The organism is Aquimarina sp. I32.4 (assembly GCF_002924285.1).
GTDB lineage: Bacteria > Bacteroidota > Bacteroidia > Flavobacteriales > Flavobacteriaceae > Aquimarina.
This window is the reverse complement of sequence record NZ_PGUB01000033.1, coordinates 1-47,176: the sequence shown is the minus strand read 5'-3', so window position 1 is coordinate 47,176 and position 47,176 is coordinate 1. Positions and strand designations below refer to the sequence as shown.

Below are 47,176 nucleotides of genomic sequence, written 5' to 3'. Positions count from 1 at the left end.
GTTTCAACTCCTGTGACCACTCCTTTGAATTCTAATTCTCTATAACTATCTACAGTAGAATTGGCACTTACTTGTATGGTGATAATACTACCTATATATTCTTTACTCTCGCCAATTAGCTCATCAGAGAGTTGTTCTATTGCATCAGTACGGCATACCAACTCTAATGAATGATGAGCATCAATTTCCTGATGTAACTGAAGGGTTTTATAGGAACTCAGTTGTTTGTTGGCGATATAGATGGTAGTGGTAGTTTGTATGGCCATAATTCATTTTTTACTGTTAACTGATTTGATTGTATTTTGTTTGTGTGTTATTTTGATAGTCAATTATTTGATCTCTAAATATAAATGATGCAATTGATTCTACAAAACCCAAAAAGCAGGGGAAAAACCCCCTGTATGGTTGATTTCACGATTTTTAGAGTGTCTTTTTTGGTTTTTAAAATCATAGTTTGTTTTGTGTTTAAATTACTGTAAATCAATTAATTGTATTTTGTTTTTATTTTTTATCGTACTATTATTTCCTCTTTTTGGAATAGCCAAATTTTTTAACATTTGATTTTTCCTCGGCAGATTTGCAAAAAATGCTGTGATAAACTGTACCAGTTTCTTTGTCAAATTATACCCCAATACTACAACATAGTAGTCACGCTTTTTGAAACTGAGATATTTTTTTTCGTTTATGAGTTAGTATTGAATATTTTAGTAATGAATATTGAGAAAAAAACTTCTATGTTCAGTATTAGGTGTTCGGTATTCAATATTTTTTGTTTGATATTTTAGAATTCTTTATTACAAACACTAATGAGGTAAATATAACTCAAAAAATAGTTTTTTTTTAATATTTTCAAAAATAACTACTATCACTAGCTCTGTTCAACCCTAATTATAACACTAAAGAATAATGAAACAATTTTTATATAACTATAGTATTTCAAAGTTAAAAATAGTAGTATTGAAATTAACTTTCTAATGAGATATCAAAAACGAATTATTGACAAATTACAGCAATAAAAAATGCGTAGCTTTTGGCTACGCATTTTTTGTATTTATAAAAGTAATCTATACTTATTTTACTTCTTCAAAATCTACATCTTCTACATCACTTCCTTCAGAACCTCCTCCATCAGAAGATTGACCTCCTGTAGCTGCATCAGGGCCTGGTTGCCCACCTTGCTGTGCATTTTCTTGAGCTTTGTACATTTCTTCACTCGCTACTTTCCATGCTTCATTGATTTTATCTAGAGCAGGCTGTATTACTGTAGCATCCTGAGATGCATACGCTTTTTTCAATTCTTCTAAAGCTTCTTCGATAGGTTTTTTCTTATCATCTGATAATTTATCACCAAATTCTTTAAGTTGCTTTTCTGTCTGAAAAATCATTCCATCAGCTTCATTAAGCTTATCTGCAGTTTCTTTTGCTGCTTTATCAGCATCTGCATTTGCCTCAGCTTCTTTTTTCATTTTCTCGATCTCCTCGTCGGTCAAACCTGAAGAAGCTTCAATTCTGATATCTTGAGTTTTGTTGGTAGCCTTATCTGTAGCAGAAACTTTGATAATACCATTGGCATCGATATCAAAAGTAACTTCAATTTGAGGCACTCCTCTTTGTGCTGGTGGAATACCATCTAAATGGAAACGACCAATTGTCTTATTATGTGCTGCCATAGGACGATCCCCTTGCAATACATGAATCTCTACTGATGGCTGATTATCTGCCGCTGTAGAAAAGACTTGTGATTTTTTGGTAGGTATCGTTGTATTGGCTTCAATAAGCTTAGTCATTACATTGTTCATCGTCTCGATACCAAGAGAAAGCGGAGTTACGTCTAATAACAATACATCTTTTACATCTCCTGTCAATACTCCTCCTTGAATTGCCGCTCCAACTGCAACAACCTCATCAGGATTTACACCTTTACTTGGAGATTTTCCAAAAAAGCTTTCTACTGCTTCCTGTACTGCTGGAATACGAGTAGATCCACCTACTAAAATAATTTCGTCGATATCACTAGTTGAGATTCCTGCATTCTTTAATGCTGTACGACAAGGTTCTATAGTACGTTTTACCAAATCATCAATTAATTGATCAAATTTTGATTTGGTTAATGACCTTACTAAGTGTTTTGGCCCACTTGCTGTAGCCGTAACATATGGTAAGTTTATTTCTGTTTGCGCAGAAGATGACAATTCTATCTTTGCTTTTTCTGCTGCTTCTTTAAGACGTTGTAAAGCCATCGGATCTTGTCTTAGATCCATATTTTCTTCTGCCTTAAACTCTTCTGCTAACCAATCAATGATTTTTTGATCTACATCATCTCCTCCAAGGTGAGTATCACCATCTGTAGCTAATACCTCAAAAATCCCATCTCCTAATTCAAGGATAGATACATCATGGGTACCTCCTCCAAAGTCAAAAACAACAATTTTTTGATCTGTACCTTTTTTATCAAGTCCATATGCCAATGCTGCTGCTGTAGGCTCATTGATAATTCGCTCTACTGTAAGTCCTGCAATCTCTCCTGCTTCTTTGGTAGCTTGACGCTGTGAATCATTAAAATATGCAGGCACAGTAATTACTGCTCTTGTTACATCTTGACCAAGATAATCCTCTGCTGTCTTCTTCATTTTCTGAAGCGTCATTGCAGATAACTCTTGTGGTGTATATAAACGACCATCAATATCTACTCGTGGTGTATTATTGTCTCCTTTTACAACTTTATATGCTGCTCTTTCTGCTTCTTTTGAAGATTCAGAAAATTTATTGCCCATAAATCTCTTGATAGAAGAGATCGTCTTAGTTGGGTTGGTAACTGCCTGACGTTTTGCAGGGTCTCCTACTTTGATTTCTCCTCCTTCTACAAAAGCAATGACAGAAGGAGTAGTTCTTTTACCTTCGGCATTAGGGATTACTACAGGCTCATTACCTTCCATTACAGAAACACATGAGTTAGTTGTCCCTAAATCTATTCCTATTATTTTACTCATCTTTTATACTAATTGTTATACTTTATGTTCATGATAATTTATTCCTGTTAAGTCAATGATTATGCCATTAGCATCAATATGACAGGATGTCACTATAGTTATTTAACCCTTTTCTAGAAATAATTACAAGTAAAATAATAGAGAGTATTAACTATTCTTTAAAAAACAAGTTTCTTTGTTACCAAAAAACTATATTTACCCGCAAATTTTTATCAATAATTACATATTATGGAATGCATCAGTGTTTTTGATATGCTCAAAATAGGTGTAGGGCCTTCAAGCTCACACACATTAGGCCCTTGGCGTGCAGGAGGAAGATGGATAGAAGAACTAAAAGAAGCTACGATTTTTGAATCAGTAACTTCTATTACCGTTGATCTTTTTGGCTCTCTCTCTTTAACAGGAAAAGGACATGCTACAGATATCGCAGTAATACTAGGGTTATGTGGATATGACCCCACAACTATTGATGTATCGACTATCGATTCTATTATTGATACAATTACATCTTCTAAAACACTGCCATTTAATAATGAGTTACAGATAACTTTTGATCCTCAAATACACATTGTTTTTAATAGAGACTTCAAAGAATTTCACCCCAATGGTATGACTTTTCATGGTACCCTAAAAAATGGAGAAGTGATTTCTTCTTCTTTTTATTCTATTGGTGGAGGCTTTGTAGTAAAAGAGGAACGAAAAAGAAAAGAGAAAAAACTAGAAGAGTTTCATAAATTCCCTATGCCTATCCAAAAGGCTACTGATCTTTTGGCATATTGTAGCACTAAGAACAAAAAAATATCTAAAATTGTGTTAGAGAATGAATTCTCTCTAAAAAATGCTTCGCAAATAGATACAGGAATTGCACAAGTTTGGCAAGTAATGCTAGAATCTATGTATACTGGTTGTCACACAGAAGGCACACTACCTGGTGGATTAAATGTAAGACGTAGGGCATATGATACTCATAAAAAACTAATCGGTAATCAATCCTATACATCTCCTCAAGAATGGATTGAAGCGATCCGTAATACAGAAGTAAAGTTTCGTCAAATACTTAAATGGGTATCTTGTTTTGCTTTGGCTGTAAATGAGGTAAATGCTTCATTAGGGCGTGTGGTTACTGCTCCTACCAACGGAAGTGCAGGAGTTATTCCTGCTGTGATGATGTATTATATGGTTATAGAGAATCATGATGCAAATTTTGATGATATAAAACAATTTATGCTTGTTGCTGGAGAAATCGGAAGTCTTTTCAAAAAAGGAGCGACTATTTCGGCTGCAATGGGAGGTTGTCAAGCAGAAATTGGTGTTTCTTCTGCAATGGCCGCAGGTGCATTAACTGAACTTATGGGTGGAAGTCCAGAACAAGTACTAATAGCAAGTGAAATTGCTATGGAGCACCATCTAGGATTAACATGTGATCCTATTGGTGGACTCGTACAAATTCCTTGTATAGAAAGAAATGCAATGGGAGCTATAAAAGCTATTAATGCTTGCGAAATGGCACTGGATACTGATGCTGCAAATGCTAAGGTGCCTTTAGACAAAGTTATTGAAACAATGTGGGAAACGGCTCAGGATATGCATACAAAATATAAAGAGACCAGTGAGGGTGGTTTGGCTATAAAAGTGAGTTTAAGTGATTGTTAAGCTTTTATCACAGTAATTAATTAGGATTTCTATACTTTATTTACATGTGTCTTTATGTCTGGTATCTGTAATTGCTAGTATTCGCCAAGCAGTACCATCATTAAATAACTGAAACATATTAACTCCACAGTGACTAAATGTATCATTCACATAAAACTCATATGGAGTCCAAACATTTGCGATCGATGCATCTGCCTCTATTTTGAAACCTAATAATCGCTCATCCCACTTTTGTTCTTTGGGCCTGTTATGAATTGTGGTCAATACTTTTGCTATATCAACTTGAACTGCTTTTATCTTACCTTCTTTTGTTTTTACAATCGTTTGTAGAGCAATGTTTGCATCTATAGTCATTCTTATCTTGGCCGTATCCCCAGAATGAAAACCTTCAAAAAACTCTAAAATCGTATGCTTTACTTCTTTTTTATAACGACTGACATCTTCTCTAGCAACACTTTTTTGAGAAAAGACACTTCCCCAAAATAATAACATAACTATCAATGATACTTTATACATAATAATGATGGTTTTCTGAATTGAATATAAAAATAAGGTTTTAATTATTTTTAAAGTTTGTAATTTTTATACTATTCTTATAAAAGAGACATCAAAAAATCAAAACACTTATTACCATATTATAGGTAATTCATTACTTTTACAATCCAAAAAATAATTTAAAATGTCCACAGCAAAAAAAGATTATAAGCGCGTTACTGTAAAATCTCTGATAGAGATGAAAGCTAATAAAGAAAAAATATCTATGCTAACGGCTTATGATTATACAATGGCCAAAATTGTAGACGGTGCAGGTGTAGATGTAATTCTTGTAGGTGACTCTGCATCCAACGTGATGGCGGGTCATGAAACTACACTACCTATTACATTGGATCAAATGATCTATCATGCATCTTCTGTTATCAGAGCAATTCATCGCGCATTAATTGTTGTTGACCTACCTTTTGGGAGTTACCAAAGCGACCCAAAAGAGGCGTTGCGTTCTGCAATCCGCATCATGAAAGAATCAGGTGGACATGCTGTAAAATTAGAAGGAGGAAAAGAAGTAAAAGAATCGATACGTCGAATTCTTAATGCAGGTATACCTGTTATGGGACATCTTGGTCTTACCCCTCAATCTATATATAAATTTGGGACGTATACGGTACGTGCTAAAGAAGAAGAAGAGGCTAAGAAATTAAAGGAAGATGCACTCATGCTTCAAAAATCAGGATGTTTTGCTATTGTATTAGAGAAAGTCCCTGCCAAATTAGCCAAAGAGGTTGCAGAAAGCCTTACTATACCAATTATTGGTATAGGAGCAGGAAATGGAGTTGATGGCCAGGTATTGGTTACTCATGATATGTTAGGAATGACGCATGAATTTAATCCTCGTTTTTTAAGACGCTACCTCGATTTATATTCTGAAATGACAAATGCTTTTAAACAATATGTTACAGATGTTAAGGCGGTAGATTTTCCTAATGATACTGAGCAATATTAATTTATGAGAATTCTTAAAAAAATTTTCTTAATTATTCTTGGAGGAAGTTCTATTCTGGGAGGAGCACAAACAAAAGAAATAATTAAACTAAACCCTAAAACCAATTCACCTTACTACTACAACTGGGAATTTTTAATTACCAATAAGAATCATAGAAATTCTAGCTCAAAAGATTTTACAGCTAACTTTTTGGGAACAGAATCTCTTACTTTTGAAAAGAGCCCTAACAAAACATTTAAGGTTACTGAACAAATTCTAGATTTGAGTTTAAAGTTTAATGAAAAGATGCAATTTTCATTATCTCGAAATTATTCCAAAGATTACCCTGACATAGTAGATGGAATAACAAAAACTATAAAATCTTTTAAACATTCTTTTCATATAAATAAAAAGGGGAAAATCTATAATAACGCATTTGTTTTTCCAAATAATGATTTGAAAAAACCTATAAAAGAACTTCAAAAAATCAAAGAGCTTTTAAAAAGCACTAATGCCAATCTAGATCTTTCTTATGTAGATAAAAAATTAAAGCTAGGATCTTCTTGGATAGTAGATAAAAAATTAAAGTTACTTACCAATGATAGTATTGTTTTTAAAACCACATATTACGTTAAGAATATCACCAAAGAAGAGGCGCTACTTTATCATAAAGGGACGGGAATTGTTCCAACAACAAATGACACTATTAAAACTCAAGGAACCACTACAATTGACCTCACTACAGGATTACCACTACGTATAAGAACTCACACTACACTAAAAGACAATACAACTATTTCATCTAATGTAGAAAAGGTTGATACTAGTAACAGTAATAACACCAATTATGTCAAAAATGCTTATTCTAATGGGTTATTGAGCTACGGATCAGAAATACAAAAAAAATATCACAATAAAGAAGTTCCTTTTTCACAAGAATTTCTTACTTCTCCCTTTTCATGGTATAAGTATAAAACGCCTTTGTTTTTAAAAAAAGATAACCTTATCCAATTAAACAAAGGGCTAAAAAAAACATATATTCTAGATGATAACATTCTAGATGACCTTATAGGAGAAAAAGATTTAACATTAATATCATACAGTTGTTTACCTTTTAAAGAACATATAGTTATCCTATCGTCAGACAGCCTAATTAATCTTAGTACCCAACATAAAATCCATATACTAAACAAGGCTTACAAATCCAATTACCATGACGGGAATACATATTTCTCTAATGGTCGTTTTACTTATTTACGTGATGAAACATTAAGTTACAACGATAGTCTAAAACTTTTTTATAGCATACGCTTTCCTGTAAGCACAAATAAAACAACGATTACCAAAAAGAATTTTTTGAAAAAAAATCTTTCTAATACATTACCTTTTAAAATTCTAAAATTTGATGATACCATTATCTCCATTAGAGGAAAGCACCGTTCACTAAGCTTTTATAATAGCCAAGATATAGAAATTCGACCTTCAGTATTAGGGCGAAAAAGTAGTGCTTTTAATAATGTAGAATATTTATCTGGCAAATCAATTGACAGCATCTCCAATATTGATCTTTTTCTCTACCAACAAGCCGATGAAAATGAAGGAAGTTATATTTATCATTACTATTTTAAGGATAAAGTCAAAACATTAACCGTAGAATACATAGATCAATATCAAAAGATCTCTGATGAAAAAATTATATCTAGAAACCAAAAAGAAACTACCAAGTATTCTAGAAATAATAATTTAAAATTTAAAACTGATACCGAAGTATTTATCGACACTACTATTGATTTTCATAGGTTTAGAAATAAATTACCTCTTTTTAGAAATAGTCTATCTGCTAAATTAAGTATAAATAATAAAATCTATGATGATTCCAATTTTGACATCTATCCTGATTATATTACTATAAATCAACATACTGACTATGACAATAAATCAGAAAATGAGATAAAAATCATTTATCCAACAGAAGTAAATGAAATAGAAATACAAAACAATTTAGACTATTTACAGAAAGTTGATGCATCAACGTTTAAAATTCTATCATCATTATCTTCTAACAAGCATTTACAAAAAAAAGGTTTTTTTTGTGGTAAAGATGAATTTGATTTAGAGTTAGAATATGACATCAAAAAAGAGAATGAAGATTTTTTACTAAAATTTAAAGGTATTCCTTCTAAAATTTCAATTCCGATATTCAAAAAATGGAAAGAAGTAAAGGTTTCAACCAATGAGAAAGGTGATAACAAACGATAATAATCTTCAGGTTCTTTATGAAGATAATCATATTATCATAGTAAATAAACGTCCAGGAGATATTGTACAGGGTGATAAAACTGGGGATACTCCACTTAGCGAAATTGTGAAAGCTTATATTGCTAAAAAGTACAATAAACCAGGTGCAGTTTATCTTGGTGTAGTACACAGACTAGATCGTCCTACAAGTGGTATCGTAGTATTTGCCAGAACAAGTAAAGCACTACCCAGACTCAATGCATTATTTGCAAATAAAGAAGCACAAAAAACATATTGGGCGGTGGTAAAGGATTTTCCGCCTAAAGAAAATGATACACTTATACATTGGCTAAAACGTAATCCTAAACAAAATAAATCATACGCTAATAAAAATGAAGTGCCAGATAGCAAGAAAGCTATTTTAGATTATCAACTCATAAAAAAACTTACTAATTACAACTTACTTGAGGTTACTTTGCATACAGGTCGTCATCACCAGATACGTTCTCAGTTATCTGCTATAGGCTGTATTATCAAAGGGGATCTCAAATATGGAGCTGATAGAAGTAATAAAGATGGTAGCATACATTTACATGCCAGAAAACTCACTTTTATTCACCCTGTAAAAAAAGAGTCATTATCTATCATTGCCCCTCCTCCATCAGATAGCATCTGGGATATTTGCTAATAAAATAATAAATACAACAATGGAATCATCGTTAAACTTATTAGATCAAATCGATTGGAGATCTCTATGGGAAATCATTAGAGATATAGTACTACCCCATTCTGGGACTTTAATTTTAAATTGTATTCTTTTTTTATTTTTAGGCTTTATTATATCTATTATCTATTGTATTGTTTTATATCGAAAAGGTATTTTTAAAAGAACTCCCAGATATTATAACTGGGCTGTAAAACTATATATTCCACTATTAATGATTGGAATGTTGTATGTGTTTGGACAATGGGGTTTGATACGTGGTATATACAAAATAGTAGATACAGAACGTCCTGCTATAGTAACTAGCATTTACACTAAGTCATTAGGCTATATTTTTGAAAACGAACAAGAAAAGCAGAAGTTTTTAATTTCTCTTCAAGTCTTAGCTATGGAAACAGAGTCTAATTCAACCGATTTTATCACATTTCTTAAAGATCATTATAAAAAAAAAGAAATTAAAAACGAATCGTTCGTCGGTTCTGTAGAAAATAAATTGGCAACATTCCTGCTCAATCACTACGGAGAAGAGATCTACACCTTTGTATTATACAATATGATTACTACAGCTGCAGGAAAAGGTGCTCATATTGATGTCTCTGATTCCTTATCATATGATGAATTTAAAGTGGTTATTGATTTTTTATTAGAAGTAGGATATGAAGATTTAGAAAAAATAGTTTTAGAAAAATTAGATCTTTGGGTTCATGATATCCTTTCTTCACAATACTATAACATAGTAAAACCGCTATTACTTCTACTAATTCTAATGATGGCAACTCCACTAATAGAATTTTTTATCTACACAAAATGGATTGCCCCCAAATATAATAAGCAAATATCATAAACATACAGAGAGTTTCTAGCTTACATCATGTTTCTCTTAGAACACTTCGTTTCTATTTACCTTACATATATAATAAGACTGTCTAAAAAGACAGCCATATTTATATAATCCTATAGAATAAATACTATTTCATAACCTTAATATCAACTTTTAATCTTTCTGAGTTGATAGCCGTCATTTTGATTGCTCCTTTTTTACCTGTTGCATTTTCAAAAAGAATTATTTTTTCCTTATGAGAAGAAATAGCTACAGAATCATTATCATCAACTACAGTAAGTTTTTTGAGTACACTATCATCTTTTATCTCATCAAACTGAGCTACTGTCATAGAGACACCTGTATGTTGTATTTTTGTTTTTGTTCCATTAGGAATGGTAGCTCCTTCTGCCGATGGGCTTATAAAAGCAATAAAATCTGTACCACTATCCCCTGCTAAATCAATAATTTTTGCTGCATCTGCATCAATTTTAAACGCTCCATACATTGTACCTGTACTCGTTGCAAAAAAACGTGCAGAATCGTCAAACGTAAATTCAACATTAGCATACGAAAGAATAGTAGTTTCTGTTTCACCACCAGTATCTGGTGTTCCCGCATCATCATCTTTGGAGCATGAAGTAAATAAAACTGTGAAAAGAAATACGGTACTTAAAAATTTAATTTTCATAATAATAAATCTATTTATATTTTAGTTTGTACCGCAAAAGTAAACTACAGAAGTCCCGTTTTTTGAAACTGGCATTATTTATTTCAAAAAAACAAGTCCTGTTTCTTAAACTATAGTATAGATTAGCGATAAGTACGTATACTCTCTATCACCACAGAAATGAGAATCAATACCCCACCAATTATCGTAGAAAACACTGGAATCTCTCCTAAAAAAATCATCCCTATAATAATACCATATATGGGTTGCACACTACTTATAATACTCGCTGTTGTAATTGAAAATCGCTTAAAACTTGCCAAAAACAAGGTATGACCTATCGCAGTTGTGAGTAAAGCGAGGATCAAAGTAGGGAACCACTGTTCTTTTATACCTGAACTGTCCATTAAAAATAAGAATGGTAAAAGACATATACCTATCACCACCAATTGATACCACATCAATACAGAACCATTATAATTACCTACCTTGGTTTTCATAATAAGATTTCGGAATGAATAACATATCGCAGAAAGTATTCCTAATAATACAGCTTTTGTATATGAATTACTAAAATCTAAATCGGGGACAAGAAAATAAATTCCTATTAGCACTAATAGTGCTAATAATAAATGTACTTTTTGAAACTTTGTTTTTAATAATATAGGTTCTAATAAAGCAGTTATAACAGGATATGTAAATATAGAAAGCATCCCTATTGCAACATTAGACAATTTTAAAGCATAAAAATAAGTAATCCAATGCAACCCCATTAATACTCCACTCAGAATAATTGTTGGACGATCTTTACTACTGGTTCTAAATGAAACTCCTTTCCATTTACAGAAAACAAATAATAATACTCCTGCCATTAACGCTCTAAAACCAATAATCACTGGTACTGGCATATCAATGTATCTTCCTAGTGCCCCTGAGGTAGCAATAAATAGCATTGCCAAATTGAGCTCTAGAAGATTTTTTACATGTAGTTTTTTTTGCATAATAGCTAATCTATTTGTCTTTATAAATAATCAATTATCGTACTTGCTTCTTTGCTTTTTCTTTAATAATGTCTGCAACTGGCCTTCCTTCTATATTACTTTCTAACCAAGAAAGGATATCCAAGTATAAAAATGCTCTTTTTTCATAAGGATGATTTTCATACTGTTTCAGCCTTTTGTGTAATTTCTTGAATTCATCCTTAATCTGATGAGGAAAAATATCCCCTAGATTTTTAAGAAATTTTATCATTTCTTTTTGTACTTCATGCAAATCATCCATTTTAATCAGAAATCGATATGTTTCCTTCAATTGACTTTCCAAATGATAATCCATTCCTGCCTCATAATGAGCCACCAAGCTTAACACTCTAGAAAAGCACATCAGGTCTTCTCTCATCTTTAACGACTTATTATTGATAATCTTGCTCAAATACTCTATACACTTCTTATGATTGGCCATTCCAAAATAAAGACATCCAATTTTGTAATAAAGCACCATAATGTGATGATCATCTAATCTATTTTTGAATTCTGATATTCCTTTTAGGATTTCCTCTACCATATATTCTCCATCTTCAAAACTCCCCTCTAGGAAATGCACATTAAGCTTATTATTATATATAAACTGAAATGATAGTACCTCTATATTATCATCGTTAGGAAACGAAGAATCACTAATAGTTTTTTCGAACTCTATCAAAGTAGATTTTAGCTGTGTTCTATCTTTTATCAGATATAGTGATTCTAATAAATAGTGATTCCCTCTCAAGAAAAATACAGGATTCTGGTTCACCATTTTTGGATGTTCATAAAAAAGATCGAGCCATTTTTTTGAATATTTATAACATGATAAAAAATCTTGAACAATAAAGCTATACCATAGATGTGCTTTATACAACCATAATTTCTCTCTAAATCCCAGCATATTCCATTCATATTTTGGGAGTTTACTATAAAAATAATTAGTTACTTCATTATGTTCTTTATCATTTCTTACATATCCGCTTTTTAGCATTAAACCATATAACTGCAATGATAAATTAGATAGTTTACTGGTTAATACATTTTTTATACTCAATACCTTAGCCTCAACGGTCAATTCATCAGCCCTATTATTGATACTTCTGGTTATATACTGTGTTTCAATAATCTTCTCTAACTCTACTATCTCATAGGCAATATTATGTTCTTCATTTTCTTTTGCCTGTATTTTTGCTTTATCCAGTATTTTCAAACTTTGCTTATACAATCCTTTATGATATAATATTGAAGCAAAATCTAACTGCTCTCGTATCTGTGAACGTATATTTTGATGTAATGGGCTTAATCGTAAACTAATCAGTATTTGTTTATACAAATGTGCTTTGAGATTAGAGAATTGTTGTTTTTTTACGATTCCTTTAGCAACAATAACATCTTCATCCATCGTATCACTTTTATCCAAATGATTAAACAGTGCTAAGAATTTAGAATCAGTATTTACCCCTAATCGTCCCACGTATACTTTAAATTGTCTCTTTTCTGATTTGGATAATGATTTAACCAAAACAAACAAAGGATCTTTTTGCTCATTAGTCATTGTAAGAAAATATCATATAGTTAACTGATTAAAAGAAAGTTATGTTTTTATCGAAAGATTTTAGCATTGTAAAATCAATAATCAAACACCTATCTTTTGAATTCCCAAAATATAAATTCGTAATAGATTAATGAAACATCTTTTGATAATATTTTAAAAAGATGGTGTTTTTAAAAATTAATTAAAAGCAAAATTCACTGTATTTATATGAGTAATAATAAAGTTCAAATATTCGACACAACCTTAAGAGACGGAGAACAAGTCCCTGGATGTAAACTAAACACACAACAAAAATTAGTCATTGCAGAACAACTGGATCTTTTGGGTGTAGATATTATAGAAGCAGGGTTTCCTGTATCTAGTCCTGGAGATTTTGCCTCGGTAAATGAGATTGCTAAAGTTGTCAAAAATGCAACAGTCTGTGGACTTACCAGAGCTGTAGAGAACGATATCAAAGTTGCTGCAGAAGCATTACAATATGCAAAGAGGCCAAGAATCCATACAGGAATAGGTACTTCTGATTCTCATATTAAATACAAGTTCAACACAACTAGGGATAAAGTTATAGAAAGAGGAATTGCTGCTGTAAAATATGCAAAATCCTTTGTAGAAGATGTAGAGTTTTATGCTGAAGATGCTGGGCGAACTGACAATGAGTTTTTGGCTCGTGTATGTGAGGCTATGATCAAAGCTGGAGCTACTGTGCTTAACATTCCTGATACGACAGGATATTGCCTACCAGAAGAGTATGGTGCCAAAATAAAATATCTTAAAGAAAACGTAACTGGAATTGATAATGTTATTATCTCTTGCCATTGCCATAATGATTTGGGACTGGCGACAGCTAATTCAATTGTTGGGGCAATTAATGGTGCACGACAAATAGAATGTACTATTAATGGTATTGGTGAGCGTGCTGGTAATACTGCCTTAGAGGAAGTAGTGATGATTATGAAACAACATCCATATTTGAATATCAATACAGATATTGATTCTAGATTGCTATATGCTACCAGCCAAATGGTATCTGATCATATGGGTATGATGGTACAACCAAACAAAGCTATCGTGGGTGCAAATGCATTTGCTCATAGTTCTGGAATCCATCAAGATGGAGTTATAAAAAACCGTGAGACATATGAGATCATTGATCCCGCAGAAGTTGGTGTAACAGAGTCTGCAATTGTACTTACCGCAAGAAGCGGTAGAGCAGCTTTGGCATATAGATCAAAAAAAGTTGGTTATGAATTAACTAAGCTTCAATTGGATGATGTTTACTTAGAATTTCTGAAATTTGCAGATCGTAAAAAAGAAATTCTAGATGAAGATATTCATCAAATTATGAAAAATACAAATGTAGCAGCCGCAGTTGTTGCCTAATATAATATAGAAAAAATACCTTACAAGATCTGTTAAACAGATATCTCAACATGAGTAATAAAAGTATGACAGGTCTAAACAGTTAATTAATGAAGAAAACCTTATTTGATAAAGTTTGGGATGCGCATGTCGTCAAAGAGATACAGAACGGCCCACAGATATTATATATCGATAAGCACCTGATACATGAAGTTACCAGCCCACAAGCTTTTGGAGAATTAGAACAGCGTGAAATCCCTGTTTTCAGACCAAATCAAATTGTAGCTACAGCAGATCACAATACTCCTACAGAAAATCAACACCTACCTGTAAGAGATGATTTATCCAGAAACCAACTAGAACAGCTTACCAAAAACTGTAAAAAAAATGAGATTACCCTTTATGGTCTAGGTCATAAATATAATGGTATTGTTCACGTAATGGCTCCAGAATTAGGGATTACTCAACCTGGAATGACGATGGTTTGTGGTGATAGCCATACCTCTACTCATGGTGCATTTGGCACCATTGCATTTGGTATAGGAACCAGCCAAGTAGCACAAGTATTTGCCAGTCAATGTCTATTGCTACAAAAGCCAAAAAGCTTAAGAGTAAGTGTCAATGGGCAGTTAAAACCAGGTGTTTTACCAAAAGATGTTATTCTTTATATTATAGCAAAACTAGGAACAAATGCTGGTACTGGATATTTCTGTGAATATGCAGGAAATGTATTCTCAGACATGTCTATGGAAGGTCGTATGACGGTTTGTAACATGAGTATAGAAATGGGAGCTCGTGGAGGAATGATTGCTCCTGACGAAACTACATTTGAATATGTAAAAGGAAGAGAATTTGCCCCTAAAGAAGCAGAATTTGATAAAAAAGTAGCTTACTGGAGAACACTACCTACAGATGAAGGTGCTGTCTTTGACAAAGAATATCATTTTGATGCTGAAGACATTGAACCAATGATCACTTATGGTACTAATCCAGGAATGGGAATAAAAATCTCAGAAAATATACCTGTAGAGGATAATGCTTCTTTTGAAAAATCATTAGCCTATATGAATTTTGAAAAAGGACAATCTCTTGTAAATCAAAAAATAAACTACGTATTTATTGGTAGTTGTACAAATAGTAGAATCGAGGATTTTAGAATTGCTGCAGATTATATCAAGGGCAAGAAAAAAGCTACCAATGTAACCGCATGGTTTGTTCCTGGGTCACAACAAGTAGCTCAACAAATTGTCAAAGAAGGATTAAAAGAAGTTTTTGAAGAAGCTGGATTTAGATTACGCCAACCTGGTTGTTCAGCTTGTCTTGCTATGAATGATGACAAAATACCTGAAGGTGAATATTGTGTCTCTACATCCAATAGAAACTTTGAGGGTAGACAAGGGCAAGGTGCAAGAACAATTCTAGCAAGCCCATTAGTTGCCGCTGCAACAGCAATAGAGGGAAAAATTATTGATATCACAAAACAATTAAATTAATTATGGATAAGTTTACCAAATTAACATCTTCTGCCATACCTTTATCCATAGAGAATGTAGATACAGATCAGATTATTCCTGCTCGTTTCTTGAAAGCGACTAGCCGTGATGGCTTTGGAGAAAATCTATTTAGAGACTGGAGATTTCATAAAGATGGAACCGTAAATAATGATTTTATTCTCAATAATTCTAAGTACAATGGCACAATATTGATTGCAGGAGATAATTTTGGGTGTGGATCTAGTAGAGAACATGCTGCATGGGCGATCAATGATTTTGGCTTTAAAGTAGTCGTATCTAGTTTTTTTGCAGATATTTTTAAAGGAAATGCTCTTAATAATGGGGTATTACCCATACAAGTAACTCCTGAATATCTAAAGGAATTATTTACTGAAATCGAAAACAATGCCAATGCAAAATTCGAAGTAGACCTTGATACGCAAACAATAACAATTCTATCTACTGAATCTTCTGCTATATTCGAGATTAATCCATATAAAAAGACCTGTTTAACAAATGGGTATGATGATATTGATTTTTTAATCAGTAATAAAAAAGAAATTGAAGAATTTGAAAATGCCAAAGTATAACTAATACAATAATGTTTCACTGAGCTTATATACATAATCATAAAGCGAGATAAAGATGTACTCCTTATCAAAAAGCTTAAATAATACTCAGTATGACCAAAAAAGAAATATATGAAACTAGATATCGCAGTATTGTCAGGAGATGGAATTGGCCCCGAAGTCACCGCACAAGCCATCAAAGCACTAGAAGCCATTGCACATGCATTTGATCACTCTATTATCTTTAAAGAAGGATTAGTAGGTGCGATTGCTATTGATAAAACAGGAAACCCACTACCTGATGAAACATTAGAGCTTTGTGTGAATACAGATGCTGTTTTGTTTGGAGCTATTGGCGCTCCAAAATATGACAATGATCCTTCTGCTCCAGTTCGTCCAGAGCAAGGGTTATTAAAACTAAGAAAAGAATTAGGTTTATATACCAACATAAGACCTGTAAAAGCATATCCTACCTTAATTGATAAATCTCCTTTAAAACGAGAAATTATAGAAGGTACAGACATTTCTATTTATCGTGAATTGACAGGAGGAATTTATTTTGGTAAAAAAGAATTAAGCACAGATGGCACAGTAGCTTCTGATCTTTGTGAATATTCTAAACCAGAAATCGAACGCATTACTCATTTAGCTTTTAAAGCTGCTCAAAAACGAAGAAAAAAAATCACACTAGTTGATAAAGCTAATGTATTAGAATCTTCTCGTTTATGGAGAAAAGTAGTAACAGAAATTGCCAAAGAATACGGTGATGTAACACTGGATTTCTTATTTGTAGACAATGCTGCAATGCAAATGATCCTAAACCCTAGTCAATTTGATGTGATCCTTACAGAAAATATGTTTGGTGATATTATTTCTGATGAAGCAAGCGTTATAGGTGGCTCTATTGGTCTATTGGCTTCTGCTTCTGTTGGAGATACTTGTTGTATGTTTGAACCTATCCATGGGTCTTTTCCGCAAGCAACAGGAAAAGGAATCGCTAATCCTATTGCTGCTATATTATCTGCAGCTATGCTACTTGAGCATTTTGACTTATTAGGAGAAGCTCATGCAATAAGGGATGCAGTAGAAAAAGCGTTAGAGCTTAATATTACCACTCCAGACCTTAACACTGATAATCCACTTACAACAGAAAAAGTAGGTGATTTTATTGCAGATTATATATTGAATCCTGAAGATTCTAATCTTAATTTTGAAAACATACATGTAGGACAGTCTACAATAATATAATTTTTCAATCACAATTTATTTTTAAGCAATCAACGCCTATAGGCGTTAATTGCTTTTTTTATGCCTTCTCTTTATATTCTTTTAACTTTGAAACAACCTACTCTTCTTGAATATGGAAAAACAGTGTATCTAAACAAAGAAGATTTTATCTGTTTTTTGTACTTTACAACTCTATAAAGTAAAACAGTAATATCAATTTGATGGTTAATTTGATATAACCATTCAATGCATACAAATTATGAATTGTAAAATTTTATTTCTTTTTATCTCACTCGCAATCAATTACACTACAATTGCACAAGGGGTTACCTGTTCTGCAAAAGACAAAGAGATCTTTATCTCCAGAATAGCAAATCTTAAAAAGGAATATACTCCAAAATCTACTTTTGGAGAAACCATTGTAGCAGTAGGAAAAACTTTTTTAGGCACCCCCTATGTTGCCAAAACTCTTGAGATTGGCCCCAAAGAATCTCTTGTTGTTAATTTACAAGGATTAGATTGCACTACATATGTAGAAAATATTTTGGCCTTAAGCCTGATGCTTAAAAATAACAAGGATGATTTTGATACGTATACAGCATATCTTGAGAAAATCAGGTATAGAGATGGAAAACTAGACGGTTACACTTCTCGATTACATTATTTCTCTGAGTGGATTACCAATAATGAGAAAAAAAATATTATTAAAAATGTTACTGGAGACATGGGAGGTATCGAGCATCAAAAACAAATAAATTTTATGAGTACACATCGTGCACTCTACCCTTTTCTTAAAGATGATCAGAATTACAAAGGCATACAACAATCAGAAATAAATATCGATCAATCCACTATATGTTATTTACCACAAGATCAAATCGCTCAACATGAAGCTTCTATAGAATCTGGAGATATTATTGCGCTTACCACTTCTATCAAAGGGTTGGATATTACACATACAGGGATTGCAACTAGAGAAAAAGATGGGCATATTCATCTATTACATGCTTCTTCAAGAGGTCAAGTAGAGGTTTCAAAACTACCTCTCGTTGAATATCTAAAGAAAATAAAAAATAACACTGGTATTATTATCAATAGACCGCTTTAATTATAAAATGATAAACTTATCCTTAAATTTTGTAATACTTGTCTCAAATCGTTAATTTAGAGAGCTAAAGAAGAAAAAAATGCTACTTCCAAGAACCAACATTGAGCGAGAGTTATCTACATTGCGGAATAAAGAGTTTGATTCATCTACCTGGAGAAAACAAGTTTTTAATGTTTTTAGGCAAGAGGTAACACATGAACAGCAAATTCTTCAAAATATAGAAACTTCTTCTCAAGTAACTCACAATATTTTTGATTTTGATCAATTAGAAACCAATAAAATATATCATCTGGATCAGATAAAAAAAATATGTGTTAATTATAGGTTACGGTTTTTAGATTCTAAATATTTTAAAGGCAAGCTTCCTCCATCTGCAATTTCTGCTATCAAAAACCTCGAAAAAAAACATGAGACAGCGTTAGATGGGTTTAAAATAGTTGCTCCATCAAAATTATTTAAGCTAGAAAATGCTGATGACCCATTATTATTTGCCCCTATGGGGAATGATTATTTCTACCTTGTACATAAATGGGGTAATGATCTTAACCCTTTACGTAAATATCTTATGTGGTTCTTTAAGAGTTTTGAGAATTTACTGATTCTTACCTTTTTGATAAGTCTAGCTCTTACTCTTATGGTTCCTAATGGTATGTTTAGTAAACATAATAACTCTCAAGAGACCATTATGATTCTATTTTTTATGTTTAAATCTGTAGCTGCTGTAATTTTATTTTATGGTTTTGCAATGGGAAAAAACTTTAACTCTGCTATATGGAATAGCAAATATTTTAATGCTTAACAATCTATACTACTATGTTTCCTGAAAGTGAATATGAACGAGTTTATACTGGTAGTTTAATTAATGTACAGTTCTTACAATCTTTATTACAAGACCACCATATTAATTCTATTACCAGAGATGATATGAAATCAGGAATGATCGCTGGTTTTGGTGGCGGATTACCTAATCATATTCAACTTTTTGTAAAAAAGGTGGATAAAGAAAATGCTACTTCTATCATTAAAAATAATATACCTTAAAAATTATGGAAAACGATAACAAACCGTCTAGAAAAAAATGGGATTTAATGATAGGTATCGCCCTTATTTTACTTGGTAGTTTTCGAATCTATAATAGATTGCAAGAGCAAACAGAATGGGATTTTAGATCTATGCTTACCTTATTATTTATTGGATATGGTGGCTTTCTAATCTATAGGTATTTTCAAAACTAATCAAAAAAATAACCCTAATTATAATACTATTATAAATAGCAATAGAGGCTATCTAAAAGACAACCCCTATTAAATTAATCACCACTATTTTAAAAAATCTTTATTTTCTAAAATTGCTCTATTTCTTTTACTGCTTCTTTTGTTGTATACACATGACTAGCAATCATTCTATAATTAATAACAGCAGCTTCATAAGAATTCATATCTGGTAATATTGCTCCTGCGGTTGCATCTTTTACTACAGCAACCTTGAATCCTGATTCTACAAGATCACGCATGTGTGATTCTGTACATAAGTTGGCAGACATTCCTGCCAAAATCACATTATCAAATCCATGTTTTCTCAATTGCAATGCCAAATCATTAGATTCTGGCCCATATACTTTATGAGGGTTAGTCACAATTACATTATCTTGATTAATATATTTCTTATATCTTTTTAACCAGTCTGCTCCAGAGCCTTCAAACCCATCTGTTTTTAAGGTATGCGTTCTATCAAACATATTAATCTTATGCATCAAAGCTTCTAGTGCACCTTCAATCTTCCAATCGTGGTCATGTTTGTAATAATAGTGTGGAGATATAAAAACAGTAATCCCTTTTTTCTTTGCTACTTTAAATAGCTTTTCAAGATTCTCTACAGTATTATTTGCTGTTACACTTTCTCCAACCACTCCCCACGCAACTCCATCAGGACTTAAGAAATCATTTTGAGGATCTGTTATTACAATAGCTGTTCTAGAATCTACCGTAAATCCAGGGTCTGGTAATTGACCATATGTATTTATGGTTACTATCAATACGACAAATGTTATTATTATTTTTTTCATAGTTCATTAAGTTTATGAATTAATATTAATACAAAGGTCGGGTGGATTGCCTTGTATTTATTAGGCAACTATTCCTTATGGTTTGGCAATTTTTCTTATCACCCAGCTATTTTTATTAACTGATTTTGTTTTTTATACTGTGAGGGTGAAATACCTTCTTTCTTTTTAAAAAACCTGCTAAAAGAATGGATATCATCATATCCTAATTCATAGGCTATTTCTTTAACAGGTTTTTCTGTGTAATGCAATAGCCTTCTAGCTTCAAGAAGTATTCGCTCTTGTATATATTTCAGAGGTGTTTTTGAATTAAACTTGGAGAAAACATTGGATAATGTTTTTGGTGATTTATGCAGTAAATCAGCATACTCAGCAACACTATGTTTATCTTTAAAATGTTTCTCTACTAAAAAATTATATTCCCGTATGATATCAATTTCTTGATTTTCTACAGGATATTTCTTCTGTAATTTATATAATCTGGCACAGAGTATCAAATAACGTTTCAGCATTATTTGCAACATATCTATCTGTAACTGATCATTGGATTGAATTTCTATAATAAACATTTTCCAAAGTGTATTAAACTTACCAATATCTTCATTAGGAATTGTTACTATAGGAAGCTGTGCAGCACCAAAAAATAATATACCCTTGCAACCAACCTCGCTATCATGATCTAGCACACAATAAAATAGTCTATTAAATCTTAAAATTCTAATCTCTCCTATTTCAATCGGGACTACAGTATGAAACTCTGTTAGGAAAACAATATCGTTTTTATGAAATACTAGTTCTTGCCCGTCTATAAGTATGCGTGTATTATCAGATTGAAACCACAAGATGGTCAGACTACTCTCTACACTTTCTTTTAGTACATTACAACTTTTCCTGTCTATTGTATTGAGGTAGATAAATTCCTGAGTACGCCCAATAAATTTCATAATTTTTGCTCTTCTGGCCTAGGCTTGCCATAGCTCATAAAAAAGTTAATCCAAATATTTCTAGATAGCCTTAAAATTAAAGGCAATGCAAAAATCATAACCACTACAATTATCCCATAGGTAATGATTAGGTTTAAATTAAAAACAAGGTATGATAATACAAAAGCTGCTGTTGCAAATGCGATCCCAACAGGATAACTTACATACATTGCACCATAAAAAAACGAAGGTTCTATCTTATACTTTGTATTGCAGTGACTGCAACGTTCCTTCATCATTAATGTACTAGATAATTTATAAGGATTACGTTCTACATACATACTTTCTTTATGACAAACGGGACAACTACCACTTATAATACTATATATTCTTGTACCTTTTAAAAACTTCATATTCTGTTGTATTAAACCTTTTATATTTAAGATTGTATATATTACACCTCATTTTAAATCTCAGAATAATCGACTTACTGTAAGCTAAATAAAAAAATAATGGAGAGCCTATTCTCTTATTTATAAACCTACAATAAAATCAATACTATTAATGATATTATTATAGCAAAATTAAGAATACATAATAATTCTACACTCATACTATTATCGCCATTTTTTGTACTTTTGAGACATATTTTCATTCTATGAAAAACATACCTATTTTAAACATAACACAATTTGAAAAAGAAGAATCATTAACTGATTTTTATAGCAATGATTTTAGCAATCATATAGAAAGAAACAAAAAAATTGTACATAAAGCTCATAAACATGATTTCTATTTATGTGTTTTGTTTTCTGAAGGCTCAGGTACTCATGAAATAGATTTTGATGTCTATAATATCCAACCAGGAAGTGTATTTTTTTTAAAACCAGGACAGACACATTCATGGCAATTTGATCAACCTCCTAAAGGATATATATTTTTTCATACTTCTGATTTTTATGAGTTTTATTTTTTAAACAAAAAATTAACTCAATTTCCTTTTTATTACTCTTTAAAAAACCCTCCATATCTCACATTATCAACACATGAGTTGCTACACATAGAAACTCGTTTCAAAGAAATAAATACTGAATATTATCAAAATCTAAGTTATAAAAAACAAAAACTAGCTAGCTTAACAAATCTTACGTATATTGATTTGACTCGACTTTACACTTCATTTGAGTCTCAAAAATCAATTCTATCTCCCTCATATTTACAGACATTACAAGCTTTAGAAAGCATTATTGAAGATTTTTATAAAACAGAAAAGTCAGCAAAATTTTATGCTCAAAAATTAAATATATCTTCTAAACATCTGAATAGAATTGCTAAAGCAACTTTAAACAAAACAACTACTGAGATAATCATTGAACGTATTCTACTAGAAGCCAAACGATTGATAGTACATTCTAAAAATTCTTTGACTACCATTTCCGAAATTTTAGGATATGATGATTATGCATATTTCTCTAAACTTTTTAAATCAAAAACGAAAATCACCCCACTAGAGTTTAAAAAAAAATATCAATAATCTAAATTATACAATAAATACTTGCAAGCTTTTATAGACTGGGCTTTAGGTGTCATCGGATCAAAGTATCTATTTTCTAATCATTATTTTTATTCATCTCTTTATTGATTCAAATGATAAATGATTAAGTTTGAAGAATAAAATCTTAAAAATTAAGCAAACTATAATATTGTTTAATTTGGATAAATTATAAGATGTGGGAAGAAAACCTATACTCAAAGACAGAAAAAACAAAAATAAAAAAGTAGAAAAATGGGCTCTTGCTATACTTCCTAAATTAAAGCATGAAGATTTGGGTGAACTAACAATGGATGACCTTGCATTGCTACTAAAAAAAAGCAAATCTACTATATACCAATACTTTACTACAAAAGAAGAATTTTTTGAATACATCACTCAAGTACGGATAAATCAATTATATTCTTATAAAAACGAAATCACTGAGGGTATTTTAGATTTTGATTATCGTTGTGAAACTTTGGGTCGCATTCTTATTGAAGGATCAAAAGATGTTTCTTCTTTTTTTTTAAGACAATTACGAAAACACTACCCATCTTCATGGGAACTCATTGATGCTTTTTTTTCTGATTTGCTCGAAGATCTACAACAACTCTATGATCTGGGAATAACAAACAAAATATTCAAACCAGTATCTTCTGAATTCCTTATTAAACTCGACCGATACTTTATAATGCAATTAATAATGGATAAAAACTTCTTTAACCAACCCGAAGAAACCTTGCAATCTGCTGTTAGAGATTATATGTTTCTAAAATTTGAAGGGATAAAAAATAAAACACTATAGATTTATAGTGTTTTATTTTTTATCCCTATATAAATACAGTTTATACATAAACTGCCTGTTTCTGTATAATAATTTTAAATGCTCTACATATACAAAGGATACCTTTGCAATAACTCCTTTTTCTATTTATACAAAAATTTATATAAAGTATAAATAGTATTATTTATTTAATAATAACTCGAGTAGTATTTGCAATACCTCCATCTCCAAGAATCTTAACCAAATACATTCCTGAATTAAGATTATCTAAAGAAAGTGTTTTTTGTGAGCTACTTAACACTCCCATCTCTTTAGAATATACGAGTCTACCACTCAAACCATATATTTGCACCACACTATTTTTTATTGTTGTAGCAGACGATATCTGTACTTTTCCATCAGAAACCGTTGGATAAACTACTAGCCCTTCTGCAACAAGAGGAGCTACAGTCTCTTCTATTTCTTCTTCCTCTACCAGAAGTTGTTCTTGTGGGTTAATAGAGCGGATTGCCCATCCAAAAGAATTAAATAATGGATCTGATATCAATCTGAAACGTACTGCAACTACATCTCCTTCTTGAAAAGAGTCTAATAAATTAATTGTTTGTTTTTTAAACAACTGATCATTTATTGATGGTGAAGGGCCAGAATTAAAAGCATCTGTCCACTCAGGGAACCTCTCTGCATCATATATATCCAGTTGTATCCAATCTTTTAGGTCTTTTGAAGCTTCAATAGTTACATAATCATAGTATTGCCCTGGAGTAGGATCAAATTCTGTAATTGCAACATCTTCATAAACAAAACTTCCATTCGCAGCTGTTACAATGATTGGATGTTTTAAAACTGTACTGTATTCTGAGTTATCTAAATATGGATGGTCTGAATTATTAAGTACTACTTGACTAACCGTTGCATTAATAGAATCTATTACAAATTCTCCCCCAAAAGTATATACATCTGATGCTTCAAATGTTTCAATTGTTACAATATCTTCGGGTGCTTTAAAATCAATAATATCAAACGACATAGATGTTATAACAGAAGATTCATCACCATTATCTATCGCTTGCATCCCCAGTGTATGTCTACCTTCTGCTAGATTTTCTACATTATATGTAAATGTAGTCCCCTGTTCAATATTATCAGTTATCTCTCCTACTTCTTCATTATCGATATATACAATTATCTTTTGGATATCTTCATTTTCCTGAACATAGGTAATTGCTGCATTTTGATTTTCTACAGATTCCTGAGATACATTTGCAATGGTAGGGGGCGCATAATAAGTAGGAGGCTCATACCCTTCTAATTCATCTAGAGTAGCTGTCCATACTCCTCTACCATGAGTCGCCATAACCACTTCGTTATTCACTATTTTCATTTGCCATACAGAAAAAGCTGGCAAACCACCTAATAATGACCAATGCGCTCCTCCATCAAGTGTTTGGAATACTCCTATATCTGTACCCACCCAAATTTGGTTTTCATCAAAGGGCATTTCTACAAGACAATGAATAGCAACATCAGGAAACCCTCTATTTTCTCCTGTAGAAAATCCAGAAATATCTTCCCATGTTTGTCCCAAATCCTCGGTTTTTAAAATCTTGGCAGCTCCTTGTACAGAAAATAACGCATACGCTCTATTTTCATTGACACTAGAAGTTTCTAGGCCAGAAATGCGATAATTATGATCTATTCCGTCTCTAGGGTCTATGAATACTGCTGTTGGCTCATAAGAAATTCCATTATCAACAGATACATGCATTACATACGCTCCTGATTCTGACATGGCATTCCCTGCCCATACAACATCTGGGTTGGCTGTAGATACAGAAACATCTAAAGAACTAGAGCTTCCTAAAGAAAAATTATTTGGAATTGCTGTAAGCTCCCATGATTCAGCAAAATTAGTAGTTCTCCATACTCCACTTGTAGAAGGACTGAAGAGTACATTTGGATTGTTATTTGAGTTTGTAATCTTAGAATAAAAAGGCGATCCCGCCCCAGATTCACCATGTCCGGCAAAGAAACCTTGCCCGTTTACATATCTTACAAAATTATTAAATTGAGAGCCTCCTATAAACTTATTAGGGTCTTCATAATTCCATAACACTTCAAAACCATCTCCTCCTATAATAAACTGATATTGAGTCGCATCGTTTGCTCCGCTTCCTGTTGTTGATATCCACGTACCATTATCCTGTGCTCCTGCCATATAATCTTCTACCCCATTACGCTTATCTGCTCCATAAAATTGTGTACAATTAAGTCCTACTGCAGAGGTAGACCAATCATTTTCAGTTGTCCCTGGATCATATAGGTAATCTGTATGATAAACCCCTCCGTCATTGGTAAGAATTAATTTAAACTTTTTTTCTTTTCCTTTCTTTACCCATGTTAACCCTTGTTGATCGACATGTACATAATCATTTAATTCACCATTATAACCAGCCGCAATAGGTTCAAAGGTATAGTTTACTGGACCATCTTTACTTTTACCTCCTCTTTTACCGATTTGCACTTTATGCATCACAACACCTCCTGCATAAAAAACGTTTTCATTAAAAGGGTGCGCCATGATAATATTATCATACCAACCTTGTCCTGTAATCAGGTTTCCTGTTACTGGCTCTCCTTCATATCCAATTAGTCTGAATGTTTCTCCAGCATCACTGGTAAGGTAAAAATCAGTATTTACCGCAGTAGTTGCATTACCTTGACCAGTATATACTGATACAAAAACTCTATTAGGGTTTGCAGGAGAAACATCTAACTCAAATCGTTCGTGATTTTGGTTATAATCATCTTTATTTAATACAAGATTCCATGTTAATCCTCCATCAATACTTTTTATAACTCCTACACTATTTACTCCCCCGTATAATGTAGCAAAATTTGTAGGGTCAAAATTAAGGTCTTGTACATTTCCTCCATCATAGGTATGCTCCCATGTAGTACCACCATCTGTAGTAACATAAATACCATTACTGCTTGCTACTACCAAATTATTTTCATCTTCAGGGTTTAAAGCTAGCCTACCTACTCCTCCAAAAGTTTTGGTATTATTTAGATATTCCCAACTACGTCCACCATTAGTAGTTTTAAGCACTCCTATACCTCCAATTCCATCTAGGTTATTAAATGGTTCTCCTGTTCCTACATATAATGTTTGAGGAGCACTAGGACTAACTGCTACTGTAGATGTAGAGAGGCTTGGCACTTTATAATCTGTAAGGTTCTCCCATGTTACCCCTGCATCTTTGGTTACCCAAAGTCCTCCACCAACAGTACCTGCATACCATTTATCATTATCATCGGGTGCTACCACAATGCCTCGTATTCTACCAGGTACATTGACAGGTCCTCTTTCTTTCCATCTTATAATACTAGCATTCTTAGCTGTATTTCTATTTTTCATCGCTTTTTGATACTCTGTCATCAAAAAGCCATCTTTATACGTAGATTTTTCAGTTCCAATAGGTTTCAAAAGATCTGCCATATATTCAGCAATAATCTCTATTCCTTTCTTCTTGGTGTGATCTTTTTTTGCCTTACGTTGTTTTAGAGTTTTTATTTCTTTTACTACTGCTATTTGTTGTTCATGCTTCTTATCGCAAGCTGTATAGACTATCAATAAAAGAGCAAGAACAAATAATTTTCTTAGATTAAATTTGTGTGTCATAAGAGTTAGTTTTTAAGATTAATTATTGTTATTTGTTGTTGAGTATTTGAAAGAAGAATATCATCAAGGTTTTCTGAAGTTGGTTTTTGTTCCATTCCTATATATGGAACAAGTTTTATTGAAGTATTATCATGCCACGCCACATTACTCCCTCTATAATTACCTTTTTTTATGATCTTTTTGGTTACGGTATCATATACAGCATATGTAAACTGTATTGCTGGATCACCTAGTTTGGATACTTTTACAACTCGAAGCTCCATTGTCCTATCCCTATTTAAACTCGAAATGGTAATATTCTGGTTCATATTTGATACAGGCTTAATAAATGCTTCTTTTTCTGAAACCTTATTTTTTGCGGTTTTACACTGAGCAAAAGAAAGTACCGTTAAGCTGAAAAAAAACATAGAGGTAATTCTTTTGGATAACAGCAATGTTATTTTACAAATCACGTTTGAAAATTTTAACAATTACTCGCTCAATAGCGATTACAAATGATTATTCTGGGGAGAGATTTTTTGACTATAGATATAATTAATACCGAATAATTGGATATTATCATTATAATCACAACTAAAGTAGTTTATATTTTTTTAAAAATCAACAACTTACCAATTGTTTTAATAAAATAAATATTTCATATATTTCTTTTTGATCAAATCACTCTATTTCATTTTACCCTATTTTCCAGTTGGAATAGTATTATATGTAACCTTAGAACAGAAGGATCTAAAATAGAAAAAAACGCATAGTATTATTAAGGAAAATACTATTTCTAATTACCTAAACACACTTCATATTATTTTAACTTTGAAATGTGATTTTAATAAAAAAAACCGCACTTTCTTAAATAAATAAGAAGTACGGCTTATAATATATTTATTGTATTTTATATTAAAATACTATGATACTGTATACATTTTTTCTCTAAGCTCTTTAACCTTTGGGTCACTCATATACTCATCAAATGTAGTATAACGATCAATAACCCCATTAGGTGTTAATTCAATTACTCTATTACCAACGGTACGAGCAAATTCATGATCGTGAGTCGTAAATAAAACTGTGCCTTTAAACTTGGTAAGAGAATTATTAAAGGCTGTAATAGATTCTAGATCCAAGTGATTAGTAGGTTCATCAAGCATTAACACATTAGCACGTGTCATCATCATTTTTGACAGCATACAACGTACTTTTTCTCCTCCTGATAATACATTTGATTTTTTCAAGGCCTCTTCCCCACTAAAAATCATTTTTCCTAAAAACCCTCTAAGAAAAACTTCTTCTCTTTCTTCTTCTGTAGTTGCCCACTGACGTAACCAATCTACAAGGCTAAGATCATTCTTGAAAAACCCACTATTATCTGCTGGCAAATACGATTGTGTAGTAGTAATTCCCCAATCAAACTTACCAGCATCTGCTTGTTGATTATTGTTTAATATTTGATAAAATGCTGTGGTAGCTCTTGAGTTTTTAGAAAAGACAACAACTTTATCTCCTTTGGCAAGGTTTATATCTATAGCTTTAAACAGTACATCTCCCTCCAAACTTACTGATAACCCTTCTACATTCAATATTTGATCTCCTGCTTCTCTATCTCTTTCAAAAATAATAGCAGGATAACGTCTACTTGATGGTCTTATATCTTCTATATTAAGTTTCTCTATCATTTTCTTTCTAGAGGTAGCTTGTTTAGATTTTGCTACATTGGCACTAAATCGTGCTATAAACTCTTGTAGTTCTTTTTTCTTCTCTTCTGCCTTTTTATTTTGCTGTGCTCTTTGTCTAGCAGCCAATTGAGAAGATTCATACCAAAACGTATAATTACCGCTATAATGATTAATTTTACTAAAATCAATATCTGATATGTGTGTACATACTGCATCCAGAAAGTGTCTATCATGAGATACTACTATTACAGTATTATCATAATTAGCCAAGAAACCCTCTAACCATGTAATTGTTTCATAATCCAAATCATTGGTAGGCTCATCCATAATAAGTACATCTGGACTACCAAATAAACATTGCGCCAATAATACTCTTACTCTTTGTTTTGTATCTAAATCCGACATCTTTGTAAAATGCAAATCTTCTTTTATTCCTAAGTTAGAAAGCATTGCTGCAGCATCACTGTCTGCATTCCAACCATTCATCTCCTCAAATTGTACCTGTAACTCTCCTATCTTTTCAGCATTTTCATCTGTATAATCTGCGTATAGAGCATCTATTTCTTTCTTTATTTCATACAAAGGTTTATTCCCCATAATGACAGTTTCTAACACTGTATATTCATCATAAGCATAATGGTTTTGTTCTAAAACAGACATTCTTTTTCCTGGTTCTAGATGTACATGACCAGATGTAGGCTCTTGTGCACCAGAAAGTATTTTTAGAAAGGTAGATTTTCCTGCTCCATTGGCACCAATGATGCCATAGCAGTTGCCTTGTATAAAAGCTGTATTTACTTCATCAAAAAGTATTCGTTTACCAAATTGAACCGAAAGATTAGAAACAGATAGCATGAGTATGTAGAATTGTAAAGTTTAAATTTGGCGCAAAAGTAGAAAAATGGATTCAGAACCAGAAAACAATCCTTCATTAATTTAGAGTACTTATCTCAGTACTTAGATTTTATAATCTGTATTCCTAAAAAAATGTTACCTAATCGCTATTATTTTTTTATAAAAACATCCAGAATTCATTAAAAAAAGCTGTCAAAAACATATAAATGACACCTTTATAATCTACTTACTCAATGACTTTAATTTATGTTTAGAATTATATTAAAAAAAGAAATATCAGTTTTTTTAAATACCCTGATTTTAAACAAATTAATTACCCCTAATAGAATTAACGTATAATTAACAAGAGATACAGGAGTTTCCTTTTATTTTTGAGCGATTAGTCGCTAATTATACCGTATATTAAATGTATTTTTTTTGGTTCAGATATTTTATTATCATGTCTATTTTATCATGTTTACTATGCAATTGTAGTTCCCCTAAAAAAGATAAAAGAGAGTATACATATTTTGGAGGGGAGATTGTAAATCCTAACGCTAATTATGTTGTTTTATCCAAAGGCTACGATTATAGAGACACGATTTTTTTAGATAAAAACAACAGGTTTCTTCATAAAATAGAAAATCTTAAAAATGGATTATACTCTTTTAAACATAGTCCTGAAAGCCAGATTATCCTTCTAGAAAAAGGAGATAGTACATTGATTAGATTAAATACTTTAGAATTTGATGAGTCCTTAGTTTTTACAGGAATAGGTGCTGGAAAAAATAATTTCTTGATTGAGATGTTCTTACAAAATGAAATTGAGCGTGAAAGATTAAATAGAAATGGGTTTAGACAAACTCCTTCTTTTTTTAAAGAAAACCAAGATTCTCTATTAAATATCAAATTAGCTACTTTTGAAAAACTGATCAGCAAACATACTCTTAGTGACCTAGCAAAAAAAATGACTCAAGCTAGTGTTATTTTTGATTACTACATGAGGCATGAGTTATATTACAATAGTCATCATCAATTAAGAAAGATTGATGATTTTGATAGTGGTTTACCAGCTTCTTTTTTTAGTTATAGAAATCAAATTGATTTTAATGATGATGAACTCAAAAGGTTATATTCTTATAATTGGTTTCTGAATTGTTATTTTACAAATGCTATTCTTAGCAATTGTAGTACTGATTTCACACAAACTGATCAGGTAGCAAATGCTGTATATAAATTAAACATAATAGATAGTATCGTAAAACATACGTATATCAAAAATAGCTTATTGAGAAGATCTACTATCAACTTTTTATTAGATAGTAAAAACAATAAAGAATCAAATATAGTTCTAGAACACTATCTATCTATAAGTTCTAACAAAAGATCTCAAAAAGAATTGATACGTTTATCAAGGTATATTTCTAAACTTAGGCCAAACAATATTATTCCTGATCAAGATCTCATCTCATCAAAAGGAGAAACGGTAAGACTTTCTTCTCTTTTCAACAAACCTATTACAGCACTATATTTTTGGTCTATGGAGAGCAAGGAACATTATGTAAAAGCTCATAAAAAAGCTAGACATCTCAATACTATATATCCTAATATTGACTTTATTGCTGTGAATATTGATGCTGAACAAACAAAAAATTGGTTAAAAACCATTAAAAGACACCGTTATAATCTAGAGAATGAATATGAGTTTAAATACCCTAAATGTTCCTCTGAAGAATTAGTGATTCACTATAGAAACAAAGTATTTCTTGTTGATCAAGATGGTAAAATTATAAACCCTAGTACCGATCTATTTGCTTCTATCTTTGAAAAACAATTAATGCAATACACCCAATTAGCCAGTCTAGAGCATTAAAAAAGCTACCCATTTTATTAATGAATAGCTTTTTTATATAATCAGAAAAGAAATTAATTAATAATTAATTTCCTTTTTTATAATCCGCAAGAAATTTGGCAAGTCCAATATCTGTCAATGGGTGCTTAAGTAGTCCTTCTATAGAAGAAAGAGGCCCTGTCATTACATCTGCACCAATTTTTGCACAATCAATTACATGCATTGTATGTCTTACTGATGCAGCCAAAATTTGAGTGCCAAACCCGTAATTATCATAAATCATTCTTATTTCTGCAATAAGATTAAGACCATCTGTAGAGATATCATCTAATCTACCAATAAACGGAGATACATAGGTAGCTCCTGCCTTTGCTGCGAGTAAAGCTTGTCCTGCAGAAAACACCAAAGTACAATTAGTTTTTATTCCTTTATCACTAAAATATTTTATTGCTTTTATACCATCTTTGATCATAGGTACTTTTACAATAATTTGATCGTGAAGTTTAGCTAGCTCTTCTCCTTCTTTAATAATATTTTCATAATCTGTAGAAATTACTTCAGCACTTACATCTCCTGTTACTATCTCACATATTTTCTTATAGTGATTAATAATATTCTCTTTACCAGTAATACCTTCTTTTGCCATCAAAGATGGATTTGTAGTTACCCCGTCAAGAACTCCCAAATCTTGCGCTTCTTTGATTTGATCCAGATTTGCAGTATCAATAAAAAATTTCATAGTAGTGTTTTTAAAAATTGTTGCCTTTACTTTTTGTCTTCTAACAAAGTGCGAAGATAAAAATAATCAGTCTTGGCTAATACATTCTTTTTGGTTTATTTAAAATATATGAGTATTTCATACTAGTTATAAAAAAACATTATTACGCTTTTTATAATTCAATAGTTTCTATAATTTGTAATGATTCATCAATAACTTTTCATAAAGTTTATCGGGTAAAATTCTTTTCAATACAATAGAAAATTTTTGCATAAATGCCCCTACCTTATAATGTACTTTTGGGTTATTCTTTTTTATAATTCCGTAAACAGCTTTTGCCATCTCTAATGGATCATTCCCCAAGTCCACATGATCATCCATCATTTTTAGTGTATTACCATAAGATTCCTCATAAGGAGATCCTTCTAATACTGGTGCATGATAACGACCTGCTGCAATATTAGTTGCAAAATCTCCTGGTGCTACATTTGTCATTTTAATATTAAACCCCTTCAACTCCATACGCCATGCTTCTGTTGTTATCTCTAGGGCAGCTTTAGAAGCACTATACACACCTCTATATGGTAAGCCCATATATCCAGCAATAGATGTTATATTTACAATCAATCCCCCGCCTTGTTTTCTCATTAACGGCAAAACAGCTTTGGTAACACTTATGGGGCCAAAGTAATTTGTTGTAAAATTTTTAATTATTTCTTCATTAGGAGTTTCTTCTATTGGCCCAGTAATCCCTGCTCCTGCATTATTGATCAAAACATCTAATTGCCCGTGTTTTTGCTCAATAATATGAACCGCAGATGCAATACTATTTGTATCTGCAACATCCAATTCTAATAGTGGAAAAGGAGTAAAATCTGGAAATCGAGAAGGATTTCTACTGGTACCATATACAATGTACCCTTGCGCTACCAAATACGTTCCTACTGATTTTCCAATCCCCGAAGAACCTCCTGTAATTAAGACTACGGATTTATTTTGACTTCTACTCATGGTCACAAATATACAATTATGATTGACCTTCTACCAATCTAAAAAAACGAAATAAGAAATAAAAAGGATAGGATATTATAGTAGAAAGATTTCCTTTTATACACCAAAATAGCGGGTACAAAAAAAGGCAAGCTACCTACATCACACTGCTCAACCATCTACCTTTGCTGCGTTCCCGCCCTGGAGGATTCAACAGGAGCTAGTTGTGTAGGACTTGCCGCTGCAAAGATACAATCTTTAGCAAATAAAACAATGATTTTTTAAACCCAATTAAAATAAATATCTTGCTTTAAATTTCAACAACAACAATGAAAGCACATAACTCATTAATCATCATTATCTTAAGTATACTTTGTTTTTCTTGTGGAGGCAATCAAAACAAACGAAAAAAAAATTTTTCGATAAAAATTATAGACAATCAAACCAAATTTAAGCTAGGAGAAACCATAAAAGCAAGCTTAATAAATGCTAAAAACATTGAAATTGATTCTGTAATCTATCAGCTTGGTGATAAGAAAACACTTCTCAAAAAAGATTTTATTTTTAAAGAAATAATAGATACTGAAAAACTAGGTAATCATATATTGACGGCAAATGTATTTTATAATGGTAATGTTGATACCATTACCAAAAAAGTAACTTTTCTTAATAATATCGCTCCAAAATTATATTCTTATAAAATCATCGCAGAATACCCCCACGATCAAAAAGCTTTTACACAAGGTTTAGAATTTTATAACGATACATTATATGAGAGTACTGGTAAAAAGGGAATGTCTTCATTAAGAAAAATTGATTATAAAACAGGAAAGATTAATATAAAAAAAGAAGTTCCCCCAACATACTTTGCTGAAGGAATTACGATTATGAATGACAAAATTTATCAATTAACGTGGACTTCAAAAGAAGGATTTATTTACGATCTTAAAACTTTGAATAAAATTGGAAACTTTGCCTATAACCAAAGTAAAGAAGGGTGGGGATTATGTAATGATGGAAATCACATCTATAAAAGTGATGGAACAGAAAAAATATGGATACTAGACGCTAATACACTGGCAGAAAAAGAGTATATAGAGGTAACTACAAACAAAAGTGTCAAATCCAGATTTAATGAATTAGAATGGGTTGAAGGAAAAATCTATGCAAACACATGGCAAAAAGACGGAATAGCCATTATTAACCCCAAAAACGGAGCTCTTGAAGCTGTTATAAATCTTAGTAGTTTACGAAAAAAAGTAACTCAACATGATAATCTTAATGTACTCAATGGTATAGCATATAAAAAAGACACAAAACGATTATTTGTAACAGGTAAAAATTGGGATAAAATTTTTGAGATAGAAATAGTCAAATAATAAATATTAATGAGGTAAAAAAATAGCGAAACTCTAGATCAAGATTCAGAAACCATATTGCAACAACATAATAAATGTCTCGTTATTGTAATAGACAGATAATAAACCGTACCTTTGCGGCTTATTTTTAGCTATATGAATAAATTTGAAGCATTAGGCCTAGGTGAAGCCATTATAAAGGCGGTGAATGATATGGGGTTTGAAACCCCAAGTGAAGTGCAGGAAAAGGCAATACCTATTTTGCTAAATGAAGATACGGACATTGTTGCATTAGCGCAAACCGGAACAGGAAAAACTGCCGCATTTGGCTTTCCTTTGATTGAAAAAATAGATCATAACAGTAGAATTACGCAAGGATTAATCCTCTCTCCAACTAGAGAACTTTGCTTACAGATTACTAATGAACTAAAAAACTACTCTAAGCACATTCCTAGTTTACATACCGTTGCTATTTATGGTGGTGCTAGTATTACCGAGCAGGCAAAGCAAATAAAACGAGGAGCACAAATCATAGTGGCTACTCCTGGAAGAATGCAAGATATGATTAACCGTAAAATGGTTGATATTAGCAATATTGGTTATTGTATCTTGGATGAAGCAGACGAGATGTTGAATATGGGGTTCTATGAAGATATAAATGCTATTCTATCTCATACTCCAAAAGACAAAAACACATGGTTATTCTCTGCAACCATGCCTAAAGAGGTTTCTACTATTGCAAAACGTTTTATGCAAGAACCAGTAGAAATTACTGTAGGTCATAAAAATACAGGGTCGAAAAATGTGTCTCACGAATACTATGTTGTAAATTCTCGTGATCGTTACGCCGCACTAAAAAGACTAGCAGATGCTAATCCAGATATTTTTTCTGTAATATTTTGTCGTACTAAAAGAGATACTCAAAAAGTAGCCGAAAATCTTATCGGAGATGGATATAATGCTGCTGCCCTGCATGGTGATCTAAGCCAAAACCAAAGAGATTTGGTAATGAAAAGCTTTAGAAACCGACAAATACAAATGCTGGTTGCTACAGATGTAGCTGCTCGTGGAATTGATGTAGACGATGTTACACATGTAATCAATTACCAACTCCCTGATGAAATAGAAACGTATACACATAGAAGTGGTCGAACAGGTCGTGCTGGAAAAAGCGGTGTATCTATGGTCATTGTTTCTAAAAGTGAAGTCAGAAAAATAAAGTCTGTAGAGCGAATCATCAAAAAGAGTTTTGAGAAAAAAGATATCCCTAGCGGTGAAGAAATATGTCAAGTTCAATTGTTTCATCTTGCTAATGATATTGCAAAAGCAGAGATAAACCATGAAATTGATAGTTATTTACCTTCTATTAATGAGGTGTTAGAAAGTTTTTCTAAAGAAGAATTAATCAAAAAGTTCTTTTCTGTAGAATTTTCTCGTTTCCACAATTATTATAAAAAATCAAAGGATCTAAACGCTATAAATGAAAAAGGTGGTGAATATAGTAATGATGGAAGCACTCGTTACTTTATCAATGTAGGAGAAAAAGATGGATTCGACTGGATGAAACTAAAAGACTTCTTAAAAGAAGTATTAGAGCTAGGAGGTGATTCTTTGAGTCGTGTTGATGTAAAGGAAAGTTTTTCTTTTTTCAATACCAATGCAGAACACCAAGAACGAGTTCTTGAAGTCTTTGAAGATTTCAGAATGGAGGGCAGAAAAGTTAATGTTGAGATCTCTAAAGGCTCTGGTCGTAAAGGAGGTGGTGGTGGACGTCGTCGTCGTGATAGTAACAGCAGTGGCGGATTCAAAGGGAAACGCAGAAGCGACGGGTTTAAACCCAAAGGAAAAAGACGCGATTCAAGCGAAAGCAAAGGTAGCGGAGGTAATCAAAGAAGAGATCGAAGAAAACGTAGCGATCGAAGATAAATCAAATACTCCTTGATGTATTACGCTTTATACATAATACATCAAGGAATTTATAGTAATATGATTTTTGGCGCGATTTTTATGGTATCTTATTAAAAATTGAACGTCATATTATTTACATGAAGAGAATACTATTTTATATCGTACTATTTATAAGTATAACCACCTACTCACAGGATGACAATTCAGGAATTGTATTAGGAAAAGTATTAAGTGCTGCTACAGACTTAAAACTTGAAAATGTACATATTGTAAATCTTAGTCAGGTTATTGGTACAATAACCGATGATAAAGGAAATTTCAGCATACCTGCAAAAGTAAATGATACTTTATATTTTTCCTATATTGGATACAAACCTTTACAGATAAGAGTTAGTAATGACTGGATTAAATTTGGTGAGGTAAAAGTAAAAATGACCGAATTAGGAATCGCTTTAGAAGAAGTAGTCGTTGCAGATGTACAACTTACTGGTTACCTTGAAATAGATGCAAAAAGAATACCTATATACAATAATTATCGATATAGCATATCAGGATTAAACTCAGGATATGAAGGCGGAAGCAAACAACCTAGCGCTGTTAATAAGGTTTTGGGAGCTATTTTTAACCCTGCTGATTTTCTATATAATATTTTTAGTAAACGCTCTAAAGAATTAAAAAAATTGCGAAAAATGAAGAAGGATGACGAGATCAGAAATCTTCTAGAAAACAAATTTGATCGCGCTACCTTGATGGCTTTATTACAGGTAGAACGAATGGATATTGATGAAATTCTTCGTAATTGTAATTATTCTGTAGATTTTATAAAATTTGCAAACGATCTTCAAATTTTGGATGCCATCAGCGAGTGTTATGAAGAATATAAAGTATTAGAAAGAAGATAAAGTTCTTTATAGATGTAGCAACAGTAGTAGTATACTCGCTACTATAAATTTATTTATCTTCATCATTTTCATAATAACGCGCTATAATTTGCTCGTGACTTTTAATTACTTTTTTGGCCCATTCTAATCTTTTTTCTAATTTTTCCTCATCAGATAATTGCCAGGCAACACTAGTTTCTCTAAGCTTAGAAGTTACATGTTGCAAAATTATGGCTGCAGATACAGATATATTAAGACTTTCTGTAAAACCCACCATTGGTATATGTAATTTACTATCAGCATTTTCCAAAACTAAGTCACTTAGCCCTTTCTGCTCTCTTCCAAAGAAAAAAGCTGCTGGTTTAGATACATCTACATCTTTCAATACAATAGAATCATCATGTGGTGTTGTAGCAACAATCTGATACCCTTTTTCTTTTAATGCACATATACATTCTTTTGTTGATCCATACCTGTTGATATCGACCCATTTTTGAGCCCCCATTGCGATCTCTCTATCAATTCGTTTTACATTTACCTCTTCTATCACATGTACATTTTGAACTCCGAAAACATCACAACTACGTATTACTGCACTTGTATTATGTAATTGATACACATCTTCTACTGCAACAGTAAAATGATTCGTGCGCTCGTCAAGAATTTTCTTGTTTAATCCAGCTCTTCGTGGAGTGAGAAATGATTCTATATATTCGAGAAGTTTTATATCTATCATACCGCTAAAATATAAAAACATCTTATACCATTTACACTTTAAATTTGTTGTAATAAAATACTTTCCTTATACCATTTCCAACTTAAATTTACTCAATAAAACCGCGCCTTTTTGTTTAATATTTCAAAATAAAACATGACCGTAGCCCTGCTATGCCAGAATTTTCTTTTTCATCTAAGTCAAAAATCCATCATTTTTCTTATGAGTGAATTTAAATCAGAACTGGTATTATCCTTACTTCAAGAATAAAGAATAGCAAAAAAAACTGCTTGATACAATTACCAAACAGTCTTTCAACAATCTACTTAATTTAACTAAATTTCACTATAAATGCATCATAACAATGTTATGTTCCATATAGAACAAAGTAATGAAATGTTACATTTACAGCATACTCTTATTTATATACTGTTTATTTACAAAGTATTCAAAAAAAAACCTCCCGAAATTACCCCTAAAAACGGAAGGTTTAAGTAAACACATTGTCAAAATGTATCGTAATGATTGATTAACTAATTAATAATCAATTCAATTTTTCTTTTTCAGTTGTTTGTAGTATGCAATATAATATCGTTTAATTTTTATATATTTTATAGTCATATCTTAATCCTTATTGTACTAGACAATATGACAATATTGATCTCTTTTCTTTTTTGGTATAAAAAAAGTAAAACCAAATAAACGATACGGTTGAAAATGAATCTTTCAGAATTGAACGAAGAAACTTTGATAAGAATAAAGAGTTACCGATATTGATCCAATTGTAATTAAGATTAACAACTGGTAAACGGATATCTATACTAATAGTTCTCCTCTCATAATGATTGATTTATTTTAAATTAATCGCTATTCAGACCCTGTCATTGTTGGCTCGCCAAAGTAACAATTATGGGGTTGTACTATTCAATCATACTTTTTACAACAAAACTTATAAAAATAAGTTACTTCAAAAAAATATGATCTTTACTTTATACCAAATCATATAATGTCGTTCTTAAAAGACTTTCATTCTATTATTTTCTTTCATTAATCCACATTTGACAAAATGCCTCATTGTCAATTAATAAAAACATATCACTTTTAAAACAATTATCTTAGTTTCGGTATAGTAAACTTATTTATCTCAAGTCTACTATTTTGAATAAAAAACTCAGGAGGGTAAATAATAAGTTTTTTATTCTAAAAATCGCAACTATATGTTTTGCTTAAAAACAATACTTAAAGATACTTACTATTTACCAAAATCGAATACCAAAATACCACATAAAAATTCTGGTTTTACCACATCAATATAAACGATTAAACAAAATGAAAAAAGGATAAACAACAATAGTTTACAAACCAATAACAAAAACAACCAAAAAACTGATAAACAATGACTTAAAAACAAAACCATAACAAAAAACAGTCTTAAAACGAACAAATAAAAGTAGGTTTAAACCTACTTTTATATTTCAAAAACAATCTTTATTCGATGATATATGTATTTTACCGAACCAATTGTTGTTCCAAAAAAAGTCAATTATCAGTTTTTAGTCCAAAAAAAAAAACATTTAAATTGATAAGATATTCATCATATAACAAGATGTAATTTTAGATGTTCATATCCTTATAATCATACATCCCATCATAGCAGAATACAGAAAACTCATAAAGCTTTTTTAAACTTTATGAGTTTTCTGTATTTATAATATTCTCTATCTATTTTTTTGCAATACTCTTGTAACTCTACGCTTCTTTTTGAATTTCTACAGCGTGTGGATATGGTATTTCTATACCCGCTTTATCCAGACTTATTTTACAGTTTTCTAGAGTAGAGAAATATACATCCCAATAATCCTCTGGGGTACTGTATGGTCGCACTGCTAAATCAACAGAGCTTTCCCCTAACGCTACAACATTTATAGAAGGTGCTGGGTCTTTTAATACCTTGGGATTGGATGTTAAAACTTCTAATAACACATCTTTAGCCTGTTTAATATCTTCATCATACCCTATACCAATAGTAATATCAACTCTTATTTTTCCTTCTGCTGTATAATTGATAATATTTCCATTTGCCATAATACCATTAGGAACTATAGCTAATTTATTTTCGGGAGTAGTTAGCTTGGTAGTAAAAATCTCAATTTCTTTTACAACCCCCAATACACCTTGAGCTTCTATAACATCTCCTATTTTGTAAGGTCTAAAAATCATTATTAATACTCCTCCTGCAAAATTAGATAAAGAACCTTGTAGCGCCATACCTATTGCAAGACCAGCTGCAGCAATTACAGCAGCAAAAGTAGTTACATCAACCCCTAACATAGAGATTACCATAATAACTAGAAAGATCTTTAAAGACCAACTTATCAGGTTTAATAAAAATTTCTGTAAAGACTCATCATAAGAACTCTTAGACATAATCTTTTTTACACTACCTATAAGTTTTTTAATAATCCATGATCCAATAATATAGATCAGTATTGCAACTAAAAGTTTGGGACCAAATTCTTTTGCTAGTTCTATACCGTAGTTGAACCATTCCTGAGCTGTTTTCATTTTAAATAATATTTTTTATAATATGTGATGTTATGATCTAGTGTATTTATATATACTAAACTCGTCTTTGCTTTTATTACTGCCTACAAATTTATCATTGACAAAATAAAACCAAAGACGAGTTCAACAAATCAAATATACATAAACTTACTAGTTTACATAAGAAACCTAGTAAAGTTATGTTTATTGTACAATGATAAATTCACTTCTACGATTTAGCTGGTGCTCATCATTACTACAAGGTACTCCATCTTTACATTTGTTTACTAATACAGTTTCTCCGTATCCTTTACCTGTAACTCGGGATTTATCTATCCCTCCTTTTTCAATAATGTATTTAACCGTACTTTTTGCTCTCTTCTCACTGAGATACATATTATATTTATCATTTGCTCTACTATCGGTATGAGATCGAACATCTATTTTTAACTTAGGGTACTCTTTTAGTGCTGCAATAATTTTTTGTAGCTCTATTTCTGCATCTGATCTAATAAATGATTTATTCAAGTTAAAATATATAACTTCGAGGTCTAGAAGTTTTGCGAGATCATCCCCTGGCTTCACCTCTTTATCTGCTAAACCACCTTTATTTAATTGTAACGGTTGATTATACTCATGTTCTAATACCGTATTTGTAGCAAGAATAATTTCTGTTGGGCTATACATTACTTTATTAGCTCTAATAATATATGATTTTTCACAATCAAGATCAAACTTATATACTCCTTTTGCATTGGTAACGGTTTGCTGTAATTCATTATTCAAATCATCTAACAAAAACACTTCTGTATCAGCCAAAAGTTCTTTAGAAGTGCCATCTGTCACTACTCCTTTTACATATTGGCTACAAGAGGTTATCAGTTCTTCTGTTTGTTTGAAACTGTAGATATCATCATTTCCTTTTCCACCAGAGCGATTGCTAGAAAAATATCCAATTTTTGTATCTTCATTTAGTACAAACGTAAAATCATCTTCTGAGCTATTCACAGGTTTCCCTACATTATAAGGAATCGAAAATACACCAAATTCTTCTGGTACAGTTACAAAAACATCTAATCCTCCTAACCCAATATGACCATCACTGGCAAAATATAAACTACCAGATTCTCCTATATAAGGAAAAGTTTCTCTTCCTTCTGTATTAATTCTATCACCCAAATTTTGAGGGGTTCCAAAAGTACCATCTTCTTTTATATCTACAACATATAAATCAGAAAGCCCTCTACTATCTGGCATATCACTCGCAAAATAAAGCTTGGTTCCGTCTTTACTCAAAGTAGGGTGGGCAACAGAATACTCATTGCTATTAAAAGGTAACTCCTCTATATTTGTCCATTTGTTATTTTGAAATCTAGCTCTATAGATTTTCAACAATACTGTTCCTTGTTCATTAGACCCTAATTTTCTTTTGGTATAGTTATTTCTTGTAAAATACACTGTTTGCCCATCATTACTAAATGACGTCGATGATTCATGAAATTTTGTATTTATTTTTCCTTTTATTTTTTTCGGAGTCTTCAGAATCCCATTGCTTTCTATAATTTCTGAAGAATATAAATCCAAAAAGGGCATTTTATCCCACTCATGTATAACCTTTGTCATTCCTGAATTTCCTCCACGAGATGATGCAAATATCAATTTTCCTTGATTATCAAAGCTTGGTGCATAATCTGAATATTTTGAGTTTATCCCTAATTTTAACAATCTGAATTTACCTGATTGTAGTTCAATAAAATTTAGATAATCTCTAGTATTCATAAAAGATTCGGCTCTCTGGTCATTTCCGATAAGTGTTTGAAATTGCTCCATCACTTTATCTGCTTCTTCATACCGTTGTATACTTTTTAAACTTTGAGAATATCTAAATAAGTATTCAGGATTAATACTATCTGAGTATTTTGTAATTAATTTTTCATACCACGGTATTGCATCTTCTAATTTTGCATTAAAGTAATAAGAGTCTCCTAGTTTTTTTAATAAATCTGGAGATTCATATCCACTTTCTGCTACTTGAAGATAAATTTTTCTAGCATCTACAAAAGCATACCGATTAAAGCTTTCGTTTGCCTTGGCTAATTTTTTCTCCTGTGAAAAAATAATACCTGATACTAATACACTTAGTAATATATTTATAATGTGTTTATTAAAACTCATACGTATGTCGTTTTTATTTTTAATCTAAAAACTTGGACTAATTAGGGGTTGATTTTTATTTTTCATGTATTTCAAAATCTTTCTTCTTATTAGCTGTATAACTAGAAGAATCTAGGAGTTAACATTCTATTGTATTTCTTAAAGAGTTCAAATCGTAACATCACCTCATAACTCCCATCATTAAATTGTGTCTGACCCAATTCTGTCGTTTCTCGATCATAAGCAAAACCAATCATCAACGCATCTGTGATCTGAAATCCTATCGTACCACTAATAGCAGCATCCCATCTATAGGCAGCTCCCAAGGTCAAGCGATCATACAACAAAAAGTTTGCAGAAACATCAACCTGTAATGGTGCGCCAAAAACCAACTTACTCAAAATGGCTGGCTTAAACTTAACTTCATCACTCAAATCAAAAACATGACCTGCTATCAAATAATAATTGATACGCTCCTCGGCCAGAAAACTTACTGCATCACTATCACTACTTGCTGAACTCTCATCAAAATGATCCGTCTCTAATAAATTGGGAGCACTTAGACCTAAATAAAATCGATCGGTATGATAATACACTCCAACTCCAACATTAGGACTAAACTTATTATCTATATTATTCTCAAACAACCGATCATTACTGCTAAATTGTGATAATCGTTGAAAATCAACATTCAATAAATGACCGCCTGCTTTTAGCCCTAAACTTAATTTACCCTTCTCTGAAGTAGGTAAGGTATATGAAAAATCAATATCAAAATATGTCTCATCTGTAGGCCCTATCTCATCATTGACTATAGAAAAACCCAAACCAACACGTTCATTACCTCCTATCGGAGTATTTAATGTAAGTGTTTGTGTACGAGGAGCTCCATCCAAACCAACCCATTGGCTACGGTGAAGTCCCATGATACTTAAAACACCTCGACTACCTGCATACGCAGGATTGATACTAATTGTATTATACATATACTGCGTATACTGAGCATCTTGCTGAGAATAACCATTGTAAAACAAAACACTGAGTAGTACGGTTACAATTATCGCTTGTATATTTTTCATCCGCTATGGTTTAATATTTATAGTTTTGTTACGAACTTTTTTTATTCGTAAGATTTTATATGATTAATTTGATTATCTATTGATATATAAGTATCCAGCTTTCTTTTTATGTTCTCCAGATTCTAGAATATATTCAAGTATATAATAATAAGTACCTGCTGGTAACTGATCTTTTTCTTCAACTGTTACCCTTCCTTCAGAAATCCCTCTGAAGAAATTATTATCTCTTCCATAATTTTTGGATTCATAAACCATAATCCCCCATCGATTATAAATTGATAATGAATTCTCTAATCTTTCTATTCCACTGATTACAAATGTATCATTCACTCCATCTCCATTTGGTGACATTCCTGTAAAGACTGTAACTCCATCATCCCCATCTATTGGCTCATTTGGTTCTAAATAATTTGGCACACCATTACCGTCACTATCAATAGCATCATCAGGATTACCATTACCATCTGGGTCAGCATTTTCATCAACAGTTAAAATATCATCATTATCATCATCTACATCCTGAAAATCATCTATACCATCACCATCTGTATCTTTAATAGGGTAGGCTACAATTCCTTGGTCAAACTCTCCAGAATTCTGTACACCATCAGGAATACCATCTGTTCCTACATTACCTTCAATCACTCCCTCGTTTGAAATTGTTAATTCCTCAATATCTGCCCCTGATTCATAAACATCATACAATCCATCTCCATCAGAATCAAGATCTAATCGATCTATAATACCATTACCATCTGTATCTAAGTTAGGATCACCGTTTTGTTCTTCTATATCTGTGATACCATCATTATCATCATCTAAGTCATCAGGATCAGGAACTCCATCTCCATCACTATCAATCGCACTTACGGTAATATCATCAGGATCACCATCTGCATCAGGGTCATTATCATTAGAATTATTAGGGTCATCAGACGTTTCAGAAACAGTATCTCCTATTGGAGTTGTTGCTGTTATCTCTGCACTATTCATAATTTCTCCTGCTATGATATCATCTTGCGTTACCACGTGTTCTGCAATAACTGTTGTAGTTGCTCCTGGTAACAAAGTGGTTATAGGTAATCCAGATACTATAGTTGCATTGTTATCTATTACATTAACATTATTCAAAGTAACAGTTCCTACATTTTCTATTTCGATAGTATAAGTAATCACCTCCCCTACATTTGTAAATATTATAGGATTAGCAACCTTTGTTACCGATAGTCTTCCTATAGTAATCAAACCTGTCTCTGTTTCTGTAGCATCATCAGGGTCTGGTGTTGCTGGGTCATCAGAAATATCCATTACAGGGATTCCTCCTGGAGTTTCTCCTACTACATCTGCTCTGTTTATAACAATCCCAGCATCAAGATCTGCCTGAACAATAGTATGAGAGGCTGTAACTGTAACTCTATCTCCTGGTGCCAAAGTAGCAATAGAAGCCGGAGTAACACTACCTGCATCTGCATTGAGATCTGTAACAACAATATTATTAATGGTAACAGTACCTGTATTAATCACTTCTAATGTATAAGTTATTACCTCTCCTACAGTATCATATGCTCCATCAGGAGCGGCATCTGCCAATTTAGTTAAGGTAAGTTCTGGGTTTTGATCAACAGTTGTTATTGTTGCATCATCTGGAGCTGCAGTATCAGGGTCATCAGAATTATCATTTACTACAGTACTACTAGGATCCTCTGCTGTTACACTAGCTGTATTTGTCACCGTACCAAGATCTATATCTGCTTGAGTAATTACATGTGTAGCAGTTGCTGTTACTGTTTGTCCTGGATCTATACTCATTACTGTAGCAGGAACTATAGTATTAGCATTAGGATCTGATATAACTACATTAGATAATGTTACATTCCCATTATTTGTTACTTCTATTACATACGTTATTGCTTCTCCTACAGTATCGTAAGATCCATCTACTGGTGCATTATCAGACTTCGTAAGGCTAATCATTGGATTAGGCACCAACGTGATAACCGTTGAATCATCTGGACTTCCGTCATTATTCGGGTCAACATTGGTAGCATTATTAGGGTCATCAGAATTATCTGTAATAGTTATCCCATCTGGATCCTCTCCACTTACTACAGCTTGATTCGTAAAACTTCCTGAGTCAATTTCACTTTGTGTCAATGTATGTATTGCTGTATATGTGCTATTATCTATAGCACCTGCTACTAAACTTATTGTAGTAGTTGGAGTAACCACCGCATTAGGATCACTAACACTGATATCTGTTAAATCTACATTACCAATATTAGTAACAATAAAGCTATAATTAATATTTTCCCCTACATCTGCAAAGCCATTACCATTGGTATCATCCAAAGTTGCTTCTTTTGTTATATCCAATAGTGGTTGACTTAGATCAGTTACTGTTGGGTCATCGGGACTACCATTATTATCAGGATCAACATCGGTAGTATTATCTGGATCATCGGAATCATCGGTTACCGTTGCTCCTCCTAATGGGTTCGCTGCACTCGCAACTGCTGTATTACTAAAACTTCCTGCTGTAATATCGCCTGCTGTTATTATATAACTCGCAGTATACGT

General features: G+C 32.0%; 38 protein-coding genes and 1 other RNA gene. 19 read left to right on the top strand and 20 right to left on the bottom strand.

Annotation, left to right across the window (positions count from 1 at the left end; genetic code table 11):
- Together CVD18_RS09495 and dnaK are read right to left on the bottom strand one after the other, a co-directional pair.
- On the bottom strand, positions 1-266 hold a 266-nt coding region (locus CVD18_RS09495), incomplete at its 3' end, for a hypothetical protein (protein WP_146052746.1).
- 804 nt (positions 267-1,070) lie between these two features.
- Positions 1,071-2,990 carry a molecular chaperone DnaK gene (gene dnaK, locus CVD18_RS09490; RefSeq protein ID WP_103865204.1) on the bottom strand — a complete coding sequence of 640 codons (1,920 nt, stop codon included), beginning with the start codon at positions 2,988-2,990 and terminating at the stop codon, positions 1,071-1,073.
- Positions 2,991-3,218: 228 nt separating this feature from the next.
- Between dnaK and CVD18_RS09485 the strand changes: the two genes are divergently transcribed.
- Positions 3,219-4,643 carry an L-serine ammonia-lyase gene (locus CVD18_RS09485; RefSeq protein WP_103865203.1) on the top strand — a complete coding sequence of 475 codons (1,425 nt, stop codon included), beginning with the start codon at positions 3,219-3,221 and terminating at the stop codon, positions 4,641-4,643.
- A gap of 36 nt (positions 4,644-4,679) precedes the next feature.
- On the opposite strand, the gene CVD18_RS09480 is transcribed toward CVD18_RS09485, so the two are convergent.
- Positions 4,680-5,159 carry a nuclear transport factor 2 family protein gene (locus CVD18_RS09480; RefSeq protein ID WP_103865202.1) on the bottom strand — a complete coding sequence of 160 codons (480 nt, stop codon included), beginning with the start codon at positions 5,157-5,159 and terminating at the stop codon, positions 4,680-4,682.
- A gap of 163 nt (positions 5,160-5,322) precedes the next feature.
- On the opposite strand from CVD18_RS09480, the gene panB reads away from it, so the two are divergent.
- From panB to CVD18_RS09460, 4 genes are read left to right on the top strand one after another with little or no spacing between them, the layout of a single operon-like run.
- Positions 5,323-6,141, top strand: a complete 819-nt coding sequence (gene panB, locus CVD18_RS09475) for a 3-methyl-2-oxobutanoate hydroxymethyltransferase (protein ID WP_103865201.1) — start codon at positions 5,323-5,325, stop codon at positions 6,139-6,141.
- 3 nt (positions 6,142-6,144) lie between these two features.
- A complete protein-coding gene (locus CVD18_RS09470) occupies positions 6,145-8,379 on the top strand; it encodes a hypothetical protein (protein WP_103865200.1) in 2,235 nt (744 codons plus the stop codon).
- Positions 8,354-9,046 carry an RluA family pseudouridine synthase gene (locus tag CVD18_RS09465; protein WP_103865199.1) on the top strand — a complete coding sequence of 231 codons (693 nt, stop codon included), beginning with the start codon at positions 8,354-8,356 and terminating at the stop codon, positions 9,044-9,046. Before CVD18_RS09470 ends, CVD18_RS09465 begins: the two co-directional genes overlap by 26 nt.
- Before the next feature lie 19 nt (positions 9,047-9,065).
- Positions 9,066-9,926: a hypothetical protein gene (locus CVD18_RS09460; RefSeq protein WP_103865198.1), complete on the top strand. Its 861-nt coding sequence runs from the start codon at positions 9,066-9,068 to the stop codon at positions 9,924-9,926.
- Positions 9,927-10,050: 124 nt separating this feature from the next.
- Here the strand turns inward: CVD18_RS09460 and CVD18_RS09455 are convergent, their stop codons facing one another.
- The 3 genes from CVD18_RS09455 to CVD18_RS09445 all read right to left on the bottom strand — a co-directional run bounded on the left by CVD18_RS09455 (position 10,051) and on the right by CVD18_RS09445 (position 13,152).
- Positions 10,051-10,593: a hypothetical protein gene (locus CVD18_RS09455; RefSeq protein WP_103865197.1), complete on the bottom strand. Its 543-nt coding sequence runs from the start codon at positions 10,591-10,593 to the stop codon at positions 10,051-10,053.
- 122 nt (positions 10,594-10,715) lie between these two features.
- Positions 10,716-11,573: a DMT family transporter gene (locus CVD18_RS09450; RefSeq protein ID WP_199185066.1), complete on the bottom strand. Its 858-nt coding sequence runs from the start codon at positions 11,571-11,573 to the stop codon at positions 10,716-10,718.
- Between the two features lie 34 nt (positions 11,574-11,607).
- Complete coding sequence (locus tag CVD18_RS09445) at positions 11,608-13,152, bottom strand: hypothetical protein (protein ID WP_103865196.1); 1,545 nt, start codon at positions 13,150-13,152, stop codon at positions 11,608-11,610.
- 207 nt (positions 13,153-13,359) lie between these two features.
- On the opposite strand from CVD18_RS09445, the gene CVD18_RS09440 reads away from it, so the two are divergent.
- The 8 genes from CVD18_RS09440 (at position 13,360) to CVD18_RS09405 (ending at position 20,143) form a co-directional block, all read left to right on the top strand.
- The gene (locus tag CVD18_RS09440; protein WP_103865195.1) at positions 13,360-14,532 is read left to right on the top strand and encodes a 2-isopropylmalate synthase; all 1,173 of its coding nucleotides are present in this window, start codon (positions 13,360-13,362) and stop codon (positions 14,530-14,532) included.
- A gap of 89 nt (positions 14,533-14,621) precedes the next feature.
- On the top strand, positions 14,622-16,004 hold the full coding sequence (leuC, locus tag CVD18_RS09435; RefSeq protein WP_103865194.1) for a 3-isopropylmalate dehydratase large subunit: 1,383 nt from the start codon (positions 14,622-14,624) through the stop codon (positions 16,002-16,004).
- A gap of 2 nt (positions 16,005-16,006) precedes the next feature.
- The gene (gene leuD / locus CVD18_RS09430) at positions 16,007-16,594 is read left to right on the top strand and encodes a 3-isopropylmalate dehydratase small subunit (RefSeq protein ID WP_103865193.1); all 588 of its coding nucleotides are present in this window, start codon (positions 16,007-16,009) and stop codon (positions 16,592-16,594) included.
- Positions 16,595-16,705: 111 nt separating this feature from the next.
- Positions 16,706-17,821, top strand: coding sequence for a 3-isopropylmalate dehydrogenase (gene leuB, locus CVD18_RS09425; RefSeq protein WP_103865192.1), 1,116 nt, complete (start codon positions 16,706-16,708; stop codon positions 17,819-17,821).
- Positions 17,822-18,059: 238 nt separating this feature from the next.
- The gene (locus CVD18_RS09420) at positions 18,060-18,908 is read left to right on the top strand and encodes an N-acetylmuramoyl-L-alanine amidase-like domain-containing protein (protein WP_103865191.1); all 849 of its coding nucleotides are present in this window, start codon (positions 18,060-18,062) and stop codon (positions 18,906-18,908) included.
- A 79-nt stretch (positions 18,909-18,987) separates the two neighbouring features.
- The gene (locus CVD18_RS09415; RefSeq protein WP_103865190.1) at positions 18,988-19,707 is read left to right on the top strand and encodes a hypothetical protein; all 720 of its coding nucleotides are present in this window, start codon (positions 18,988-18,990) and stop codon (positions 19,705-19,707) included.
- Positions 19,708-19,721: 14 nt separating this feature from the next.
- Entirely contained in the window at positions 19,722-19,949 is a 228-nt protein-coding gene (locus tag CVD18_RS09410; protein ID WP_103865189.1) for a putative signal transducing protein, read from the top strand.
- Between the two features lie 5 nt (positions 19,950-19,954).
- Positions 19,955-20,143: a hypothetical protein gene (locus CVD18_RS09405; RefSeq protein ID WP_103865188.1), complete on the top strand. Its 189-nt coding sequence runs from the start codon at positions 19,955-19,957 to the stop codon at positions 20,141-20,143.
- Positions 20,144-20,250: 107 nt separating this feature from the next.
- Here CVD18_RS09405 and CVD18_RS09400 read toward each other — a convergent pair whose 3' ends face one another.
- The 3 genes from CVD18_RS09400 to CVD18_RS09390 form a co-directional block, all read right to left on the bottom strand.
- Entirely contained in the window at positions 20,251-20,973 is a 723-nt protein-coding gene (locus CVD18_RS09400) for a cysteine hydrolase (RefSeq protein WP_103865187.1), read from the bottom strand.
- Positions 20,974-21,071: 98 nt separating this feature from the next.
- Positions 21,072-21,914: an AraC family transcriptional regulator gene (locus tag CVD18_RS09395; RefSeq protein WP_103865186.1), complete on the bottom strand. Its 843-nt coding sequence runs from the start codon at positions 21,912-21,914 to the stop codon at positions 21,072-21,074.
- On the bottom strand, positions 21,911-22,306 hold the full coding sequence (locus CVD18_RS09390) for a DUF983 domain-containing protein (protein WP_103865185.1): 396 nt from the start codon (positions 22,304-22,306) through the stop codon (positions 21,911-21,913). The genes CVD18_RS09395 and CVD18_RS09390 overlap by 4 nt, the downstream gene beginning before the upstream one ends.
- 245 nt (positions 22,307-22,551) lie before the next feature.
- Between CVD18_RS09390 and CVD18_RS09385 the strand changes: the two genes are divergently transcribed.
- Both CVD18_RS09385 and CVD18_RS09380 read left to right on the top strand, forming a co-directional pair.
- Positions 22,552-23,427 (top strand): AraC family transcriptional regulator, encoded by an 876-nt coding sequence (locus tag CVD18_RS09385; RefSeq protein ID WP_103865184.1) that lies wholly within the window; start codon positions 22,552-22,554, stop codon positions 23,425-23,427.
- A 196-nt stretch (positions 23,428-23,623) separates the two neighbouring features.
- Complete coding sequence (locus CVD18_RS09380) at positions 23,624-24,232, top strand: TetR/AcrR family transcriptional regulator (RefSeq protein WP_103865183.1); 609 nt, start codon at positions 23,624-23,626, stop codon at positions 24,230-24,232.
- A 163-nt stretch (positions 24,233-24,395) separates the two neighbouring features.
- Here CVD18_RS09380 and CVD18_RS09375 read toward each other — a convergent pair whose 3' ends face one another.
- The 3 genes from CVD18_RS09375 to CVD18_RS09365 form a co-directional block, all read right to left on the bottom strand.
- A complete protein-coding gene (locus CVD18_RS09375; protein ID WP_103865182.1) occupies positions 24,396-27,896 on the bottom strand; it encodes a T9SS type A sorting domain-containing protein in 3,501 nt (1,166 codons plus the stop codon).
- A gap of 5 nt (positions 27,897-27,901) precedes the next feature.
- A complete protein-coding gene (locus CVD18_RS09370; protein WP_103865181.1) occupies positions 27,902-28,303 on the bottom strand; it encodes a hypothetical protein in 402 nt (133 codons plus the stop codon).
- Between the two features lie 495 nt (positions 28,304-28,798).
- Positions 28,799-30,421 (bottom strand): ABC-F family ATP-binding cassette domain-containing protein, encoded by a 1,623-nt coding sequence (locus CVD18_RS09365; protein WP_103865180.1) that lies wholly within the window; start codon positions 30,419-30,421, stop codon positions 28,799-28,801.
- A gap of 439 nt (positions 30,422-30,860) precedes the next feature.
- Between CVD18_RS09365 and CVD18_RS09360 the strand changes: the two genes are divergently transcribed.
- Complete coding sequence (locus CVD18_RS09360) at positions 30,861-32,273, top strand: peroxiredoxin (protein ID WP_103865179.1); 1,413 nt, start codon at positions 30,861-30,863, stop codon at positions 32,271-32,273.
- Positions 32,274-32,337: 64 nt separating this feature from the next.
- Here the strand turns inward: CVD18_RS09360 and fsa are convergent, their stop codons facing one another.
- The 3 genes from fsa to ffs form a co-directional block, all read right to left on the bottom strand.
- A complete protein-coding gene (gene fsa, locus CVD18_RS09355) occupies positions 32,338-32,991 on the bottom strand; it encodes a fructose-6-phosphate aldolase (protein ID WP_103865178.1) in 654 nt (217 codons plus the stop codon).
- Positions 32,992-33,159: 168 nt separating this feature from the next.
- Positions 33,160-33,981 (bottom strand): SDR family oxidoreductase, encoded by an 822-nt coding sequence (locus CVD18_RS09350; protein WP_103865177.1) that lies wholly within the window; start codon positions 33,979-33,981, stop codon positions 33,160-33,162.
- Positions 33,982-34,103: 122 nt separating this feature from the next.
- Positions 34,104-34,201, bottom strand: an RNA gene (gene ffs, locus CVD18_RS09345) — signal recognition particle sRNA small type.
- 88 nt (positions 34,202-34,289) lie between these two features.
- Between ffs and CVD18_RS09340 the strand changes: the two genes are divergently transcribed.
- The 3 genes from CVD18_RS09340 (at position 34,290) to CVD18_RS09330 (ending at position 38,128) form a co-directional block, all read left to right on the top strand.
- Positions 34,290-35,339, top strand: coding sequence for a glutaminyl-peptide cyclotransferase (locus CVD18_RS09340; protein ID WP_103865176.1), 1,050 nt, complete (start codon positions 34,290-34,292; stop codon positions 35,337-35,339).
- 135 nt (positions 35,340-35,474) lie between these two features.
- Complete coding sequence (locus CVD18_RS09335) at positions 35,475-37,244, top strand: DEAD/DEAH box helicase (protein ID WP_103865175.1); 1,770 nt, start codon at positions 35,475-35,477, stop codon at positions 37,242-37,244.
- A 119-nt stretch (positions 37,245-37,363) separates the two neighbouring features.
- The gene (locus CVD18_RS09330) at positions 37,364-38,128 is read left to right on the top strand and encodes a carboxypeptidase-like regulatory domain-containing protein (protein WP_103865174.1); all 765 of its coding nucleotides are present in this window, start codon (positions 37,364-37,366) and stop codon (positions 38,126-38,128) included.
- A 49-nt stretch (positions 38,129-38,177) separates the two neighbouring features.
- On the opposite strand, the gene CVD18_RS09325 is transcribed toward CVD18_RS09330, so the two are convergent.
- From CVD18_RS09325 to CVD18_RS09305, 5 genes are all read right to left on the bottom strand, one after another.
- Positions 38,178-38,864 carry a TrmH family RNA methyltransferase gene (locus CVD18_RS09325; RefSeq protein ID WP_369858593.1) on the bottom strand — a complete coding sequence of 229 codons (687 nt, stop codon included), beginning with the start codon at positions 38,862-38,864 and terminating at the stop codon, positions 38,178-38,180.
- A gap of 1,707 nt (positions 38,865-40,571) precedes the next feature.
- A complete protein-coding gene (locus CVD18_RS09320) occupies positions 40,572-41,387 on the bottom strand; it encodes a mechanosensitive ion channel family protein (protein WP_103865173.1) in 816 nt (271 codons plus the stop codon).
- A gap of 183 nt (positions 41,388-41,570) precedes the next feature.
- The gene (locus CVD18_RS09315; protein ID WP_103865172.1) at positions 41,571-43,541 is read right to left on the bottom strand and encodes an OmpA family protein; all 1,971 of its coding nucleotides are present in this window, start codon (positions 43,539-43,541) and stop codon (positions 41,571-41,573) included.
- A 101-nt stretch (positions 43,542-43,642) separates the two neighbouring features.
- Positions 43,643-44,599: a type IX secretion system membrane protein PorP/SprF gene (locus tag CVD18_RS09310; protein WP_103865171.1), complete on the bottom strand. Its 957-nt coding sequence runs from the start codon at positions 44,597-44,599 to the stop codon at positions 43,643-43,645.
- Between the two features lie 72 nt (positions 44,600-44,671).
- A partial coding sequence (locus CVD18_RS09305; RefSeq protein ID WP_199185065.1) for a gliding motility-associated C-terminal domain-containing protein occupies positions 44,672-47,176 on the bottom strand: 2,505 nt, incomplete at its 5' end.

What these genes read in the sequence shown, in the direction of transcription:
- CVD18_RS09455 (WP_103865197.1), bottom strand. Translation starts at nt 10,593, where the DNA reads ATGAAAATTAAATTTTTAAGTACCGTATTTCTTTTCACAGTTTTATTT.
- CVD18_RS09420 (WP_103865191.1), top strand. Translation starts at nt 18,060, where the DNA reads ATGAATTGTAAAATTTTATTTCTTTTTATCTCACTCGCAATCAATTAC.
- leuB (WP_103865192.1), top strand. Translation starts at nt 16,706, where the DNA reads ATGAAACTAGATATCGCAGTATTGTCAGGAGATGGAATTGGCCCCGAA.
- CVD18_RS09315 (WP_103865172.1), bottom strand. Translation starts at nt 43,541, where the DNA reads ATGAGTTTTAATAAACACATTATAAATATATTACTAAGTGTATTAGTA.
- CVD18_RS09365 (WP_103865180.1), bottom strand. Translation starts at nt 30,421, where the DNA reads ATGCTATCTGTTTCTAATCTTTCGGTTCAATTTGGTAAACGAATACTT.
- CVD18_RS09375 (WP_103865182.1), bottom strand. Translation starts at nt 27,896, where the DNA reads ATGACACACAAATTTAATCTAAGAAAATTATTTGTTCTTGCTCTTTTA.
- CVD18_RS09400 (WP_103865187.1), bottom strand. Translation starts at nt 20,973, where the DNA reads ATGAAAAAAATAATAATAACATTTGTCGTATTGATAGTAACCATAAAT.
- CVD18_RS09460 (WP_103865198.1), top strand. Translation starts at nt 9,066, where the DNA reads ATGGAATCATCGTTAAACTTATTAGATCAAATCGATTGGAGATCTCTA.
- CVD18_RS09415 (WP_103865190.1), top strand. Translation starts at nt 18,988, where the DNA reads ATGCTACTTCCAAGAACCAACATTGAGCGAGAGTTATCTACATTGCGG.
- CVD18_RS09370 (WP_103865181.1), bottom strand. Translation starts at nt 28,303, where the DNA reads ATGTTTTTTTTCAGCTTAACGGTACTTTCTTTTGCTCAGTGTAAAACC.
- CVD18_RS09390 (WP_103865185.1), bottom strand. Translation starts at nt 22,306, where the DNA reads ATGAAGTTTTTAAAAGGTACAAGAATATATAGTATTATAAGTGGTAGT.
- CVD18_RS09340 (WP_103865176.1), top strand. Translation starts at nt 34,290, where the DNA reads ATGAAAGCACATAACTCATTAATCATCATTATCTTAAGTATACTTTGT.
- CVD18_RS09485 (WP_103865203.1), top strand. Translation starts at nt 3,219, where the DNA reads ATGGAATGCATCAGTGTTTTTGATATGCTCAAAATAGGTGTAGGGCCT.
- CVD18_RS09410 (WP_103865189.1), top strand. Translation starts at nt 19,722, where the DNA reads ATGTTTCCTGAAAGTGAATATGAACGAGTTTATACTGGTAGTTTAATT.
- CVD18_RS09330 (WP_103865174.1), top strand. Translation starts at nt 37,364, where the DNA reads ATGAAGAGAATACTATTTTATATCGTACTATTTATAAGTATAACCACC.
- dnaK (WP_103865204.1), bottom strand. Translation starts at nt 2,990, where the DNA reads ATGAGTAAAATAATAGGAATAGATTTAGGGACAACTAACTCATGTGTT.
- CVD18_RS09470 (WP_103865200.1), top strand. Translation starts at nt 6,145, where the DNA reads ATGAGAATTCTTAAAAAAATTTTCTTAATTATTCTTGGAGGAAGTTCT.
- CVD18_RS09465 (WP_103865199.1), top strand. Translation starts at nt 8,354, where the DNA reads ATGAGAAAGGTGATAACAAACGATAATAATCTTCAGGTTCTTTATGAA.
- CVD18_RS09360 (WP_103865179.1), top strand. Translation starts at nt 30,861, where the DNA reads ATGTCTATTTTATCATGTTTACTATGCAATTGTAGTTCCCCTAAAAAA.
- panB (WP_103865201.1), top strand. Translation starts at nt 5,323, where the DNA reads ATGTCCACAGCAAAAAAAGATTATAAGCGCGTTACTGTAAAATCTCTG.
- CVD18_RS09450 (WP_199185066.1), bottom strand. Translation starts at nt 11,573, where the DNA reads ATGCAAAAAAAACTACATGTAAAAAATCTTCTAGAGCTCAATTTGGCA.
- leuD (WP_103865193.1), top strand. Translation starts at nt 16,007, where the DNA reads ATGGATAAGTTTACCAAATTAACATCTTCTGCCATACCTTTATCCATA.
- CVD18_RS09320 (WP_103865173.1), bottom strand. Translation starts at nt 41,387, where the DNA reads ATGAAAACAGCTCAGGAATGGTTCAACTACGGTATAGAACTAGCAAAA.
- CVD18_RS09440 (WP_103865195.1), top strand. Translation starts at nt 13,360, where the DNA reads ATGAGTAATAATAAAGTTCAAATATTCGACACAACCTTAAGAGACGGA.
- CVD18_RS09405 (WP_103865188.1), top strand. Translation starts at nt 19,955, where the DNA reads ATGGAAAACGATAACAAACCGTCTAGAAAAAAATGGGATTTAATGATA.
- leuC (WP_103865194.1), top strand. Translation starts at nt 14,622, where the DNA reads ATGAAGAAAACCTTATTTGATAAAGTTTGGGATGCGCATGTCGTCAAA.
- CVD18_RS09445 (WP_103865196.1), bottom strand. Translation starts at nt 13,152, where the DNA reads ATGACTAATGAGCAAAAAGATCCTTTGTTTGTTTTGGTTAAATCATTA.
- fsa (WP_103865178.1), bottom strand. Translation starts at nt 32,991, where the DNA reads ATGAAATTTTTTATTGATACTGCAAATCTGGATCAAATCAAAGAAGCG.
- CVD18_RS09310 (WP_103865171.1), bottom strand. Translation starts at nt 44,599, where the DNA reads ATGAAAAATATACAAGCGATAATTGTAACCGTACTACTCAGTGTTTTG.
- CVD18_RS09350 (WP_103865177.1), bottom strand. Translation starts at nt 33,981, where the DNA reads ATGAGTAGAAGTCAAAATAAATCCGTAGTCTTAATTACAGGAGGTTCT.
- CVD18_RS09395 (WP_103865186.1), bottom strand. Translation starts at nt 21,914, where the DNA reads ATGAAATTTATTGGGCGTACTCAGGAATTTATCTACCTCAATACAATA.
- CVD18_RS09480 (WP_103865202.1), bottom strand. Translation starts at nt 5,159, where the DNA reads ATGTATAAAGTATCATTGATAGTTATGTTATTATTTTGGGGAAGTGTC.
- CVD18_RS09325 (WP_369858593.1), bottom strand. Translation starts at nt 38,864, where the DNA reads ATGTTTTTATATTTTAGCGGTATGATAGATATAAAACTTCTCGAATAT.
- CVD18_RS09335 (WP_103865175.1), top strand. Translation starts at nt 35,475, where the DNA reads ATGAATAAATTTGAAGCATTAGGCCTAGGTGAAGCCATTATAAAGGCG.
- CVD18_RS09385 (WP_103865184.1), top strand. Translation starts at nt 22,552, where the DNA reads ATGAAAAACATACCTATTTTAAACATAACACAATTTGAAAAAGAAGAA.